Raw genomic sequence first — 50295 nt, 5'->3', positions numbered from 1 at the left:
GCCATGCAACCCGTCTACTCAAACAATGGCGGCACGCCCGTCAGCGTCCTCTCACGCCGAAAATCTCAAGACCCGAGTCAAATCAGCAACATCCCGACCGCTCCACAGCCCCAACCGGACAGCCGTGCCACAAGGGCGGGAATGACGGATCAATTTGAGAAGGCGGCGGATGGGGACGAAGCGTCGCCTCACCCCCGGCAATCGGCGCAGAGGCCGTGCGCTTCGATGGTCACCGCGGTCAGCGCATAGCCGGCCGAAGCCCCGGCGGCGATGATCTCGGCGCTGGCCTTGGGCTCGATCTCGCGGGTGGCGCCGCAGCAGTCGCAGATTAGGAAGGCGGCGGCGTGGCCGTCGGCCTCCTTGCGGCAGGCGACATAGGCGTTGAGGCTCTCGATGCGGTGGGCGAAGCCCTGCTTTTCGAGGAAGTCCAGCGCCCGGTAGATGGTCGGCGGCTTGGCCGGCGGGCCCTCGACCGCGAAGCTGGCGATCAGGTCATAGGCCTTGACCGGCTGGCCGGCCTTGAGCAGCAGCTCCAGCACTCGGCGGCGCGGCGGGGTCAGGCGCTGCTCGGCCGAGGCGCAGCGGGCCTCGGCCGCCGCCAGCTCGGCGGCCAGAAGGTCGCCGGCCACGCCGTGGTGGTCATGATCGTGGTCGCAGGCGGCGGAATGAGCCATGCTCAAGAGGTAGAGGGGCGGGCGGCCCGGCGCAAGCTTCGGGTCAGTAGGGCGTCCGGGCGACCAGGGCGGCCTCGGCGTCGCACTGGGCCCGCGGACCGGCGGCCTGGCCGGCGCGCGCGGCGGCGATCTCGGCGCGGACGGCGTCCAGGTCGTCGCGGAAGGTCTTGGAGCCGTGCAGGGCCGCCACCACCGCCGAGGCGTTAGTGCGGCCGGCCTCGACGGCGCTGGCGTTGTGGACGCCGCAGACCACCCGGCTTTCGCCATAGGCGCGGGCCCGGACCAGGATGGCGGTGGCGTCCTGGGGATCGACCTCGGCCAGGATCAGGCCCACGGTCCAGCCCCAGGTGGTGTGGCCGGACGGATAGTCGGGGCTCATCGCCAGGCTGACGCTCTTGTCGACGCAGATGGGGCCGTCGTCGACCAGATAGGGCCGCTTGCGCTGGTAGAGGTCCTTGGGGGCGTTGACCGCGTCGCGGACGTCATGGCGGACCTTCTGCAGCAGGGCGGTCAGCCGCGGCGTGGTCTCCGGCGTCGGCGTGAAGCCCAGGGCGCAGGCGAAGTCGGCCAGGATCTTCTTCTCGTCGACGTCGTTCTGGGCCAGGGCCCAGCGCGGCGTGTCCTTCAGCGCCCGGCTGGCCAGGAAGGTCTTGCGGTCGGCCTCGTCGCGCGGCTCGCCGGGACGCGGGGCCGGGGAGAGGATCTTGGCGGTGTCGAGCGCGCCGGGCGGCAGATAGCCCTTGGGCGCCTCGTCCCGGGCCAGGCTCGTTCCGCAGATCAGCAAGGCCGCGCAGGCGGCGAGGGCGAGCTTGGCGCGCATGAAAAAGGTCCCCGAAATCGCTTTCGGGGACCCTGCATTTTCATGGTGTTCGCCGCAAGCCTACTTGCCGAACAGCTTGTTCCAGCGCGGCTTCTCGCGGCCCTTCCAGTGTTCGCGGTGATAGGCGTCCGAGGCGATCAGCGGCACCACCGTGGTGGCTTCGGCGAACACCATCTGCTCGTAGGTGGTGTTGACCTTGCCCCAGCTGGCGGCTTCCTTCAGCGTCGAGGACGAGCAGGCGCCGTCGCGCACGTCCGCCACGGTGATCTGCACGGCGTACTTGTGCATGTCGGCTTCGACGCCGAGGATCTCGGCGCAGACGACGGTGTCCTGGGCGAAGTTCTTGGGCACGCCGCCGCCGACCATGAACAGGCCGGTGGTGCCGGCCGCGATCTTGATGTCGGTCAGTTCACGGAAGTCCGCCACCGCGTCGATCATCAGATAGGGCTGCTTGGCGGCGATCCGCTCCTTCTGGTGCTTGACCAGGCCAAAGCCCGCCGAGCTGTCGACGAAGGCCGGGCAGAAGATCGGCACGCCCTCCTCATAGGCGGTCTGGATCAGCGAGCCTTGCTTCTTGGCGTTGCCCTCGCTGAGCCATTTGCCCATCTCCCAGATGAACTCGCGCGAGGAATAGGCGCGCGGCTCGAGGGCGTTACAGATCTCCAGGATCGTGTGGTCGCAGTTCTGGAGCTCTTCCTCGTCGATATAGGTGTCGTAGATGCGGTCGATATAGTTGTCGCGCAGCACGTTGTCGTCGACCGGGCCGGCGGCCTGATAGTGCTTGAAGCCCAGGGCTTCGAAGAAATCCATGTCGACGATCGAGGCGCCGGTGGCGACCACGGCGTCGATCATGCCGTTCTTCACCATGTCGCGGTAGACGTGCATGCAGCCGCCGGCCGAGGTGGAGCCGGCCAGGATCAGCCACGGCGAGCAGGACTTGTCTTCCAGCGCCATGTTGAGGATGTCGGCGGCGCGGGCGGTGTCGCGGCTGGAGAAGCTCATCTTGCGCATGGCGTCGATGATCGGCCGCGCGTCGAAGCTCTTGATGTCGATGTGCTCGACGATGTTCTGCAGCAGTTCGGCTTTTTGGTTGTTCGGAACGGGAGCGTTCATCGCTTCGGTTTCCCTGACTTTGGACGCCCGTCGTTGAGAGGTGACCCTTCGCCGGGACGGAGCGACCGGCGGGGGAATGGGGAATCCGGCTCGCGCCCGACGTCTGTAACGTCGGGCGCGGCGCGCGGTTTAACTCAGAAACGATCTAGTGGCGAACGACGTCTGTTTAACGACGACGGCGCTTCTTCCCCGCCGCGCCCTTGGGACGCGAGAAGCGGACGATCTTGCGCTCCTCGGCTTCGGGCCGCGGGGTCGGGATCGAGCGCTTGGCCAGGCCGTACATCGAGGCCATCGGCGCGTCCTGCACCTCGATGGTGTCGGTCTCGCCAAAGCCGTTGAAGCGGGTCGACATCGCCACGCCATAGGCGCCCAGCATGCCGATCTCGATATAGTCGCCCTCGTCGACGCTTTCCGGCAGATAGAAGGGGCCGGGCATGTGGTCGACGCTGTCGCAGGTCGGGCCGTAGAAGCGGAAGGGCTTGAGGCCTTCTTCCACCGGCTTGTCGCCATCGGGGCCGTTCTTGCGCAGCAGCTTGACCGGGAACGGCCACTTCATGTGCGCCGCGTCGAACAGCGAGCCGTACGACCCGTCGTTCAGATAGAGCGCGTCGCCCTTCTTCAGCTCGACCTTGACCAGCAGGGACGAGGCCTCGGCCACCAGGGCCCGGCCGGGTTCGCACCACAGCTCGGTGGTCTCGTGGACCATCATGTCGGCGAAGCCGCGGTCGATGGCGGCCAGATATTCCGACAGCTCCGGCGGGGCCATGCCCGGATAGATCGACGGGAAGCCGCCGCCGACGTCGACGACGTCGGCCAGCACGCCGGCCCGCACCAGGGCCCGCGAGGCCTGGGCCATGGCGGCCTGGTAGGCCGTGGGCCGCATGCACTGGCTGCCGACATGGAAGCTGACGCCCATCAGGTCCTGGGTGGCGCGGCGGGCGGCCAGCAGCAGGGCCGGGGCGTTGTGCGACTCGACCCCGAACTTGCCCGACAGCGAATAGGCCGCGCCCTCGGCCTGCACGCCCATGCGGACGATCAGGTTGAGGTCCTTGGCCTGGCCGGTGGCGTCGAGAATCTTGGCCAGCTCTTCATGGGTGTCGAACGAGAAGGTCCGCACGCCGTGATCGAAATAGGCGGCCGAGATCGCCACGCGGCTCTTCACCGGGTGCATGAAGGCCATGCGCGAACCGGGGGCGTGCTCGCCGACCAGCTCGATTTCGTTGAGAGAGGCGACGTCGAACGACCGCACGCCGGCCTGGGCCAACTCGCGGATCACCCACGGCGAAGGATTGGCCTTCACCGCGTAAAAGACATCGCCCTTGAATTCAGCCTGGAACCAGCGCGCCGCTACGGAAACCGCGTCTGGCCGCACGAGTGCGACAGGACGTTCCGGTGACCGCTCACGGACCAGGTCCAGGGGTTCATGGTACGTGTGCAATTCACGTAACCCCCTGCAAGACGTTAAACCCAGGCCGGCGTTAGCAGCGCTTATGAGGACTTCGGGTCCGCCGGAGCGAGCGAAATAGGGGCAATGGACGGGGATGTAAAGAGCCTAATCCGGTGCGCGACAAACCGCCGACGCCTCAAGCGCTGTCACAATTGCTTTGCGTCCCCGCGCCAAACCGACGAACGCGTTTACACGGCGGCAAAGCACGTTAAGGATTCGTCCCGGCCATGAAGTCGGACCCCGTTCTCTCGATCCGCGCCGCCTCCAAGACCTTCGGGTCGCGCAGGGCGCTGGACGCCGTTTCGCTCGACGTGGGTCGCGGCGAGATGATCGCGCTCATCGGTCCTTCGGGCTCGGGCAAATCCACTCTGTTGCGGTCGATCGACGGCCTGCAGACCATCGATGAGACCGGCAAGGCCGACGAGGGGGTGATCACCGCCTTTGGCGGACCGGTGCAGGCCCGCGGGCGGGTCAGCGACCAGGTGCGCCAGGCGCGCATCCGCATCGGCTTCATCGCCCAGCAGTTCAACCTGGTCGGCCGGCTGAGCCTGTTCACCAATGTCGCCCTGGGCTCGCTGGGCCGGATCAGCCAGTGGCGCGGCCTGCTGGGCGCCTGGCCGGCCGAGACCCGGGCCGCGACCATGGCCGCCCTGCACCGGGTCGGGGTCGCCGACTATGCGGCCCAGCGCGCCAACACCCTGTCGGGCGGCCAGCAGCAGCGCGGGGCCATCGCCCGGGCCCTGGTCCAGAAGGCCAAGATCGTCCTCGCCGACGAGCCGGTCGCCTCGCTCGATCCGGTCTCGGCCCGCAAGGTCATGGAGATTCTCCGTGACCTGAACACCTCCGACGGCCTGACCGTCGTCGTCACCCTGCACCAGGTGGACTACGCGCTGCGCTATTGCGACCGGGTGGTGGCGCTGAAGGCCGGGCGCAAGGTCTATGACGGCCCGACCAGCGGCCTGGACCGCGACCAACTCATCGACATCTACGGCCCGGAATTCGAAGACGTGTTCTGGGAAGGAGCCCCGCAATGATCCGCCGCACCCTCATCGCCGGCCTGGGCCTGGCGGCCCTGGTCCTCGCCGCCTGCGGCGAGAAGCCGGCTGCCCCGGGCGCGGCCAGGGACACGGTGACCTTCTCGATCCTCTCGACCGAGTCGGCCCAGAACATGGAGGGCTACTGGAAGCCGATCCTGGCCGACATGGAGAAGTCCACCGGCCTGAAGGTGAAGCCGTTCTTCTCGTCGAACTATTCGGCCCTGATCGTGGCCATGGGCGCCAAGCAGACCGACCTGGGCTGGTTCTCCAACCAGTCGGGCCTGGAGGCGGTGCGCCGCTCGGGCGGCGAGGTCTTCGCCCGCACCTTCGATCCGACCGGCCACGACGGCTACAAGTCGGTGATCATCGTCCCGGCCGACAGCAAGTTGACGCTGCAGGATCTGCTCAAGTGCGACAGGACGCTGAACTTCGGGATCGGCGACAAGAAGTCGACCTCGGGCACCCTGGCGCCGATGACCTATGTGTTCATCCCGGCCGGCAAGAAGCCCGAGACCTGCTTCAAGACCGTGCTGAGCGGCAACCACCAGGCCAACCTGTTCGCGGTGGCCAACGGCAAGCTGGACGCGGCCACCAACAACACCACCTCCCTGCGCCTGAACGCCATCAACGGCCATGGCGAGGCCAAGAGGATCAAGGTGATCTGGGAATCGCCGACCCTGCCTGAGGATCCGATCATCTGGCGCAAGGACCTCGACCCGGTGACCAAGGAAAAGCTGCGCCAGTTCTTCCTGACCTACGCCCAGGGCGACTCGCCCGAGGCGGTGCGCCAGCGGGCCGACCTGGCCAGGCTCAGCATCGGCGGCTTCAAGCCCGCCGACGACAGCCATCTGCTGGTGGTGCGCGAGATGGAGGCTCTGGAGACCCTCGGCCTGGCGCGCGAGACCGGCGATCAGGCCAAGATCGCGGCCGCCCAGACGGCGCTGGACGGCATCCGGGCCCAACGGGTGGCCGCCGAGGCCAAGGCCGGCCTCGTTCCGTCCGCCAACTGAGCGCGGCGATGACCGGCGAGATCATCCCCCCGCCGCCCAGGCGCTCGACCTCGGCCCTGGCCTTCGACGTGCTGCTGTGGGGCGGCGTGGTCGTGCTGCTGGTGATCAGCTTCTATCCGGCCGAGATCGACAAGTTCCCGCAGCTGTTTCGCGACACCTCGCGCACGACCGCCTTCGCCAAGCTGTTCTTCGCCCCGTTCGGCGACCTGAAGCTGTTCCTGTCGATGGACTGGCCGACGTTCATCGGCAAGATGTGGCAGACCATCCAGATGGCGCTGTGGGGCACGGCCCTGGCCATCGTGCTGGCGGTGCCGTTGGGCCTGCTGGGGGCGCGCAACATCAGCCCTTGGTGGATCCAGCAGCCGGTCCGCCGGCTGCTCGACGTCATTCGCTCGATCCCCGACCTGGTGGTGGCGTTGATCTTCATCACCGCCGTCGGCCTGGGACCGTTCGCCGGGGTGATGTCGATCATGTTCAACACCGGCGGCGTGCTGGCCAAGCTGTTCGCCGAGGCGGTGGAGTCGATCGACAAGGGTCCGGTCGAGGGCGTGCGGGCCACCGGCGCGGTCAAGCTGCAGGAGGTGGTCTGGGGGGTGATCCCGCAGGTCGCGCCGCTGTGGACCAGCTACGCCCTCTACCGCTTCGAATCCAGCGCCCGGGCCGCGACCGTGCTGGGCATCATCGGGGCCGGCGGCATCGGCCAGGTCCTCTATGACTCGATCAACGCCTTCCAGTTCGACCAGACCGGCTGCATCGTCCTGGTCATCATCGTAGCCGTGTCGATGATCGATCTACTATCTCAGATCATCCGCACACGTCTGCTCTAGGACGTGTTCTGTGGCCTTGGGGCCACATTTAAGATCTTGAAAAGACTTGTCATCGGTCTGTCATCAAAGGGTGGCGGAACCGTCACGCGACCCCCGTAAAGCGCTCCTACCTGATCCGGACGAACGGGCAGGGGGCAAAGCCTAAGGGGAATTCTCACATGCGGAACAAGACCTCGCTGGTCGGCGGCGCGGCGCTGGGCGTCATGCTCGCCTGCGGCCTCGGCGTCGCGGCTCACGCGCAAGACACCACGGTCGCCTGGAAGGGCGCGCCGCAATGGACCAATGACGACGTCTATTTCAAGGTCCGCGGCCGGATCCTGCTCGATGCGGTGTTCCAGGACGTCGATCGCGACGCCCCCAACACCGACTACAAGACCAGCAACATCCGCGGTCGCCAGGCCTTCATCGGCATCGAAGGCAAGCTGAACAACTACATCGCCTACAAGGCCGAAGGCGGCGCCGTGAACGGCGGGGCCTGGGGCTGGGACGACGTGGTCATGGAGATCAAGCCGACCGAGACCACCTCGATCCTGTTCGGCAACGTCAAGGCCACCGGCCTTGAGAACCTGACCTCGACCCGCTTCACCACCTTCATGGACCGCGGTCCGTACGGCGACATGGGCGTCGACAGCTATCTGCTCAGCGTCGTCGGCAAGGTCAACGGTCCGAACTGGAGCGTCACCGGCGCCGTCCAGGGCGACAGCATCAACAGCACCGACGTCAACAACACCTCGAGCTCGGCGACCACGAACCAGAACTCCAAGGAGCGTCTGGGCTTCACGGGCCGCTTCCACTACGCCCCGCTGCTGACCGACACCGACAAGGTCCACCTCGCCGTCTCGGCCCGCTATCGCAACCACGGCAACGACGGCGCCTTCAACTACCAGGGCCGCCCGGACACCAACTACGGGACCAACGGCCTGTACTACAAGACCGGCGCCATCTCCGACTCCGACAAGACCTTCGCCGCTGAAGGCGCCTGGTTCCACAACAGCTTCTCGGTCCAGGGCGAATATTCCGACATCAAGGTCACCCGCCTGGCCACGACCGCGCCGGGCTCCGATCCGGACATCAAGGTCGGCTACGCCTTCGTCAGCTTCTGGCCGACCGGCGAAACCCGCAACTACGATCCGGTGGCGGGTGAGGTGAAGCGTCCCAAGATCCTCAACCCGATCACCGCCGGCGGCTTCGGCGGCGTCGAACTGGCGCTGCGCTACGACTACGCCGACCTGACTGACGCCTACAAGACGGCCTCGACCGCGGCGGCCAAGACCCTGTCGCAGGACGCCGGCAAGTACACCGCCTGGACCCTGGGCGTGAACTATTATCCGACCTCCTATGTGCGCTTCATGGCCAACTACACCGACGGCTCGGTCGATCCGGTCGTCGTCGGCCGCGGCATGGACATCAAGCAATTCCAGCTGCGCGCGCAACTGGACTTCTAAGACCCACGGGCCGGCCCCCGCGTCGCTGTAAGGGCCCGGCCGGCCCGTTTCCTCTTCAAAGCTCTCGAGACTCCAGGAGTCCTCAATGAAAAAGCTGCTTTCCTGCGCGGCCGCCGCCGTCGCCCTGTCGGGCCTGGCCGCTGCGCCCGCCTTCGCCGCCCGCGACTATGTCTGGGCCGCCGGTTCGTCGACCGTATTCCCGTTCGCCACCCGCACCGCCGAGAACTTCGCCAAGAAGACCGGCAAGAAGGCCCCGAAGGTTGAAAGCCTCGGCACCGGCGGCGGCATCAAGCTGTTCTGCTCGGGCACCGGCGAAGGCTTCCCCGACATCGCCGACGCCTCGCGTCCGATGAAGAAGTCGGAATTCGACGCCTGCGCCGCCAAGGGCATCAAGGACATCGTCGCCATCAAGATCGGCTTCGACGGCATCGTCGTGGCCACCGACAAGGACGGCGCCGACTACAACTTCAAGACCGAGCACCTGTACATGGGCCTGGCCAAGCAGGTCCTGAAGGGCGGCCAGTTCGTCGCCAACCCCTACCACAACTGGGATGAAGTCGGTTCGGGCCTGCCGGGCAACCGCATCCAGGTCTACGGCCCGCCGCCCACCTCGGGCACCCGCGACGCCTTCGTCGAGCTGGCCATCGAGGCCGGGGCCCGCAAGTTCCCGACCGCCGACGCCCTGCGCTCGGACAACGAGAAGAAGTTCAAGGCCCTGGTCGACCCGCTGCGCAACGACGGCTGGATCGACGCCGGCGAGAACGACAACGCCATCGTCGGCACCCTGACCAAGACCCCCGGCTCGCTGGGCGTCTTCGGCTGGTCCTACCTCGAAGAGAATATGGACAAGATCAAGGGCGCCTCGGTCAACGGCGTGCGTCCCTCGCCGCAGACCATCGCCGACGGCTCCTACCCGCTGTCGCGTTCGCTCTACATCTACGTCAAGAAGGCCAATATCGGCGTGACGCCGGGCCTGGCCGAGTTCATCCAGGAGTTCACCTCGGATGCGGCCACCGGTCGTGGCGGCTATCTGCAAGGCCGCGGCCTGATCCCGCTGCCCCCCGGCCAGCACGACGCCCAGAAGCAGGTCGCCGCCAACAAGACGGTGATGCCGCGTCCGGCCCAGTAAGCCTCATCCGTCGCGAAGACGGATGACCGGTGCGGCTCGGAGCGTCTCTTCGGAGGCGTTTCGGCCGTAAGCAAGACAGCGCCGCGGTCCCCAGTGGGCCGCGGCGTTTTCTTTTGTATAGTGGCCGCTCGGACGGCCCGTGGGGCCTGCTCCGTTTGACCGCGGCCGCTCCGGCGCCGCGCGGACCCTCGAAGGACCATGATCCTCCTCGCCCTCGCCGTCGTCCTGCTCCTCGTTCTTTTGAACGGGGTGTTTTCCATGTCGGAACTGGCGGTGGTCTCGGCCCGCCGCGCCCGGCTGCAGACCTTCGCCGATCGCGGCGACAAGGGGGCCAAACTGGCCCTGGCCATGGCCGAGCACCCGACCCGCTTCCTGTCGGCCGTGCAGGTCGGCATCACCCTGATCGGCATCCTGGCCGGCGCCTACGGCCAGGCGACGATCGCCGGGGCGCTGGACGCCTGGTTGAAGGACAAGCCGGTGGTCGGTCCCCATTCCGAGGCGATCGCCACCACCATCGTCGTCATCGGCCTGACCTACGTCTCGGTGATCCTCGGCGAGCTGGTGCCCAAGCGCCTGGCCCTGTTGTTCCCCGACGTCATCGCCCGCCGGATGTCGCCGTTCCTGGCCCTGGTGGCCACGGTGCTGCGCCCGTTCGTCACCCTGCTGACCGCCTCGACCGCCGGCATCCTCAAGCTGATGGGGGTGCGCGACGAGCGGACCAACGACATCACCGCCGAGGAGGTCGAGACCGTGCTGGCCGAGGGGGCCGACGCCGGCCTGATCGAGCCTGAGGAGCGCTCGATGATCCAGGAGGTGCTGCGCCTGGGCGACCGCCCGGTGCGCGTGGCCATGACCCCGCGCCGCGACCTGTTCTGGATCTCGCTGGCCGACAGCCAGGAGGCGATCCTGGCCGAGATCCGCGCCTGCCCCTATTCGCGCATCGTCGTGGCCAGCGAGGACGATCTCGACGGCGAGATCGGGGTGATCCTCAAGAAGGACCTGCTCGACGCCTGCCTGGGCGGCGATGTCATCGACATCCGCAGCCACGTGCAGCAGCCGATCGCCATTCCCGAGACCATGTCGCTGCTGCGGGCCATGGCGGTGTTCAAGCAGACGCCGCTGCACATGGCCCTGGTGGTCGACGAGTTCGGCTCGATCCAGGGGGCGATCACCCCGCTGGACCTGCTGGAGATGATCGCCGGCGACTTCCCCGAAGGCCATGACGAGAGCGACAGCCGCATCCTGCGCCGGGAGGACGGCTCCTGGCTGGTCGACGCCCGCCTCGACATCCAGGAGCTCAACGACGCCCTGGGCGAGAGCTTCGAGGCCGAGGGCGGCTATCACACCGTGGCGGGGTTGATCCTCGACCGCCTGGGGCGGATCCCGCGCGAAGGCGAGGTCGTGGCGCTGGGCGCCTTCGATGCGGAGGTCGTCGACATGGACGGCTCGCGGATCGACAAGTTGATCCTGCGCTGCGCGCCGAGGGGCGAGTAGCGACCGCTCAGCCCTACTTCTTGACCTTGGCCGGCGTGGTCTGGGACACCTTGACCGGCGCGCCCTCGCCGCGGGCCTCGGCGACCAGGCTGGCGCAGTCGGCGTCCTTGGCCTCGCCGCCGGTGACGAAGGGCAGGATGGCGGCCAGGGGCGACAGCAGCGTGCTCAGCGCCGCGGCCACCCCGCCCTGGGCCACGGCCGCGCCGGCGTCGAGCCCGACCTTGGGGGCCATCAGCGGCCCGCGGATGGTGATCGGGATGAACAGCCGCACCAGGCGCGGCTTCTTGCTGTCGCCCTCGATGCGCAGGTCCAGCCGCTCGTTCCGCAGGTCGACCGTCCCCTTGCCGCGGGCCAGCACCACCCCGGTGTCGGCGACGATGCGGTCGCTGCGCATCACCCCGTCGCGAACGTCGAAATCGGCCACCGCGCAGCGCACGCTGGTCTGGCGGTTGTTCTTGCTCAGCAGCAGGATCAGGCCCTTGGAGGCGTTGACGCCCAGCAGTTCGGCGAAGGCCTGGCGCATCTGGCCGCGCGGCGCGACCACGGTCACCTGGCCGTTGGCGCTGGACGCGGCCCGATGCACCGAGTCGCCGTAGCCGGTCAGCCTGGCCCGGGCCATCACCCCGCCCTCGATGGCCGGCTGGCCGCCGCTGCGGATCGGAATGAAGTCCTCCAGCTTGGCGTTGCTCAGCCGCATGTCGAGGTCGGTGCGCGGGACCTTGGGATTGGCGTCCAGCCGCACCTTTCCGGCTAGGTCGCCGCGCGAGAAGGTGAAGGCCAGGGGATCCAGGGACAGGACCCCGCTGTCCAGGGTCGCGGTCACCCGCACCTTGCGCAGCGGCAGGTTCGGCGCGTTGACGGCCAGGGCCTGGTACCTGACCTTGGCGTCCATGGCCTTGACGCGGTCGACCTGCAGGGTGGCGTCGGGCAGCAGGCGCTTGGTCACGTCGCGCTGCACGGCCTCGACCTTCTGGCCGGCCGAGGCGGTCTCGCCACGGCCGGTGGCGGGCGCCGCCCCGACTAGGCTGCCCAGGTCGTCGAAGTCCAGCCGCCGCGACTTCAGGTCGGCCTCCAGATAGGGCCGCTTGCGTCCCATCAGCACGAACAGGTCGCCCGAGACGTCGCTGTCGCCGACCCGGCCGGTCAGCTTGTTGAAGTCGAAGCGCTCGCCGTTGCGGGTCAGGCGGCCGTTGACCCGGTAGGGCGGGGTGTTGGGCAGGGTCAGGCCGGTCAGGGCGTAGAGCCGGTTGAGGTCGGTTCCCGACACCGCCAGCTGGGTCTCGAAGCGGCCGAGGTTGAAGGGCTTGGTCACCTCGCCCTTGGCCAGGATGCGGGTCGAGCCGGCCTCGACCCTGGCGTCGAACGGATAGGGTCGGCGCGGCGAGATGTTGAGCAGCGGCCCGCCGGTGACCAGGGCGGTGAACGGCGCGCCGTTCAGCCGGCCCTCGCCCTCCAGCGCGAACCGGCCGCGCCCCTGGCCGGTGGCGTGCTCGTTGGAGCTGACCTGGCCCAGGAAGAAGATATCGCGCTGCTTGTCCTCATAGCGCAGCTTGCCGTCATTGATCACGAAGTGCTGGATGGCCGGCAGCTTCAGCGGCTTTTGCGGCGCGTTGGGATCGCCGAACGTCCAATTGGCGCGACCGGAGGCGTCGCGCAGCAGCTTCAGGTCGGGCCGGTCGACCGCCAGCAGCGGCAGGACCACGTCGCCCCGGAGCAGGGCCGGCAGGCGGATCTGCACGGCGATGCGGTCGATGCGGGCCATGGTCCCGGCCTGGGGTCCGGTCTTCGGGGCCCAGGCGGGCTGGGCGATGCGCACGTCCAGCGCCTCGGCCTTGGGCGACAGCGACCAGGGGTGGACCCGCAGGTCGCCGGCGATCACCACCTGGCGGTTCAGCCGCGCCGAGGCCAGGCGGCTCACCGGACCGCGCAGCCAGTTCCAGTCGAAGACCAGCAGGAAGAGGATGATCGCCGCGAACAGGACCGTGGCGACGATCATCCCCCAGCGGGCGCCCGGCGGCAGGCCGCCCAGGCGCGCGCCCAGGCGCGCGCCCAGGCGCCGGGGCCAGGGCGGTCCGGCGGCGGGCGGGTCGGCGGTCTGGGACGGGAAAGACAGGACGGAAACCTCCAGGCGTCCGTCTACAACGCGCGGGCGGGGGTCCTATGTTCCGAATACGGCTCGTGGCGCCGGGCTTTGGGAGCTAGGGCCGCTTGCCCGGCCAGATCAGGAAGCCGTCGGCGTCGCGGCCGGCGACGCGGTAGGTCGGATAGGGCTCATAGCCCCAATCGTCGCCCCAATCGTCATCGTCCCGCGGGTCGTAGCGCCAGCTGTAGCGATCGCTGCGCGGCGGCGGCCCTTCCTCGACGTCGAGGCGCCGGCGGCCATAGCCCCAGCGATCGAAGTCGCTCCAGCCGCTCGGTTCGGCGCACTCCACCCGGTCCCAGCGATAGGCGCCGCCCGGGCCGGTGATCCGGCGGGTGACGCATTCGCCCGGCCGGGTGTCCGGCGGCAGGAGCTCGGGGTCCAGGAACAGCCCCGGACGATCCTGCGCCCGCGCGACGCCGCCCACGCCGAGGCCGGCCACCAAGCTGACTGCGAGAACGAGCGAAGAAAGGGGGCGGATCATGGCGGAAACTCCGGAAGATCAACAAACCAGAGCGCGCGCCGGCTTTCGCCCAGTTTCACCTCTGACGGGAGCGTCACCATGCGGATCGCCGGGAAGACGGCAGGAACACCCAGATCGTTCCGGCCCTCGAACTGCACGCTAAAGCGGCGCCGAGCGGAACTAATCGCTTGGGGCATGACCGTGCTCTGGCGCCTCGGCCGGCGGCGGCTTACTGATTTTTCGCCGTCCCTGCATGAGAGGATCGCCGCATGCGCTTGAGCTTTGTCGTCGCCGCCCTGGCCGCAAGCCTGATCTGGACCGCGGCGAGCAAGGCCCAGTCGATACCGGCGGCCGTGATCGCCGATCCGCCACGCGACGCGGCCTATCCGGCCCGCATGGAAGTCATCCACGTGCCGACTGGCGGCGTGATCATCAACGGCGTGGTCTACGTGGCGTCCGGGCCGGGACCGCATCCCACCGTCGTCTTTTTTCACGGACTTCCCGGCACGGAGAAGAACCTCGATCTGGCCCAGGCGGTTCGTCGCGCCGGGTGGAACGCCGTGACGGTCAACTACCGGGGCTCATGGGGCAGCGGCGGGTCCTTCGCTTTCGCCCATACGTTGGAGGACGCCAAGGCCGTACTCGCTTTCGTCCGCGATCCCGCCAACGCCAAGACGCTGGGCGTCGACACTGGCCGCATCGCCCTGGTCGGACACAGCATGGGCGGCTGGGTGGCCGCCCAGACCCTGGCTGATGACCCCGGGGTCCTGGGCGCGGCGATCATCTCGGCCGGCGACTTCGGCGCGGTGGGCCTGCAAGCGCGCGCCAACCGCGCCGCGGTGGTGACCCGCATGAACGAGGTCCGCGAAACCCTCGTCGGCGTGACCGGCGACACCATGGCCGACGAACTGGCCGCCCACGCCGACGCCTGGTCGTTCCTGACCCTAGCCCCGCGCCTGGCCGGCCGGCGGCTGCTGGTGCTCTACAGCGAGGACTTCGCGAAGAAATATTCGCTGCCCCTGATCTCGGCGATGGAGTCCGTGCCCGGCTCGAAGACGCGGTCGGCCTATACGCCCACCGACCACAGCTGGTCGGACGCCCGCATCTCGCTCCAAGCCCAGATCGTCGATTGGCTCGCCACGCTGCCGGCCGAGAGCTAGCCCCTTAGCGGATCTAGGATCTTGCGACGGCGGTCGGTTTGGGTTCTGAGGAGGACGAGAAGTCTCGTCGCAGGAGCCGCCATGTCCCGCCCCGCCAAGATCGGCGCCGCCGCCGCCCTGTCCCAGCTGCCCGGCTGGACCGCCGTCCCCGACAAGGACGCCATCGCCAGGACCTTCAAGTTCGCCGACTTCAACGCCGCCTTCGGCTTCATGACCCGCGTAGCCCTGAAGGCCGACCAGCTCGACCACCATCCCGAATGGTTCAATGTCTACAACCGGGTCGAGGTGGTGCTGACCACCCACGACGCCGACGGCGTCAGCGAACTGGACCTGACCATGGCGCGGTTCATGGATTCGATCGCGGCCTGACGCCTCCTCCGTCCGCCCGCTTTCTCCTCACCCGCGTCGCGGGGGAGGTGGCGCGCTGCGAATACGCAGCGTGACGGAGGGGGCGTCCCGCGCCAGCCGTTTCCCCCTTTCGCTCCCCTTGCATCCAGTTCAAACTATCGTTTGAATGATAATCGGGAGGACGCCGAAATGGCGCAGAGCACGGGCCGGGTCGCCGGCAAGAAGGCCTTCGTCACCGGCGGGGCCCAGGGGCTGGGCGCGGCCGCCGGGCGGCGGCTGGCCGAGGAAGGCGCCAGGGTCTGCCTGGCCGACATCAACCTGGCCGGGGCACAGGCGGTGGCGGCCGAGATCAACGCCGCCCACGGGGCCGGAACCGCCTTCGCCTTCGCGCTGGACGTCACCCAGGAGGACCAGTGGATCGCGGTGCTGGAGCAGGCCTCGGCCGCGATGGGCGGGCTGTCGGTGCTGGTCAACAACGCCGGAATCGGCGGCGACGGGCCGCTGGAGACCCTCGACTTCGCCCTGTGGAAGAAGGTGATGTCGGTCAATGTCGACTCGGTGTTCCTGGGCGCCAAGCACGCTCTGGGCCACATGCGGGCCAACCAGCCGGGCTCGATCATCAATTTCAGCTCGATCGCCGGCCTGATCGCCAACGGCAATTCGCCGGCCTACAACGCCTCCAAGGCGGCGGTCTGGCTGCTGAGCAAGAACATCGCCCTCTACTGCGCCAAGCAGGGGCTGGACATCCGCTCCAACTCGATCCACCCGACCTTCATCGACACGCCGATCCTCGACCCGTTCAGCGAACGGTTCGGCAAGGAGGCCGCCCACGCCAAGCTGGGCCGCCAGATCCCGCTGGGCCATATCGGCGAGCCGGCCGACATCGCCAACGCCGTGCTCTACCTGGCCAGCGACGAGAGCAAGTTCATGACCGGCGCCGAGCTGAAGCTGGACGGCGGCATTTCGGCGATGTGACCAGGGCCAAGGGACACGCGCGGGCGCGTGTCCCTGCCGCTTCGTTAGCGCGGCGCCCGCTTGGCCAGGATCCGCTGCAGCGTACGGCGGTGCATGTTCAACCGGCGGGCCGTCTCGGAAACATTGTGGCCGCACATCTCGTAGACCCGCTGGATGTGCTCCCAGCGGACGCGGTCGGCGCTCATCGGGTTTTCCGGCGGCGTCGGGGCGGCGTCCTTGGCGGCCAGCAGGGCCCGGGCCACGTCGTCGGCGTCGGCCGGCTTGGAGAGGTAGTCGACCACCCCGGCCTTCACCGCTTGCACGGCGGTGGCGATATTGCCGTAGCCGGTCAGCATGATGATCTTGGCGTCGGCGCGGGCGTCGCGCACCGCCTCGACCACCTTCAGCCCGGTGCCGTCCTCCAGGCGCATGTCGAGCACCGCGTGGGCCGGGGCATGACTTCGCAGAGAACTCATCGCCTCGGCGACCGAGGCGCACAGCGTCACGGAAAATCCTCGCTGTTCCAATGCGCGTCCCAGGCGCGTCCTCAGGGGCGCGTCGTCGTCGAGCAGGAGCAGGCTCTTGTCGGGCAATGCCGAAACCAGTTCACCGATATCCGCCATGAACTCAGCGCCTCCCTGCGCCAATACTCAACCGGGTGTCGAGCCGCCATCTTGTCGCCCGATTCCGCAATGCCGCAAGTGTTTCATGTCACACCCCGACGAAACCCGGCGCTTCGAGCGCCGATCTTGACCAGCGGGCGGCCACCACCGCGCCGCCGCGCCGTCCGTTCTTGAAATCCACCGTCGCCCCGGTTCGTTCCAGCAGCGTCTTGGCGATGAAGAAGCCCAGGCCCATGCCGATGTGGCCGGTGCGCGATCCCTCCGCCCCCGGACGCGAGGTGACATAGGGCTCGCCCAGCTTGGCCAGCACCTCGGGCGAGAAGCCGGGCCCGTCGTCGCGGACCTCGATGACCACCGCCCGGGCGTCGAAGCGGGCGATGACGATCACCTCGGCGCGGGCGAAGTCGACGGCGTTCTCGACGATCGAGGTCAGGGCGTGGATGATCTCGGCCCGGCGCCAGATGTCGGGCGCGGCCTCGCCGGGCGGTCCGTTGACCACCGCCTCGACGCGGATGCCGTGGATCATGTGCGGCTCGATCACCTCGTGGACCAGCTGCACCAGGCTCATGCGCTCGTGGACGGCGTCCTTGGCCTCGGGCATTTCGGTCAGGCGCTGGAGGATCTCGCGGCAGCGGGCGGCCTGGCCGATCATCAGCTCGGCGTCCTCGCGGGTCTGCTCGTCGGGGGCGTTGCGGACCATTTCGCGGGCGACCACCGAGATCGTCGCCAGGGGCGTGCCCAGCTCGTGGGCGGCGGCGGCGGCCAGGGCCCCCAGGGCCGAAAGCCGCTGCTCGCGGGCCAGCACCGTCTCGGTGACGTTGAGGGCCAGTTCCATGCGCGCCGATTCCGTCGCCGCCTGCCAGGCATAGGCGCCGGTCAGGGCTATGCCCAGCACCCGCGACAGCACGATGGTCATCAGGATCAGCCCGCCGGGCGTGCCGCCGGCGCCCTCGGAGGGGCGGTACGGCAGCGGCAGGTGCACGAAGGCCAGGGCCACGCAGGCCGCTACCGCCAGGGCCCCGATCGCGGCGGCGAAGCGGGCCGGCAGGGTGGCCGCCGCCAGGGTCACCGGCGCGATCAGCAGCAGGGAGAACGGGTTGGTGATCCCTCCGGTCAGGTAGAGCATGCCCGACAGCTGCAGGATGTCGAAGGCGATCTGGGCGGTGGCCTCGCCCTCGCGGGCCATGCGCTGGCCGCCGAACGCCAGGCCGATCAGCACGTTCAGCCAGGCCGACAGGGCGATCAGGCTGAAGCACAGCGCATAGGGCACCTTCAGCCCCAGCAGCCCGCCGACGACGAGGATGGCGATGGCCTGGCCGCCGACCATCAGCCAGCGCTGGGCGATCAGGGTGCGGACCCGCAGACGGCCGCGTCGAAGCCCCGGTCCCGCCCAGGACCAGTCCTCGTCTTGCGCCGTCTCCCGGTCGGGCTTATCGAGCCCCGTCCGAGGCGAAGTCTGCGGCGCATTCTTGAAAGACGCGTCTGCCATGTCGCACCATAGGGCCAGATTTTCCCGTCTGGCGAGAGCGAAAGGTTCTTGAGCATGCCGCGTCATCGCCTGATCGCGATCTTGGCCGGGGTGGCCGCCGTGCTGCTGGCCGGCGTCCTGGTCTTCAGGGCGGGGGTTTTCGACGCCGCCCCGCCGCCCGCGGCGGTGGGCGGACCCTTCCAGCTGATCGACCAGAACGGCCGCCCGACCACCGAGCAGGCGCTGAAGGGCCAGTGGAACGCGGTGTTCTTCGGCTTCACCTACTGCCCGGACGTCTGCCCCGGCACTCTGCAGGCGCTGGCCGTGGCCAGCGACCAGCTGGGTCCCAAGGCCAAGGACCTGAAGATCGTGTTCATTTCGGTGGACCCGGCCCGCGACACCCCCGCCCAGCTGAAAAGCTACCTGTCGGCCGACTATCTGCCCAAGACCACTCTCGGCCTGACCGGCACGACCGAGCAGGTGGCGGCCGCGGCCAAGGCCTATCGAGTCTATTACAAGCAGGTGGGCGAGGGGCCCGGCTACAGCGTCGACCATTCGACGGCCATCTATCTGGTCGATCCCAAGGGCCGCTTCGACCGGGTGATCGCCTACAATCTGCCGCCCGAGGAGATCGCCCGCCAGATCAAGGACGCGATGGCGGGTCGCTAGGCGCACAAGGACGGCCACGCTCTACCGGAAGGCGGTACTCCCCCGCGCTGCGGCATGTTATGTTGCGCCGCAACATACTGGATGAGCCATGCTGTACGCTCTGCACGAGGCGAGTTTCTACGCGTCCACCCCCCTGCGCCTGGCGGCCCGCGCCGCCCGCGACTTCTGGGGCTCGCCGGTGAATCCGGCCTCGACCTCGGACCTCGGTCGCCGCCTGCACGCCGGCGCCGACCTGTTCTCGAACATGACCCGCCGCTACGGCAAGCCGGCCTGGAACATCGACACCGTCAAGGTCGGCCAGGTCGACGTGCGGGTGCGGCCGACCGTGGTCTGGGAGAGCCCGTGGGCGCGCCTGATCCAGTTCGACCGCGACATGTCCGACATGCGCCGGGCCGGCAAGTTCAGCCTCGACCCCGCCGTGCTGATCGTCGCGCCCCTCTCAGGTCACTACGCGACGCTGTTGCGTGGTACGGTCGAGGCCTTCCTGCCCGACCACGCGGTGTTCATCGTCGACTGGGCCAACGCCCGCGAGGTCTCGGTCCTGGAGGGCCGCTTCGACTTCCACGACTATATCGACCACATCCGGGCCATGCTGACGGTGCTGGGCCCGCGGCCCAACGTGGTGGCCGTCTGCCAGCCCGGCCCGCCGGTCCTGGCCGCCGCGGCCCTGATGGCCGAGGACAACGACCCCTCGCGTCCGGCGAGCATGACCTTCATGGGCTCGCCGATCGACGCGCGCCTGTCGCCGACCGTCACCAACCAGCTGGCCGAGGAAAAGCCGTTCACCTGGTTCCAGAGCAACATGATCTACACCGTGCCGCCGCCCTATCCGGGCATGGGCCGGCGCGTCTATCCCGGCTTCGTGCAGCTGGCCAGCTTCATGAGCATGAACGCCGAGAAGCACCAGGAAGCCCACCGCCGCTACTTCAACGACCTGGTCAAGGGCGACGGGGACAGCGCCGACAAGCACCTGGAATTCTACGATGAATACCTGTCGGTGCTCGACCTGACCGAGGAATTCTACCTGCAGACCATCGACATCGTCTTCCAGCAGCACCTGCTGCCCAAGGGCGAGCTTTCCCATCGCGGCCGGCCGGTGCGGCCCGACCGCATCACCGACGTCGCCCTGATGACGGTGGAGGGCGAGAACGACGACATCTCCGGCATCGGCCAGACCCAGGCGGCGCATACCCTGTGCTCGGCCCTGCCCGAGGCGATGAAGGAAGACTACGTCCAGCCCAGCGTCGGCCACTACGGCGTGTTCAACGGCCGTCGCTTCCGGGAAGAGATCTATCCGCGCGTCCGCGACTTCATTCGCAAGAACGATCCGAACTTTCAGAGCTGACCACGACTTGCGCCGGATCGGGCGCGGCGCGATGTAGGGACATGAATCTTTTCCGCCCGCAGCGCTACGCCGATGGTGACCGGGTGGAGGTGCGCGGCTGCGCGGTGCGGCTGAAGGTCGACGGGCGCGCCCGGCGGATCTCGCTGCGGGTCGACCGCGGCAAGTCCGAGGTGGTGGCCCTGGCCCCGACCCCGCGCCGGCTGGCCGAGGCCGTGGCCTTCGCCCATGAGAAGGCCGAGTGGATCGCCGGCCAGCTGGCCGCCCTGCCGGACCGCCAGGTCATCGCCCCCGGCGGGACCTTGCGGCTGCTGGGCCAGCCTTACCGGCTGGAGGTCGGGCCCGGCCGGCCGCGCAAGACGAACGAGGCCCTGATCGCCCCCGACGATGCGGCCTGGAGCCTGCGCATCCTGCGCCTGGCCAAGCGCGAGGCCCTGGCCCGCCTGACCGAGCGCACCGCCCACCACGCCGCCGCCCTGGGCCGGCCCATGCCCTCGGTGGCGATCGCCGACCCCAAGGCCCGCTGGGGCTCCTGCCGCCCGGCCCGCCCCGGCCATCCGGCCGCCATCCGCTACAGCTGGCGCCTGGTCATGGCCCCGTTCGCGGTGGCCGACTATGTCGTCGCCCACGAGTGCGCCCACCTGATCGAGGCCAATCACGGGCCAAGGTTCTGGGCCCTGTGCGAGCAGCTGGCCGGCGACCCCGCACCGCACCGCGCTTGGCTGCGAGCCCACGCGGCGGAGCTGCACGCGATCTCGGGGTGAGGGGGACCGCCGTTGGGCGGGCCCAATGCGGCGGTTGGAACGTCAACTGGGGGTGATATCGGACATCGAGATCCTGGGGACCAAGAACGCTCAGGTCGAGCACGAGCCGCGCATCGTCTCTATCACGTCAAGAATCCGCTGAATGCGTCCGGGCAAATCCGGAACGTTTGATGCAGCTAGATCCGTCCCCCAGATGTACTGTTCGTCCGGGGATACGATGGCGCAGCTTAGACGATCGTAACCTTGACCATAGTCGCGGCATTGGCTGAAGAAGCGTTCGTCGGTGTAGTGGTTTTGACCGCCCGGTCCCGCAAAGGCCAAAAAGCCAAGGGTGTTGCCAGGCCATAGGGCGATGGGCTTGAAGATTCCGGACCGGATATTCTCCTTCGCGACCCGGGGTGTTGGGCCGCGCCAGCCGAAATCCTCGCTTGGCGGCTGGGACCATCCGGTAATCCAGACCTGCAGCGGTCTGGTCTTCAGTCGTTTGTCGTCGCCAAGCGTCCAGGCGGGTTCAACTTCGATCTTGTCGCGCGGCGCGGCGATGATCAGCCGCAGGGGCCGATCGTCGCGCACCGCCGTCCAAGGGGGCGGAAGCCGAGAGACATCCAGGCAGCTTCCATCGCGCAGACGCAAGGCGGTCGGACTAATCCGGGCGCCGTTAGCCTTTTCCCAAGCTTCGATTTCGGGGGTGATATCCCGAATGGCCGAACCCTGATCAGATGGCTGGGGTTTCGAGCAACCGACGAGCCCGACGAAGATGAGCGCCAGCGCACGGGTCCACGACATGCCAGCCATCCGAACATTCCCCATCGACGGCGCAGATTGGGACGGTTCGGGACCGGCCACAACTTTCTAGTGGGGGCGAACTTCGCGTCGCAAGGCCGTCGAGCGCGCCTCGCCCGCCACTCGAAAACGGAGCGCGGCTCCAGGCACTGGACACCGCCGCCCCTCCAGCGCCATATCCGGCCATGCGCGACCACGACGCCGACGTCATCATCGCCGGAGCCGGCATGGCCGGAACCACCCTGGCGCTCGCCCTGGCCTCGGCCGGGGTCCGGCCGCTGCTGGTCGATCCGCAGCCGTTCGACGCCCAGCTGGCCGAAAGCTTCGATGGGCGATCCTCGGCCATCGCCTATTCGTCGTTCCGCCAGTGGCGGGCGATCGGGGCCGGCGAGGCCCTGGCCCCTCACGCCCAGCGGATCGAGCAGATCCTGGTCACCGACGGCAAGACGCCCGGACCGAGCACCGGCGGCCCCTCGCCGTTCTTCCTGCGCTTCGACAGCGGCGAGATCGCCGACCGGTCGGAGGGCGAGCCCCTCGGCTACCTGATCGAGAACCGCCGCATCCGCGCCGGCCTCGCCCAAACCGTGCTCGACAAGGCCATCCCGGTGCTGGCCCCGGCCGGCGCGCGGGGCCTGGAGGTCGCCGCCGCCGGCGCGGTCCTGACCCTGACCGACGGCCGCCGGCTCTCGGCCCCGCTGGTGGTCAGCGCCGAGGGCCGCAACGGCGTGCTGCGCAAGGCCGCTGGCATCGGCGACATCGGCTGGAGCTACGGCCAGAGCGGGGTCGTGGCCACGGTCCGCATGCAGCATCCGCACCAGGGCGTGGCCCACGAATATTTCCTGCCCGGCGGCCCGTTCGCCATCCTGCCGCTGACCGACAATCGCGCCAGCCTGGTCTGGACCGAGAGCACGGCCCGGGCCGAGGCTCTGCGCCAGGCCTCGCCCGAGGCCTTCCACGCCCACCTGATGCGGCGGTTCGGCGACTTTCTAGGGACGGTCGAGATGGCCGGCCCGGTGTTCGTCTATCCGCTGTCGCTGTCGCTGGCCGAGCGGCTGGTCGCCCCGCGCCTGGCCCTGATCGGCGACGCCGCCCACGGGGTGCATCCGATCGCCGGCCAGGGCCTGAACCTGGGCCTGAAGGACGCCGCGGCCCTGGCCGAGGTCGTCGCCGAGGCCCTGCGCAACGGCGAGGACATCGGGGCCGAGGCGACCCTGGAGCGCTACGCCCGCTGGCGGCGGTTCGACAATGTCACCAACGCCCTGGCCTTCGACGGCTTCGTGCGGCTGTTCTCCAATGACAATCCGCTGCTGCGCCTGGCCCGCGGGGTCGGCATGGCGGCGGTCAACCGCATCGCCCCGGCCCGGCGGTTCTTCATGCACGAGGCCGGCGGCGGTATCGGCGATCTGCCCAGGCTGCTGCGCGGCCAGGCGATCTGAGGGCTATTCCCCGCCTTCCAGGCTGCGGGCCTCCTCGGGCAGCATGATCGGCACGCCGTCGCGGATCGGATAGGCCAGCTTGGCCGCATGGCTGACCAGCTCGCCCCGGGCCCGGTCATAGAACAGCGGCGCGCGGGTGACGGGACAGACCAGCACCTCCAGCAGGCGCGGGTCGAGATCGGCGGGCGGAAGCGGCGGAGCGGCGGTCATGGGGCGGTTGTAGGCGGTTTTTCGACGGGGGCCAACGCGCTACTGCAGCATCGTCGGGTCCTCGTCGTCGCCGGCGGCGTCGATCTCCAGCAGGGCCACCAGGGTCTGGCGACGGTCGACCAGGGTCGGGGCCTCGAGCAGGGCCTGCTTCTCGACCGGCTCGAACGGCAAGGCCATGGCCAGGCTGTTGATCAGGGCGTCGGAGGGGGCGGCCTCGGCGCTGCTCCAGTCGATGGCCAGGCCGCGGTGGTCGAGATAGCGGCGCAGGGCGTCGAGCAGCGGGTCCGGATCGCCGCCGCTGGGCGCGGATCCGATCTCGTCGCGCAGGTCGGCCTCGAAGGCCTCGAAGTCGGCGCGCACCTGGCGGTAGGGCGAGCGGCCGGGCAGTTCCTCGCCGACCCGGAACCGGCAGACCCCGGTCAGGGTGACCAGGTAGCGGCCGTCGCTGGTCTCGGCGAAGCTGGTCACCCGGCCCGCGCAGCCGACCGGCGCCAGGTTGGGCCGCTGGACGTCGCCGCCGTTGCGGGTCTGGACCATGCCGATGATCCGCTCGCCCGACATGGCGTCGTCGAACATGTTGAGGTAGCGCGGCTCGAAGATGTTCAGCGGCAGCTGGCCGCCGGGCAGCAGCAGGGCCCCGTCCAGCGGGAACACCGGGATCACCAGCGGCAGATCGTCCGCCCTTCGATAAACGCCCGGCATGGCGGACTCCCTGACTGACTGGCCCCCGGGGCCCCTAGCTGAACAGGATCGACGACAATCGCTTGCGGCCCGCCTTGGCCACCTCGGAGGCGTAGCCCGCCGCCTCGAACACCGTCAGCAGCTGCTTGCGCGCCGCCTCGTCGTTCCAGGCGCGGTCGCGTTCGATGATGGTCAGCAGGTGGTCGCTGGCCTCCTGCAGGCGGCCGGCCCCGGCCAGGGCCTTGGCCAACTCGAAGCGGGCCTCGTGGTCGGCGGGATCGGCGGCCAGCCGCGCCTCGAACGGCGCGGTCTCGGACGGGGCGGCCTGGGCCAGGACCAGGGCGGCGCGGACGCTGTCCAGGTCGGGGTCCTTGGCGTCGGCCGGGGCGGTGGCGGCGACCTCGGCCGCGCCCTCGGCGTCGCCGGCCGCCAGGTAGCAGCGGGCCAGGCCGCCGATGGCCTTGAGGTTGGCCGGGTCCATCTGCAGGACCTGGGCGAAGGCCTGGGCCGCACCGCCGAGGTCGCCCAGGTCGAGCGACTCCTTGGCCATGGCCAGCAGGGCGTCAACGTCGCTCTCGGGCGGCGGGCCGGCCAGGCGGTCGATGAATTGCTTGATCTGGCTCTCGGGCACCGCGCCCTGGAAGCCGTCGACCGGCTGGCCGTTGACGAAGGCGTAGACGGTGGGGATCGACTGCACGCGCAGCTGGCCCGAATAGCCGGGGTTCTTGTCGACGTCGATCTTGACCAGCTTGACCGCCCCGCCGGCCGCCTTGACCGCCTTTTCCAGGGCCGGGGTCAGTTGGCGACAGGGGCCGCACCAGGTGGCCCAGAAGTCGACGATGACCGGCTGGACCTTGGAGGCCTCGATGACGTCGGCCAGGAAGCTGGCGTCGGTGCCGTCCTTGATGTGCTCGCTCTTGCCGGCCGCGCCGCCTGCGGGAATGGGAGCGGGTTTTTCGCCGATCAGGGTCATCTGGTCTCTCGTCACGTGGGGTCTTCAACGCATGGGGCGGCGATTGGATCGGATCGAGCGCCCGTCTTGTGCGTCCGTCTCAAGCGGCCAAGATGGTCCCTCGCGGCCGGCTTCGCAATCGGCGGACGCGGTTATTGGACCACGGCCATGGCCGCGAAATCGACGATCATCGGCGCGACCCCCAGCGCCGCCAGGAACCGACGGAAGCCGTCCTGCGACACCGCCGTGGTCGCGTCGTTGCCCAGCGGGTGGAAGTTGACCGGGTCGGCGGCGGCCAGGGCGGCGTCGAGCACGAAGCGCACGCGGTGTTCGACATCGTTGATCAGGCCGAAGGCGGTGACCGACCCGGGCGTCACGCCTAGGGTCTCTTCCATCAGCGCGGCGCTGCCGAACGACAGCCGCCCCGAGCCGATCACCGTGTGCAGGCGCTTGAGGTCGATCGCCGTCTCGCCCAGGGCCGAGATCAGCCACAGCTGGCCCCTGGCGTCCTTCAGGAACAGGTTCTTGGTATGGCCGCCGGGCAGGGCCGCCTTGATCTCCAGCCCCTCCTCGACCCGGAACACCGGCGGGTGCTCCAGGGTCGCATGGGCGACGCCGTGGGCGTCGAGGAAGGCGAAGAGGTCGGCGCGGGTCTTCATGCGGTCTTCCTAGCCGAGCTCGCGCCCGCTAGACCAGAGCCAGGGACCGCAGGAAAAGAGACCGGCATGGAACTGGAGTGCTACCCCACCGAGAACCGCCCGCCCGAGATCGTGCCGGGCCGGCCGCAGCGGGCGTGGATGGACCATTTCGCCGACCGCCACCCCTATCGCTGCCTGCCCCTGACCATGGCCAACACCACCGGCTGGGAGATCCTCTGCCCGGTCGGCTTTTCCGCCACCTGGGACGGCGGGGCGCACCAGAACTGCATCACCTTCAAGGCCGACCATCCGCATCCGGGCTTCGACGACTTCGTCAAGTCGCACTTCTCGCGCGGCACCATCACCTTCCACACCGGCTACCTGTTCCGCACCCCGCCGGGCTGGTCGATCTGGACCATGGGTCCGCCCAATCACATCAAGGACGGCGTCCAGCCGCTGGCCGGGCTGGTCGAGACCGACTGGCTGCCCTTCCCCTTCACGATGAACTGGATCTTCACCCGCCCGGGCACGGTCCGCTTCGAGAAGGGCGAGCCGTTCTGCTTCTTCATGATGATTCAGGACAAGCCGCTGGAGCAGGTGCAGCCGGTGATCCGCTCGATGAATTCAAACGCCGACCTGCGCAAGCAGTACGACACCTGGGCCGCCAAGCGCGGCGAGTTCAACGCCCGGATCTTCAAGCGCGAGCCCGAGGCGATGAAGGAGGCCTGGCAGCGCTTCTACTTCAAGGGCGAATATCCCGAAGAGGTCGAGGCCCCCGCCCCGGCCGCCCACGTCAACAAGCGCCGGCTGAAGGCGCCGAAGGTCGGGTAGCTGAAGCATGAGAGTTGCCCTGGCGCTGATGTTGATCGGTTCGGCGGCGCTCGCCGGCTGCGCGCCGAAGGTCGTGACCCGCTCCGAGATGCGGCGCCTGCGTCCCGGCATGACCTATGCCGAGGCCGTCGATGTGATCGGCGCGCCCGGCCGTCTGCGTCGGTCGGGCGAAACCGTGATCGGCGCGCTGATTCCGTCCACGGGCGAGGACGTCTATGTCTGGACCAATCAGGACGGCTCCCTGGTCAGCGCGGTCTTCGTCGAGGGGCGTCTCGGAGGTCTCAGCGAGCGCGGCCTCTAACCCTTTCATCCCATTTCAGCGCGTAGGCGATCCCCCAATCGCCGACCGGGGTCTCCACGACGGGTGGCCGCCGGCCATGGGATGGAATGGCGCGTCCACAGAACACTCTGCTTGACAGAGCACCGATCTCATATACTCTGCATAACAGAGCGCTCTGGGCGCGAACTTTCATGGAGGGTGCGATGGGCATTTCCCGAACCGAGGCGGCGTCGGCGCTGACCGATATCGAACAGACCACCGGCCGCAGCTACGAGCTGCGCGGCTACCGGATCGCCGGACCGATCTTCATCGCCTGGGGCGTGATCTGGGTGATCGGCTACCTGGCCACGGGTCTGTATCCACAAAGCGGCGGCCTGGTCTGGATTCCGCTCGACCTGGTCGGCTTCGTGCTGAGCGCGCTGCTGGCCCGGCGGGGCAAGGCGGCCCATCCGGCCGCGGCGGACCGCGGGACAGGTTGGCGCTCGATCGCCCTGGCCCTGGCGGTGACGGCCTTCCTGGGCGTGACCTTCACCCTGTTCAAGGCGTCCTCGCCCGCGGTCTACCTGGTCTATCCGGGCCTGATCTGCGGGCTGATCTATTCGGCGATCGGCATCTGGCGGATGACCCGCTACGTCTGGATCGGCGCGGGCATGTTCGCCGCCAGCCTGGTCGGGTTCTACTTCCTCCAGCCCTGGCTGGCCTTCTGGATGGCCGGCGTCGGCGGCGTCGGCCTGATCCTCGGCGGCCTGTGGATGCGGAGGGCTTGAGCATGGCGCAGCTGGACGAGCTGATTCACCAGCCGCTGCGGCTGAAGATCATGGCCGCGCTCTATGCCGAGCGCGACGGCGAGCCGCTGGAGTTCGCGCGCCTGAAGGCGATCGCCCAGGCCACCGACGGCAACCTGGGCAGCCACCTGACCACCCTGGAAAAGGCCGGCTATGTCGAGATCGCCAAGGACTTCGTCGGCAAGAAGCCCCGCACCCGCGTGGCCATGACCCCCGCCGGCCGTCGCGCCTTCCGCCGCCACGTCGACTACCTGCGCGAGGTGGTCGAGGGGGTCGGCGGGGAGTGAGGCTTTCCTTCTCCCGCAAGGGGAGAAGGGAAATCGCGCTCCATCCCCGCGGTTTGCGGGGATGGAGCGCGGTCGGACTGAGCAAAATCAACGCCCTGCGATTTTCTCACTTTTTTCCGTCCTCACCCTCCCAGGCCGGCTCGATAATGTCCTCACCCAAGAGCACGGGGAGGGCGCACGTACGGCGACCGCTGCGGCTTTTGGGGGTGGACGAGCGGGAAGCGCTCTTCGGTGGTCTTTGGTGACGCCTCGCGGCGGTCCTGGGCAGGTTCCCTGAAACATCGGGACGAAGCCCCGGCGGCGAGGGACCGGCAGCGCAGCAGGCGCGGGCTGAAATCGCCCGCGCGGTCCGGAAGGGGTTAGCCGCCCCTCCGCCCGTCGGGGGCCTCCATCGGAGCGGGTTAAAAATCCGCGACCCGAAGGCTTCCGGATAACGATTCCACGCGAAGCGCCTGCACTTCGTCGAAACGGTACACATACTGCTAATCATCCGGGCGAGGCCCGGGCGCTTCGCACCCTCCCCATCGACTCAGCGGTTCCCGCGTGAGGCGGGAAAGCCGTGTCTACGCCGGCGATCCGCCGCGGGCCACGAACCAGCCGTTGCGGAAGCCCTGGTCGGCCTTGCCATAGAGGAACGGCGCACCGTCGGGGGCGGTGAACCGGCCGCCGGCGGCGGTGAGGATGGCGTGGCCGGCGGCGGTGTCCCATTCCATGGTCGGGCCGTGGCGCGGATAGAGGTCGGCCGCGCCCTCGGCGATGCGGACCAGCTTGATCGAGCTGTCCATCGGGGCCCGCAGGTCGAAGCCGTATTCCGCCGCCAGCTCGGCCGCCCGCTCCTCCTTCATGGTGTGGCTGACCAGGGCAAGGGCCCGGCCCGGCGGCCAGGGCCGGACCCGCACCGCCATCTCCGCCCCGCCCGGGGTCTCGCGCTTGAGCACCCCCTGGGCCGTCGTGAACCATACCTCGCCGGTGGCCGGGGCGCAGACCGCGCCGGCGACCGGGACGCCGCGGTCGACCAGGCCGATATTGACCGTGAAATTGGGGTCGCCGCGCACGAAGGCCTTGGTGCCGTCGACCGGGTCGACCAGGAAGAAGCGCGGGCCGATGGCCTCGGGGGCGCCGAACTCGCTGGCGTGCTCCTCGGAGACGACGGGAATGTCGGCAAAGCGCTCGGCCAGCAGGGCCAGGATCAGCCGCTCGCCGGCCCGATCGGCCTCGGTCACCGGGCTTTCGTCGGCCTTGCGGACCACGTCCAGCTCGGTGCGCCAGAACGGCAGGATCACCGCCGCGGCCGCCTCGACGATCGCCGCCAGGTCGCGGCCGCAATCGGCGAGATCTTCGGCCAGGGTCTCGTCGGTCATCAGCTCTGGCCCCTGGGATCGTCGCCGACGAAGACCAGGGCGACGCGGGTGGCGTCGAGCGTCTGCTTGCCGGCGTCCTCGAAATTGACGGTCACGCGGTGGCCGATCACCGACTGCACCTGGCCCAGGCCCCAGTCGGGCTGGTCGGGATGGCGCACCAGGGCGCCCGGCTCGATGAACGGATCCATGACCCGTGATAGGCCGCCGCTCCCGGCTCGGCCAGTCCCGATCACCGGCCCCGTTTGCCAAAGTTCCAAATCACGCCAAAGATCGCCGCATGACCGACGCCCGACCTTCCGCCGCCGCCAGCGCCCCCGAACTGGACGTCAACGGCCCCGACTTCGCCGCCCTGCTGGCGGCGCGGCTCTGCCACGACTTCATCAGCCCAGCCAGCGCCATCGTCTCGGGCCTGGACCTGCTGGAGGACCCCAGCGCCCAGGACATGCGCGAGGACGCCATGAGCCTGATCGCGTCCAGCGCCCGCAAACTGGCCGATCTCCTGCAGTTCACGAGGGTCGCTTTCGGCGCCTCGGCCTCGGCCGAAAATTTCGACTCCCGCGAGCTGGAAAAGCTGGCCCAGGGCGTCTTCGCCCATGTCCGCCCGACCATGGTCTGGGACATTCCCCCCTCGGTGCTGAACAAGGCCAGCGCCCGCGCCATCCTCAACATCGCCCAGATCGCCGCCAGCGCCCTGCCGGCCGGCGGTACGGCGACCCTGAAGGCCGTGGTCGCCGACGGCCGCATGGCCATCACCGCCGATTCGGTCGGGGCCCGCGCCCGCCTCCGCCCCGAGGTCCTGGCCGGGCTGAAGGGCGAGGCCCTCAGCGAAGGCCTGGGCGGGCCCTGGGTGCAGGCGGCCTATCTGCACGCCCTGGTCCGGGCGGCCGGCGGCCAGGTGGCCGTCAGCCTCGGCGACGACCAGGTCAGCCTGGCGGCCTGGGTGCCGGCCTGAGGGCGCGCCGCGACGAAACGACCGTCGCCGTCGTCACCGGTCCTTAACTCCCGCCCGTCAAGCTGGGGGCCTGGAATTGGAGCGCGCCGTGAAGACCTGTCTCGTCGTCGACGACAGCCGGGTGATCCGCAAGGTCGCCCGGCGGGTCCTGGAGGACATAGGCTTCGACATCGCCGAGGCCGCCGACGGCCTGGAAGCCCTGGCCTGGTGCCGCGCGGCCATGCCCGACGCGGTGCTGCTGGACTGGAACATGCCGGTGATGAACGGCATCGAGTTCCTGCGCCAGCTGCGCGGCGAGCCGGGCGGGCAAGCGCCGGTCGTGGTGTTCTGCACCGTCGAGAACGACATCGAGCACATCCGCACGGCCCTCGACGCCGGGGCCGACGAATACATCATGAAGCCCTTCGACGGCGAGATCATCGCGGCGAAGTTCGCCGAGGCGGGCCTGCTGTGAGCCCCGAGGACATGGACCTGCTGGCCGCCCTGGCCCGCAACCGCGCCGGCCTGCGGATCGAGAGCGACAAGGCCTATCTGGTCGAGAGCCGCCTGAACCCGCTGGTCCGCCGCGAGGGCTACGACTCGATCGAGACGATGATCGCCAGCCTGCGCTCGCAGCGCGACGAGCGGCTGATCTGGGCGGTGGTCGAGGCCCTGGCCGTGACCGAGACCGCCTTCTTCCGCGACCGCGAGATGTTCGCCCATCTGCGCGACGAGGTGCTGCCAAGCCTGTCCCGCCAGGCTTCGAGCGGGGGTCGCGAGCGGCCGATCCGGGTCTGGAGCGCCGCCTGCTCGACCGGCCAGGAGGTCTATTCCCTGGCCATGACCGCCGCCGAGGCCCGCGACATCGAGCCTGGCGTCCGGTTCGAATTCTTCGGCTCCGACCTGTCCGAACGCTGCCTGGAAAAGGCCCAGAGCGGCCTCTATACGCAGTTCGAGGTCCAGCGCGGCCTGCCGATCCGCCTGCTGGTCAAGCATTTCGAGAACCAGGACGACATGTGGGCGATCACCCCGCGCATTCGCCAGGCGGTGCGCTGGCGGCGGATCAATCTGCTGGCCGACCTGTCGCCGATGGGCCGGTTCGACGCCATCCTGCTGCGCAACGTGCTGCCGGGCCTGGAGCCGGCGGTGCGCGGCCGCGTTGTCGAGGCCCTGGCCGCCCGCCTCGAAGACGACGGGGTGCTGCTGCTCGGGGCCGGCGAGGACCTGACCGAGATCACCGGCGCCGTGCGGCCGCTCGACGGCCGGCCCGGCCTGTTCGCCCGCGATCCCAACTTCCGCGTCGCCGCCTGATCGGGCCGAGACCTCAAGCCTCCACCCCGCCGGTCCGCAGCCGCAGGACCCCGAACACCGCCCGCCACGGCGACGGCCTTGGCGCGGGCTCGGCCAGCGCCAAGGCCAGCTTTTCATAGAGAATCCGGGCCGGGCCCGCCGCCAGCGCCGAGCTCAGGCCGAGCGCCTCGACCATGGCCATGGCTTCCCGGCGATAGGCGACGCGGGCACGATCCGGATGCGGCGCGGGGGTCCGGCAGCCGCTGAAATCGACCGCCACGCCGGTCAGGGCGGCGATCCTGCTGGCCATGACTTGGGCGTAGTTCGGGTCCGCGCCCAGACGGTCGACGTCGATGACCAGGTCGGCGTGCGGCAGGGCGGCCAGGTAGGACAGCAGGTAGACGGCCAGGAAGGCGGCGAAGGAGGTCCGGGCCGGGGCCCGCTTCAGCCGCCGGCGCACGGCCTGGACCCGCTCGGCCAGGTCGCCCTCGCCGCGCGGCAGGCCCAGGCCCAGGCGCCGCGCGGCGACTGCGCCCTGCGCCGCCTCCGCCAGGATCACGTACTGGCAGAGCTCGAAATAGGTCGGTCGCGGACGCTTGCGCAGCGAGTGGAACGAGCGCCACTGCTGCACCGGGTCGCGGATCAGCACGATGTGGGTCCCGCCGAACCGGCGGCGCAGCCAGCCGACCCGGCCCAGGGTGCGGCAGCAGGCCAGGACCGGGGTGCGACCCTTGGCCTGGGCAGCGGCGATCAGCCCGCCGACATAGGCCGCCTGGTCGGGATCCTCGGTCTCCGGATCCAGAAAGAAGGTGTCGAGGGCGAAGCGGCGGCGATAGCCGGCCACGCCGCCCTCGGGCCGCAGCAGGCCGGCGAACTCGCCCAGGTAGGCCTCGCCCTGGTCCGGATGGCGCAGGCCGCTGGTGGCCGGCCGCTCGCGCTCGATGCCGGCCGGCGTCAGCTGGGCCAACTGCTCGTGCCAGGGCTCGTAATAGGCCCGGACATCGGCGGCGGCGCGAAACCGGCTCCAGACATAGGTGCTGGAACAACGCCAGCCGCTGTGGACGAAGACGGGCGGAAGGTCGGGAGAAGGCAATGCATTACAACCTGTGGGCGGGACCACAGGCTGGTTCGGGAATGGGGTGGTCCGATAACCGCTCTGTAAGCACGCGAGCCGAAATTGTTGCATCGCCGCCATGCAGGCCGCGGAGCCGCCACGAAACGCGCCTTGCTGTTCAGCGGCGTTGCCAGCGTTTCAGGACGGCGATCTTGGCCCAGCCCGGGACATGAAAAAGCCCGCTGATCGAGGATCGGCGGGCTTGATCGAAACTTGGGGTGCAGCGAGCCTACTTCTTGCTGTCCTGGGCGGTGTCGCTGACCGCCTTGCCCGCCGACGAAACGTCCTTGCCGGCGCCTTCGACGGTATTGCAGGCGGCGACGGTGAGACTGGCGGCGAGGGCGGCCAGGATTATGAGCTTACGCATCGGTGTTCTCCGCTGATCGCCCGGTCGGGCGTCTGAAAGGTCGCCCCTTCAGAACGTGGGCCGCCTGGCTATGTTCCGGTCGCCGGGGTTTCGGCCGGGGGCACGAGCGGCGTCGGAAACACCAGCCGCACCAGCAGGCCGCCGGCCGGCGACGGGTCGAACAGCAGCTTGCCGCGCAACTGACGGGCGAAGGCGGTCATCAGGGTGCGCCCGACTCCCTCGGCCGGGCCCATCGGCGAGCCGGGGCCGTCGTCGCCGATCGCCAGCTCGGCCTCCTCGCCGCGGACGAAGAACTCGACCGTCAGCACGCCGCCCCGTTCGCCCAGGGCATGTTTCTGGGCGTTGGTGATGGCCTCGACGGCGAACAGGGCCAGGGGCGCCAGCCGATCGGGGTCGATGACCAGCGGGTCGGCATGGACCTCGGTGCGGATCGCCCCGCCGCCCGACATGTCGCCGGCCAGCAGCAGGGCGGTCAGCTCCTCCAGGAACGGCCGCAGGTCGACGCGCTTGAGGTCCGGGCCCTGGTAGAGGGCGCGGTAGATCTGGGCCAGGGCGGTGATCCGCTGGCGGGTGTCGTTCAGGGCCGTGCGGGCGGCGGGATCGGTCAGGGCCCGCTGCTGCATGTTGAGCAGCGAGCTGATGATCTGCAGATTGTTTTTGACCCGGTGGTGGATCTCGCGCATCAGCGCGTCCTTCTCCCCCAGGCTGTCGCGCAGCGAGGCGTCGCGGGTGACGATGGCGGCGGCCATGTCGTCGAGGGTCGCCGCCAGTTCGCGGATCTCCGGCGGCGCGCGCTCGGCCTGCAGCGGCCGCACCGTGAAGCGGCCGCGGGCGTAGATGGCTGCGACCCGGCGCAGATAGACGATCCAGCGGATCACCGCCTGCTCGGTGGCGTAGAGCACCGCCGCCAGGGCCAGGATGAAGGCCAGCAGCGGCGCCAGCAGGCGCAGGATCGGGTTGAGCCAGGCCCAGGAGGCCAGGCCCGGGGCCTGGGCCGACAGGATGACGAACACCTGGTCGCCGACCAGGGGGGCGGCCGAGAAGTCGCGGTGGCGGCGATCGGCGTCAGGACCGGACCACAGGGCCGAGCCCGCCTTGGCCGCCCGTTCGCGCCAGGCGGCCGGGGGCGAGCCGAACGCCCGCACGTCGGTCGCGGCGAACACGTGGCCCTCCGAATCGGCCAGGGCCACCTCGGCTCCGCCGGGCAGATAACGATTGGCGGTCTCCGGCTTGAGGCTCGACAGGGTCAGCACCGCTGCCATGGCGCCGTCGAACCGTCCGCTCCGGCTCTCGGACCGCACCGCGGTCAGAACCGAGGGTTCACTGGCGTAGGCCACGCCGGGCGCGCTGGCCACCACCATATGCGAGCCGCCGGCCAGGTCCAGGAACCACCGCCGGCTGGCGCGGGCGGCGTCCGGCGGCGTGGTCGCCGCGGCGCAGGACACCCGGCCGTAGGCGTCGAAGCGGATCAGGTTGGCGTAGCCCGGCAGCCGGCTTTTGACGGTGTCGAGGCGCTGGGTGCATTCCAGCCCCACCGAGCCCGGCCCCAGGGTCTGGAGCAGGACGCCGGCCGCCTCGATCCGGGCCCGGGCGATGGCGGCGCTGCGGCCGGCCGCCAGCTCTAGGCTCTGGCGGCGCGAATCCGCCTCCGCCTTGAAGGCGAAGACCGATTGCAGGACGCCCATGATCAGGACGGGCAGGAGCGCGATGAGCAACGCGCCGGCCAACCGGACCCGGATGGATCCAGCCCCGCCGGCCCCTCGCCCGAGGAGCGGCTTCACCGCAGGGTGCTCAGTCTCTCCGCGTCGGCCAGGATGGCGTACATGGCGTCGCCGGCCGCGGCGCCGTCGCGGTCATAGGCGCCGGCTTCGAGGATCGCCTGCAGGGCCCGCCGCGCCCGGCTGACCCGGCTCTTGACCGTGCCGACCGCGCAGCCGCAGATTTCGGCGGCCTCTTCATAGGCGAAGCCGCCGGCCCCCACCAGGATCAGGGCTTCGCGCTGCTCCGGCGGCAGCATGGCCAGGCTGAGCCGCAGCTCGTCCAGGGCCACCGGCGATTCAGGATCGTCCACGGCCACCAGGGTGCGCTCGGCCGCTTCCTGATCGAGTTGGCTCTGGCGCCAGGACCGGCGCTTTTCGGAATAGAACTGGTTGCGCAGGATCATGAAGGTCCAGGCCTTCATGTTGGTGCCCAACTGGAAGCTGGCCCGGGCGTCCCAGGCCTTCATCATGGCGTCCTGCGCCAGGTCGTCGGCGGCGGTGGGGTCGCCGGTCAGGGTGCGGGCGAAGGCGCGAAGATGCGGGATGAGCGTGACGAGCTCTTTCTTGAAAGCCTCGTCACGGACCGGATCGATGGGCGACCGGCCGACTTGCGCTTCCGTCATGCTCAGCGCTCTCCCGTAGGCTTCTCGGCCTTACGCAGGATGTCTAGAAACTCGTCCGGCACCGGTTCGTTCACAACCTCGTCGAACATCTGGCGAAGCTTGACGCCGATAGCCTGTTGCCGGAGCCGCGCCTCGTCGAGCGCGGCCGCCCCTTTACGGTGATCTTCCATGGGTACGTGTTCGATCATGTCCTCGACGCCGACAAACCGCGGCGCCCGCCCCCTTTGGCCGAATGAGTGTACGCCGGATGACAACGTCGGATTTCCCATGGGGTTCCACAAGCTTGGGCGTATGATGGCAAAATTCTTCGCACTTCGGAACAGGGAAGAAGCCGGCGCGTTTATCCATCCGGTGGTCACGGCGCAGCTTTCGCCGCACGGGCCGCCTTTTGTTCCGAAGACACTCAAACGGGAGCGGTCATGAGTCTTCTTGCCCGGCTGGCGCCGCACTTGCCTTATGTTCGTCGCTACGCCCGCGCGCTGACCGGCGATCAGACCACCGGCGACCACTATGTGCGCGTCGCGCTCGAAGCCCTGGCGGCCGGCGAGCGGTCGCTGGACGCCAGCCTGTCGCCGCGCGTGGCGCTGTATCGTGTCTTCCACGCCATCTGGCTGTCGTCCGGCGCCCAGCTGGAGACGCGCCGCGACGACACGTCCGGTCTGGCCGACGACGCCTCCCAGCGACTGATGCGGATCGCCCCGCGCTCGCGCCAGGCCTTCCTGCTGACGGCGCTCGAGGGGTTCACGCCGACCGAGGCCGCGCAGATTCTCGACTGTGACTTCAGCGAGGTGGAACGGCTGATCGCCGAGGCCCAGGCCGAGATCGACGCCGAACTGGCCACCGACGTCCTGATCATCGAGGACGAGCCGGTGATCGCCGCCGACATCGAGGCGCTGGTGCGCGAGCTCGGCCATGACGTCATCGACATCGCCGCCACCCGCGGCGAAGCGGTGGAGGCCGTGAGCCGCCGGACGCCCGGCCTGGTCCTGGCCGACATCCAGCTGGCCGACGGGTCCTCGGGCATCGACGCCGTCAAGGACATCCTTGCGCGCCTCGACGTGCCGGTGATCTTCATCACCGCCTTCCCCGAACGCCTGCTGACCGGCGAGCGGCCGGAGCCGACCTTCCTGATCACCAAGCCCTTCCAGCCCGAAACCGTGAAGGCGGCGATCGGCCAGGCGCTGTTCTTCCATCCCCGCCGGACCCGCCGCGCGGCCTAATCCGGCCCACGGGCCCAAACAAACAAAGGCCCCGGTTCGTGCCGGGGCCTTTTTTTACGCGGACTTGCGCGTGGCGCTTACTGTGAGGGGGCCTGCTTCACCGGAGCTTGCGGCGTGGAGCCTTGCTGCGCCTCCTGGGTGGTGGTCGCGCCGCGGGTGTTCTCCACCCGGGCCAGGTCGCCCGAGCGCATGCCCCAGGCGCCGAACAGCGCCGCGGCCGCCAGCACCGTCGAGATGATCAGCACCCAAAAGACATGGCGGCCCCACCGTCCCTGGCGGGCGCGGGTGGCGTTCAGGATGGGTCCGTGATGTTCAAGATCAGCAGGCATGAAGGCCTCCTTGTCAGGCGGCGAACCAGACCCCGAGCTCGGCGCCGCTGGACGGCTCGGAGCGGGACGAGGACCGAACGTCGCGTCCCTTCGCGCGGTCCCGACCCTTCGCGGAATCAACGTTCCGCTCCCGTTCGCCGTTCCGTTCGGGGGGCTGCGAAGGGGCCCGGAAAAATAATCGTCGAAACACGGGAAAAATAATCGCCCGGCGGGAACCACCCTCAGGCATCGACGTTTTCGATTTGCGGAGGCGGCGACGCCCCCCCGACTTGAGGCTGACGAAAGTCAGCCTGCTGCCTCCGCACCCCCCTCTAAAGCCTTTCGAGGCGGACCCTTTGGGCCCGCCTTTTTGTGATGCGCGACTGGCTGCGCGCCGGCCGGCTAGCGCAGCGGTCCGTCGAAATCGAAGCGGACGTCAGCCCGCCGCCGCAGGGGCCGCGCCTCGCCGGCGCCGTTGAGGGCCCCGGCGTCGCCGGCCGCCGCCACGTCGAACTCCACATGGCGGAAGCCGACCTTGGCCAGGGCCTTTGTCACCGCCGCGGCCCGCTGCTCGGACAGCGCCAGATTGACGTCCGGCGAGCCCACCGCATCGGCCAGGCCGACGACATGGACCGACGCCACCTTGCAGCCCTTGGCCAAGGCGCCTGCATTGGCGAGCACGGAACGCGCCTCCTGGGTGAGCACGGCGGAATCCCGGTCGAAATAGATCTGCACCGCGAAATCCTCGCAGGCCGGAGTCGCGACCTCGATCTGGGATCGTGACTTGGGCGCGGTCGCGCAGCCCGCCGCTAGGCCCGCCGCGACCACGACGCCGATGATCGTCAGCTCGACTCTTCTCATGACATGCCCTCTCCGACGCCGCGGCCACGAAAAAAGGCGGCCGACCCCTGCCGACCGCCTCCTTCTGGAGCCCCGGTTGCGCCCGCCTTAACGGGGGCTGCCGTCTTCCCAGTAGTAACGACCGCTACGCGAGTCATAGTAGTAGTACCGTCCGGCCCGCTCATCATAATATTGACGGCGATTGACATTGGTGGCGCCGCAGCCGCCGTCCTCGCGGCAGCCCTTGACGGCGCCGGCCGTACCGCCGATCGCGGCGCCGACCAGCGCCCCGGTGCTGGCGCTGCCCCCGCCCACATTGTTGCCGATCACAGCCCCCGCCAGGGCGCCCAGCGCCGCGCCGCCGGCGGCGTTGCGCTCGGTGTTGCCGGTCGTGGTGCAGGCGCTCGCCAGTGCGCCCACGCCCAGCAAGGCGATCAAGGTCCTTCTCATCGTGGCTCTCCGTTCGAGCTTGTCCCTGATCGCAAACGGCCACGTCATGCCAACGGTTCCGGGAACCCTCGTCGAGCTCCGCCGTTGGCTGCACGAACCCGGTCCCGCGCGTCGGCGCTCCTGGATGTCTCGCATGCGTGTGGAAGTGGTCGTCAACATCGCCTCGGGCTCGGTGGGCAGGGACGCGCCGGTCGAGGCCGAGGCGATCCTCGCCGCGCACGGGGCCGACGGGCGGGTCCATGCGCCGGGCGAGGGCGAGCTCGACGCCTGCCTGCGCGACGTGATCGACGCCCGCCCCGACCTCGTGCTGATCCTGGCCGGCGACGGCACGGCCCGCGCCGCCGCCGAACTGGCCGGTCCCGAGGGCCCGCCGATCGCCCCCTTGCCCGGCGGCACCATGAACATGCTGCCCCATGCCCTCTACGGCGTCGTCCCCTGGCCGGAGGCCATGGCCCGCTGCCTGGCGGGCGGCCAGGCCCGGATGATCTCCGGCGGCGAGATCAACGGCCGGCTGTTCTTCGTCGCCGCCATCCTCGGCAGCCCCGCCCTGTGGGCCGGCGCGCGGGAGGCGGCGCGGGCCGGGCGCTTCGACCTGACCCTGCTTCACGCCCGCCGAGCCCTGCGCCGGGCGTTCTCCGGACGGCTTCGCTACGTGCTGGACGGACGCCCCAAGGGCAAGGCCGAGGCGCTCAGCCTGCTGTGCCCGCTGGTCTCGGCCGCCCTAGACGCCGACGACCAGGCCCTGGAGGCGGCGGCGCTCGACCCGGCCAGCGCCCTGGACATCTTCCGCCTGGGGGTCAACACCGTGACCGGCAACTGGCGCGACGACCCCTCGGTCGTCGTCGGCCGCTGCCGAACCGGCAAGGCCTGGGCCGGCGGCCGGATCCCGGCCCTGCTGGACGGGGAGATGGTCCGCTTCGAGGACATGGTCAGCATACGCTTCCGCCCCAAGGCCTTTCGCGCCTGGGTCCCCCCTGAAGGGCCCGCCGCGTGAGCGCTCCGACGTTCAAGCTCGTCCAGGTCTCCGACGTCCATTTCGGCGGCGAGCACCGCGAGGCGGTCGAGGCGGCCGTCGAACGGATCCAGGCCGAGCAGCCCGACCTGGTGATCGGGGCCGGCGACCTCACCAAGGACGGGGCCCTGACCGAATTCGCCTCGGCCCAGGCCTGGTTCGCCCGCCTGCCGCAGCCGCAACTGATCACGCCCGGCAATCATGACCTGCCCTACAAAGGCCCCGCCGAGATTCTGGAGCGGGTGACGACGCCCTGGCGACGCTACCAGGCTCGGCTCGGCCCGGCCCGCAGCGTCAGCTGGCGGGATCCGCGCGCCACGGTCGTGACGCTGAACTCGGCCCGGGCCGTGCAGATCCGGCTCAACTGGTCGAAGGGCGCGGTGTCGCGGCGGCAGGTGCGCGAGGTCTGCGCCGTGCTCGGCCAGGCAGAACCGCAAGGCCTGAAGATCGTCGCCTGCCACCACCCGCTGATCGAGATGATCGGCGGACCGATGACCGCCAGGGTGCGGGGCGGGACGGCGGCGGCCCAGGCCTTCGCCCAGGCCGGCGTCGACCTGGTCCTGACCGGCCACATCCACGTGCCGTTCGTCCATCCCTATCCGTTCCTGGACGGCTGCACCCAGGCGGTCGGCTCGGGGACCCTGTCAGTGCGGACGCGCGGCGCGCCGCCCAGCTTCAACCTGATCGAGGCCGACGCGGTCGACATCCGCATCACGGCCCTGGCCTTCGAAAGAACCCAGTTCGTGGTCTGGCGGACCTGGTCGGTGCCACGGCGCTGCGTGCCCAAGGGCGCAAACGAAAACGGCGCGACCGAGGTCGCGCCGTTGAAAGTCTAACCCGTTATCCCCGGACCGGATCAGGCCGGTTCGGGATAGGCCCAGACCGCGCCCTGGCCCTTGGCCGCGGCGAACTGGCGATCGGCCAGCGACCAGTTGGGCAGGGCGTCGAACCAGGCTTCCAGGAAGCCTTTGCGGTTGTTCTGATAGTCCAGATAGTAGGCGTGCTCCCACAGATCGCAGACCAGCAGCGGGGTGACGCCCGGCTTGGTCAGGGTGTCGTCGGCGTCGTGGGTGGAGAGCACCTTCAGCGCCCCGCCCTCGACGGCCAGCCAGACCCAGCCCGAACCGAAATGACCGACGCCCTCGGCGACGAACTTGTCCTTCAGCCCGGCCAGGTCGCCGAAGGCCTCGGCGATGGCGGCGGACAGCTCGGCGCCGGGGGCCGGCTTGTCCGGGGTCATGGCGTCCCAGAAGAAGGCGTGGTTCCAGGCCTGGGCGGCGTTGTTGAACACCTTGCCGGGACCGGCCTCGCGGATCACGGCCTCCAGCGGCCGCTTGTCGCCCTCCGGCAGCAGGCCGTTCAGTGCGTTGACATAGGCCGCATGGTGCTTGTCGTGGTGGAAATGCAGGGTGTCGGCCGAGACGGTCGGCTCCAGGGCCTCATAGGCGTAGGGCAGGTCGGGGAGTTTGAACATGGGTCGCTCCAAAGCAAAACGCCCCCGGAAGATGGGACCGGAGGCCCGGAAAACCAGGGGAAGGGAAAACAGCGATTTTCAGAATGGCGGCCGCAGGTCGCTCAGCGCGACGGCGGCCTTTGCGAGTCCGCCAGGGCCTTGGCGACGATCGCCGCCAGGGCGGGGTTGCGGAAGGCGATGACCCCGGCCGCCAGGGCGGCGCCGATGGTCAGGATCGGCCGCTCCTTGACCATTTCGATCGCTCGCTCGGCCAGGGCGAAGCCGTCGGGCGCGGCCGGGCGGGCCTTCTCCTCGGCCTTGCGCGCCGCCAGCAGGCCGGCGACGCCGACGATCACGGCGGCGACCGCCGCGACGACCGCGGCCGAACCCGCCGGACCCAGGTGGGGCGACAGCAGGGCGAACAAGGCGAAGGCGGCGGCGACCACGCTCACAGCAGCGGCCGCGGCGATCGCCGCGGCCGCTGCCAGGGTCGTCAGGGTCTTTTCGAAGATCACTTGTGGCGGCCGCCGCGGTTTCCGGCCAGCAGCAGGCCCAGCAGGACGCCGACCCCGAGGCCGGCCAGGGTGGCGGTAATAGGCCGCTCGCGAACCCGCTCGGCGACATAGCGCTGGGCGTCGTCCACCTGCTGGCCGGCGGTGTCGGTGTAGGTGCGGGTCTGGGCGCGCAGCGTCTCCAGGCCCTGGGCGATCGACTGTTCGATGCGCTTGGCCGCTTCGGCCAGATTGACCTTTGCGGCGGCGGCCGCTTCTCCGAAGCTGCGTTCGGTGTGGTCCAGGGCGGCGCTGGCGTTCGACGACGCCTTGTTGGCTTCCTGGGCGGCGGGGTTCAGGGCGTTGTCGGGCATGGTGATCTCCGGTTCGCGGCTCGGGCTTCTGGGGGCGAGCAGCTGCGAAGCTGCGCCCGGTCAACGCGAACCCGAGGCGACAAGTTCCATTCTAGCGCCAAGGTTGGAGCTTCACCACAGGCGACGACGAACCTCAAGGATTTATCGATCTCGCGCGTCACGCGAACCCGGTCTATGATTCGGACATGGACGATGCGGGCGCAACGCTGGCGGACGAACACGAGGCGCGGCGCCTGCGCGCGCTCGACGCCCTTCGCGCCATGGACGGCGATCCGGCCGACCCGCGCTTCGACCGGATCGTCCGCCTGGCCTCGCGCCTGTTCGCCGCCCCGCGGGCGGCGATCCGCCTGATCGGCGACGGCCGCGTCTGGCTCAAGGCCAAGGTCGGAATCGCCGAGATCGAATATCCGCTCACCGCCTCGGTCGCCGACCTGATGGGCTGCTGCGGCGGGGCGGTGGTGCATGGCGACATCCGCGAAGCGGCCATTCCGATCGCGGCGCCGCTGGCCGGCGAGGCCCGGTTCTTCGCGTGCGCGCCGTTGAAAGACCCCGACGGCCAGGTGATGGGCCTGCTGACGGTCGAGGACGACGCGCCGCGCGAGACGGTGGACGCCGGCCTGACCGGGGCCCTGGCCGACCTGGCCGCCCTGGCCATGGAAGAGCTGCTGCACGACGCCGAGACGGCCCGCAACGCCGCCGAGCGCGCCCTCGACAGCGAGCGGATCACCCTGGCCCTGCGCGCCGCCAACCTGGGCGAGTTCGACTGGGACATCCCCGCCGACGTCGTGCGGGTCAGCCCGCGGATGGCGCGGATCACCGAGATCCCCGCTGGCGACGAACCGGCCGAGGGCGGCGAGGCGCTGTATTCCGTCGTCCATCCCGACGACCGCGAGGCCGTGCGCGCTTCGATCGACGAGCAGCTCAAAACCCAGGGTCGCTACGAGGTCGAATTCCGCCGCGTGACCTCCGAGCCCGACCGGGTGGTCTGGAACCGGGTCGCCGGCCTGCTGGTCCGCGACGCCGAGCAGAAGCCGCTGCGGCTGATCGGCGTGGTGCAGGACGTCACCGCCCGCCGCGACGCCGATGACCAGCGCGAGAACCTGCTCACCGAGCTGGACCACCGGGTCAAGAACATCCTGGCCGCCGTGCAATCGGTGGCGGGCCAGTCGGCGCGCAAGGCCTCGTCGCTGGACGGTTTCCTGAAGGCGTTCAACGGCCGGCTCAAGTCGATGAGCTCGGCCCACGACCTGCTCAGCGCCGCCCGCTGGCGGGGCGCCACCCTGGCCCGGATCGCCGCCGCCGAGCTGGGCGGCCTGGCCCCCAACCAGACCCGCTGGGACGGTCCGGAGCTGTTTCTGACCCCGCGGGCCGCCGCGGCCCTGTCGCTGACCTTGCACGAGCTGGCCGTCAATGCGGTGAAGTTCGGCGCCCTGTCGCTGGAAAGCGGCCGGGTGGAGGTGGTCTGGCGGCGAGCGCCCGACGGCGGCTTCAATCTCGAATGGCTGGAGACCGGCGGTCCCCTGACCTCGCCGCCAACCGCCCGCGGGTTCGGCGCCACCCTGATCGAGGACGTGGTCGGGCGTGAACTCGGCGGCCGGGCCCAGATCGAATACCGCCGCAGCGGCGTGGCGGCGATGATCCACGCCGCGGCCCACGCCCTGGTCGACCTGCCCGAGCCCGAGCCGGACGTCCAGCCCGACGAGCGCATCGTCGAGACCCTGGGCGGCGGCGACGACACCTTCAAGGCCGGCGACATCGCGGGCCTGAAGGTGCTGATCGTCGAGGATTCGCTGCTGCTGGCCATGGAGCTGGAGGCCGGGCTGGAGGATTCCGGCGTCGAGGTGGTCGGCTGCGCGGCCGAACTGGCCGAGGCCCTGCAGATGCTGGAGCTGACCTTCGACGCCGCGGTGCTGGACGCCGACCTCAACGGCCAGTCCGTGGCCCCCGTCGCCGAGGTCCTGCGGCGCGAGGGCCGGCCGTTCGTCTTCGCCACCGGCTATGCCGACAAGGCCGCGCCGATGGGCTTCGACGCCCCGATCGTCCGCAAGCCCTACAACGTCCACCAGATCGCCCGGGCCCTGGCCTCGGTCACGGGACGCGGCTGACGGTCAGGCGCTTCTGGTCCTTTCGGCCTTGATGAAATCGACGAAGGCCCGCAGCGGCGCGGGCATGTGGCGGCGACTGGGATAGTAGAGATAGGGGCCGGTGAACGGCGGCAGCCAGTCGTCGAGCACGGTCTCTAGCCGGCCGGCGGCGATGGCGGCCGCGGCGAAGCCTTCGAAACTGGCGAACAGGCCCAGGCCCGCTTCCGCGGCCGCCAGTTCCAGCTCCACACTGGTGGTGATCAACGGTCCTTCGGGCTGGATGCGGATCACCTCGCCGTCCTTCTCGAACTCCCAGGCGTAGCTGCTGCCGCTGGCGAAGCGATGGCGGATGCAGGGATGGCCCAGCAGCTCGCGCGGATGGACCGGCCGGCCATGGGCCGCGAAATAGGCCGGCGCGCCGACCACCACGAAGCGCTGCGGTCCCGACAGGGGCACGGCGATCATGTCCTTCTCCAGCCGCTCGTCATAGCGGACCCCGGCGTCGAAGCCGGCGGCCAGCACGTCGACGAAGCTGTCCTCGGCGGTGATCTCCAGCCGCACGCCGGGATAGGCCTTCAGGAACCGGGGGATCAGGTCCGGAAAGATGATGCGGGCCACCGCGCCGGGCACGTTCAGCTTCAGCACCCCGGTCGGGCTGTCGCGAAAGGCGTTGACCTCGTCCAGGGCCAGGGTGACGTCGGCCAGGGCCGGGGTCAGGCGCGCCAGCAGCCGCTCGCCCGCCTCGGTCGGCGTGACGCTGCGGGTGGTGCGGTTGAGCAGCCGCACCCCGAGGTCGGCCTCCAGCCGGCGCAGAGCCTCAGACAGGGACGAGGCCGACACCCCGCGCAGGGCCGCCGCGCCGCGGAAGCTGCGGGCCCGAGCCACGGCGGTGAAGGCGTCGAGATCGGCAAGGTCGGGCTGGGCCATTGTGCGGATTTCCAAACGGCTCGTGCAGGATTGGATGGATTATCGCACGTCGCGCGGGACGGCATAGTCCGCGCCATCGAACACCGACGCCAAGCGCGTCCACCCCGGAGAGATCCCAATGCAACAGCGTCAACTCGGAACCGCCGGCCCCACCGTCTCCGCCCTGGGCCTGGGCGCCATGGGCATGTCGGGCCTGTACGGCCCCTCGGATCGGGCCGAAAGCCTGGCCACGATCGACGCCGCCCTGGAGGCGGGAGTCACTCTGATCGACACCGGCGACTTCTACGGCATGGGCCACAACGAGATGCTGATCGGCGAGGCCCTGAAGGGCCGCAAGCGCGAGCAGGCGATCCTCAGCGTCAAGTTCGGCGCCCAACGCGACCCGGCCGGCGGCTGGATCGGCTTCGACGGTCGCCCGGCCGCGGTCAAGACCTCGCTGGCCTATACGCTGCAGCGGCTGGGCGTCGACCATATCGACATCTACCGTCCCGCGCGCCTCGACCCGGACGTGCCGATCGAGGAGACGGTCGGGGCCATCGCCGACCTCGTCAAGGCCGGCTTCGTGCGCCACATCGGCCTGTCGGAGGTCGGCGCCGAAACGATCCGCCGGGCCGCCGCCATCCACCCGATCGCCGACCTGCAGATCGAATATTCGCTGATCTCGCGCGGCGTCGAGGACAAGATCCTGCCGGTGCTGCGCGAGCTGGGCATCGGCATGACCGCCTATGGCGTGCTGTCGCGCGGGCTGATCGGCGGCCACTTCGCCAAAGGCGACGCCAAGGCCGAGGCCGGCGATTTCCGCGCCTTCTCGCCGCGGTTCCAGGGTGAAAACCTCGACCGCAACCTGGCCCTCGTCGAGGCCCTGCGGACGATCGCGCAGGCCAAGGGCGTCACCGTCGCCCAGGTCGCCATCGCCTGGGTCGCCGCCCAGGGCGACGACATCGTGCCGCTGGTCGGGGCCCGCACCCGGACCCGCCTGGCCGAGTCGCTGGGCGCGCTGGACGTGGCGCTGTCGACCGAGGACCTGGCCGGCATCGAACGGGCCGTGCCCAAGGGCGCGGCGGCCGGCGACCGCTACGCCGCGGCCCAGATGGCCCATCTCGACAGCGAGCGGTGAACGGAAGCCGGGCGTCGAAAGACAAGGGGCACGGACGGAAAATTTCCGTCTGTTCCTCCCGGCGAGGCTCGCGCTAGGGTCGCGTCATGATCGAAGCTCTGCTGAACAAGATGGTCAAGGTCGGGAACCTGACCCTCCACCTCCCGGGCGGCGCGGTGAAGACCGCCGGCGACGGCTCGGGGCCGCCGGTGACGATGCGCCTGACCGCCAAGGGCCTGCGCCGTCTGGTCGCCAATCCCAGCCTTGGCCTGGGCGAGGCCTATATGGACGGCGACCTGGTCCTCGAGCAGGGAGCCCTGTGGGACCTGCTGGAGATGGTCGGCAAGAGCGGCGGCCGCGCCCCCAAGCGCGGCACGCGGCTGACCCGGGCCCGCAAGGCCCTGAAGCGGACCCTGCAGTCGCTCAACGACCGCATCGCCTCGCGCCGCAACGTCGCTCACCATTACGACGTCTCGAACGCCTTCTACCGGCGGTTCCTCGACGCCGACATGCAGTACAGCTGCGCCTATTTCGCCCGTCCGGACATGACGCTGGAGGAGGCGCAGGCGGCCAAGAAGGCCCATATCGCCGCCAAGCTGAACCTGTCGCCGGGCATGAAGGTGCTCGACATCGGCTCGGGCTGGGGCGGCATGGCCCTGACCCTGGCGGCCGACCACGGGGCCGAGGTCACCGGCGTCACCCTGTCGACCGAGCAGCTGGCCCTGGCCCAAGAGCGGGCCCAGGCGGCGGGCCTCGCCGACCGGGCCAGATTCCAGCTAACCGACTATCGCGACCTCGACCAGACCTTCGACCGCATCGTCTCGGTCGGCATGCTCGAGCATGTCGGGGCGCCGAACTTCCGCACCTATTTCGAAACGGTCAGCCGGCTGCTGGCCGACGACGGCAGCGCGGTGATCCATTCGATCGGCCGGATGTCGGGCCCGGGCGCCACCAACGCCTTCACCCAGAAATACATCTTCCCCGGCGGCTACATCCCGGGCCTGTCGGAGATCGTCAGGGCGGTCGAAGCGGCCGGCCTGTGGATCACCGATATCGAGATCCTGCGCCTGCACTATGCCGAGACCTGCAGGCACTGGCGGATGCGGTTCCTGGCCGATCCGGAAATCCCGGCGATGTTCGACGCCCGCTTCCGGCGGATGTGGGAGTTCTATCTGTGCGGCGCCGAGCTCGGCTTCCGCTACGGCGGCCACATGGTCTTCCAGATCCAGGTCGCCAAAAGGGTCGGCGCCCTGCCGATGACCCGGGACTATATGTTCGAGGGGGAGCGAGCGCGCTAAAGCCGCCCGCTACTCCACCGTCACCGACTTCGCCAGGTTCCGCGGCTGGTCGACGTCCGCGCCCTTCAGAACGGCGACGTGGTAGGCCAGGAGCTGGATCGGAGCTGACATCACCAGGGCCGAGACCAGGGGGTCGCAGGCCGGGGCGGTGACCACCACCTTGGCGCCGGCCGGGGCGTGCCGGGCGCCCTGCGGGTCGGTGATGAACACCACCTGGCCGCCGCGGGCCATGACCTCGCTCATGTTCGAGGCCGACTTCTCGAACCAGGAGTCGTAGGGCGCGAGAATGATGATCGGGGTCTGGTCGTCGACCAGGGCGATCGGGCCGTGCTTCAACTCGCCGGCGGCGTAGCCCTCGGCGTGGATGTAGCTGATCTCCTTGAGCTTCAGCGCCCCTTCCAGCGCCAGGGCCGACATCGGGCCGCGGCCCAGATAGAGCACGTCGCGGGCCTTGGCGATCTCGGCGGCGATGTCCTTGAGGCTGTCCTCCAGGCCGATGGCCTCGGCGATGAGCCGCGGGGCCTCCAGCATCACCCGGACCAGGCGGCGCTCCTCGGCCTCGTCGATGCGGCCGCGGGCCTTGGCGGCGGCCACGGCCAGGGCGATCATCACGCTGACCTGGGCGGTGAAGGCCTTGGTCGAGGCCACGCCGATCTCGGGCCCGCAATGGATCGGCCAGACCACGTCGACCTCGCGGGCCATGGTCGATTCGGCGGCGTTGACGACCACGGCGCTCTTCATGCCCTTGGCCTTGCAGTAGCGCAGCGCCGCCAGGGTGTCGGCGGTCTCGCCCGACTGCGACATGGCGATGACCAGCGAGCCCGGGCGCAGGGCCGGCTGGCGGTAGCGGAACTCCGAGGCGATCTCGACGTCGACCGGCAGGTCGGCCAGCTGCTCGATCAGGTACTTGCCGATGACGCCGGCGATGTAGGAGGTGCCGCAGGCCACGACCTGGATGCGCTCCAGCCCGGCCAGGTCGAGGCCGCCGGGCATGGCCGCCTTGGCGGTCAGGGCGTCGACATAGGCGGCGATGGTCCGCTGGCAGCCCTCCGGCTGGTCATGGATCTCCTTTTCCATGAAGTGCCGGTAGTTGCCCTTCTCCATCATCACCGCCGAGGCGGGGACCACCTTGACCGGCCGCGTCACCGGCCGCCCGGCGACGTCGAAGATCCGGGCGCTGTCGTGGTCGAGGGCCACATAGTCGCCCTCCTCCAGATAGATCACCCGGTTGGTGAACGGGCCGACGGCCAGGGCGTCCGAGCCCAGGAACATCTCGCCCTCGCCCTCGCCGACCACCAGCGGGCTGCCGCGGCGGGCGCCCAGCACCAGGTTGTCGGCCCCCTCGACCAGCACCGCCAGGGCGTAGGCCCCAGTCAGCCGGTCGAGCGTGGCCTTGAAGGCCTCCAGCGGGGCCAGGCGCGTGGCCAGTTCGGCGTCGATCAGCTGGGCGATGACCTCGGTGTCGGTGTCGCTCTCGAACAGGCGGCCGGCGGCGATCAGCTCGGCTTTCAGCTCGGCGAAGTTCTCGATGATGCCGTTGTGCACCAGGGTGACGCGGCCGGCGGTGTGGGGATGGGCGTTGGCGACATTGGGCGCGCCGTGGGTGGCCCAGCGCACATGGCCGATGCCGTTCTGGGCGACCAGCGGCTGCTCGGCCAGCACCGCCTCGAGGTTCTTGATCTTGCCCTGGGCCCGCCGCCGCTCGACCTTGCCGCCGACCACGGCTGCGACCCCGGCCGAGTCGTAGCCGCGATATTCCAGCCGCTTGAGGCTGTCGATCAGGCGTTCGGCGACGGGCTTAGTTCCGACGATGCCGATGATGCCGCACATGGGCCATGATCCTTTGTAGAACCCGTCGGCCAGGACTAAAGCTACCGACGCGGGAATATCGAGGCTGGGCTTTAGCATTCGCTCAAGCCTCGCCGCTATAAATCTGCATTTCGGATCGTTTCGCGGTCCGGCGACGATCAAGATCGAGATCCGACCCCCATGAGCAAGCGCGCCTATTTCGGCACCGACGGCATCCGCGGCCAGGCCAACCAGCATCCGATGACCGCCGAGGTCGCCCTGCGCGTCGGCCTGGCGGCCGGCAAGCTGTTCCGCTCGCAGGACGATCGCCGCCACCTGGTGGTGATCGGCAAGGACACCCGGCTGTCGGGCTACATGATCGAGCCGGCCCTGGTCGCCGGCTTCGCCAGCGTCGGCATGGACGTGCGGCTGTTCGGCCCGCTGCCGACCCCGGCCGTGGCGATGATGACCCGCTCGATGCGCGCCGACCTCGGGGTGATGATCAGCGCCAGCCACAACGACTTCGCCGACAACGGCATCAAGCTGTTCGGCCCCGACGGCTACAAGCTGTCGGACGAGCAGGAGCTGAAGATCGAGGCCTTGATGGACGAGGGCCTGCAGGAGGGCCTGGCCCCGCCGCGCGGCCTGGGCCGGGTCAAGCGCATCGACGACGCCCAGGCCCGCTATGTCGAAATCGTCAAGGCCACCTTCCCGCGCCAGATGAGCCTGTCGGGCCTGCGGGTGGTGATCGATTGCGCCCACGGCGCGGCCTACAAGGTCGCCCCCACCGCCCTCTACGAGCTGGGGGCCGAGGTCATCGAGGTCGGGGTCACGCCGGACGGCACCAATATCAACGAGGAATGCGGCTCGACCCATCCGGAAGCCATGGCCAAGCTGGTGCGCGAATACCGCGCCGACATCGGCATCGCCCTGGACGGCGACGCCGACCGCCTGGTGATCTGCGACGAGAAGGGCGTGGTGGTCGACGGCGACCAGATCATGGCCATCATCGCCGTCGCCCTGGCCGAGGCCGGCAAGCTGAAGGCCGGCGGGGTGGTAGCCACGGTGATGTCCAATCTCGGCCTCGAACGCTTCCTGGGCGGCCGCGGCCTGACGCTGGAGCGCACGGCGGTCGGCGACCGCTATGTGATGGCCCGGATGCGCGAGGGCGGCTTCAACATCGGCGGCGAGCAGTCGGGCCATGTGATCCTGTCGGACTTCTCGACCACCGGCGACGGCCTGATCGCCGCGCTGCAGGTGCTGGCGGTGATGGTTCGCACCGGCCGACCGATGAGCGCTCTCGGCCGTCAGTTCGAACCCCTGCCGCAGCTCTTGGAAAACGTCCGCTTCGCCGGCGGCAAGCCGCTGGAGCACAAGACCGTCAAGGAGGCCATCGCCGACGGCGAGGCCCAGCTGAACGGCGCCGGCCGCATCGTCGTCCGCCCCTCGGGCACCGAGCCGCTGATCCGCATCATGGCCGAGGGCGACGACCCGGTCCTGGTCCGCAAGGTGGTCAAGTCGATCGTCTCGGCGGTGAAGGCGGTCTGAACATCCGGATCTTCGAGGCGCGCGTCGGCGCCGACCGCCGGCGAAGGCCGGCGGGGCTGGGGAGGCGGCGGAGCGCCCGGGCCATGCCCGGAATTGTATTTGGAGAGTACCGTTTCGACACGTCACGGGCGCTCCGCGCGGCCGGTGGAC

Annotated in this window: 56 protein-coding genes and 1 pseudogene; 27 read left to right on the top strand and 30 right to left on the bottom strand. The window is 69.6% G+C overall.

Annotated elements, in window-relative coordinates; all coding sequences use genetic code 11:
- Nucleotides 1-188: 188 nt before the first annotated feature.
- The 4 genes from ACIPQB_RS24455 to ACIPQB_RS24440 form a co-directional block, all read right to left on the bottom strand.
- Nucleotides 189-674 (bottom strand): transcriptional repressor, encoded by a 486-nt coding sequence (locus ACIPQB_RS24455; protein WP_446487853.1) that lies wholly within the window; start codon nt 672-674, stop codon nt 189-191.
- A 43-nt stretch (nt 675-717) separates the two neighbouring features.
- A complete protein-coding gene (locus tag ACIPQB_RS24450; protein ID WP_446487852.1) occupies nt 718-1494 on the bottom strand; it encodes an acid phosphatase in 777 nt (258 codons plus the stop codon).
- A 60-nt stretch (nt 1495-1554) separates the two neighbouring features.
- On the bottom strand, nt 1555-2607 hold the full coding sequence (locus ACIPQB_RS24445) for a 1,9-bis(guanidino)-5-aza-nonane synthase (protein WP_446487851.1): 1053 nt from the start codon (nt 2605-2607) through the stop codon (nt 1555-1557).
- Nucleotides 2608-2773: 166 nt separating this feature from the next.
- Nucleotides 2774-4045 carry a type III PLP-dependent enzyme gene (locus ACIPQB_RS24440; protein WP_446487850.1) on the bottom strand — a complete coding sequence of 424 codons (1272 nt, stop codon included), beginning with the start codon at nt 4043-4045 and terminating at the stop codon, nt 2774-2776.
- Between the two features lie 236 nt (nt 4046-4281).
- Between ACIPQB_RS24440 and phnC the strand changes: the two genes are divergently transcribed.
- The 6 genes from phnC (at nt 4282) to ACIPQB_RS24410 (ending at nt 10996) form a co-directional block, all read left to right on the top strand.
- A complete protein-coding gene (gene phnC, locus ACIPQB_RS24435; RefSeq protein WP_446487849.1) occupies nt 4282-5088 on the top strand; it encodes a phosphonate ABC transporter ATP-binding protein in 807 nt (268 codons plus the stop codon).
- Nucleotides 5085-6101: a phosphate/phosphite/phosphonate ABC transporter substrate-binding protein gene (phnD, locus tag ACIPQB_RS24430; protein WP_446487848.1), complete on the top strand. Its 1017-nt coding sequence runs from the start codon at nt 5085-5087 to the stop codon at nt 6099-6101. The genes phnC and phnD overlap by 4 nt, the downstream gene beginning before the upstream one ends.
- An 8-nt stretch (nt 6102-6109) precedes the next feature.
- Nucleotides 6110-6928 (top strand): phosphonate ABC transporter, permease protein PhnE, encoded by an 819-nt coding sequence (phnE, locus tag ACIPQB_RS24425; protein WP_446487847.1) that lies wholly within the window; start codon nt 6110-6112, stop codon nt 6926-6928.
- Nucleotides 6929-7086: 158 nt separating this feature from the next.
- On the top strand, nt 7087-8373 hold the full coding sequence (locus ACIPQB_RS24420) for an OprO/OprP family phosphate-selective porin (protein ID WP_446487846.1): 1287 nt from the start codon (nt 7087-7089) through the stop codon (nt 8371-8373).
- A gap of 85 nt (nt 8374-8458) precedes the next feature.
- Complete coding sequence (locus ACIPQB_RS24415) at nt 8459-9502, top strand: substrate-binding domain-containing protein (RefSeq protein ID WP_446487845.1); 1044 nt, start codon at nt 8459-8461, stop codon at nt 9500-9502.
- A 198-nt stretch (nt 9503-9700) separates the two neighbouring features.
- A complete protein-coding gene (locus ACIPQB_RS24410; protein WP_446487844.1) occupies nt 9701-10996 on the top strand; it encodes a hemolysin family protein in 1296 nt (431 codons plus the stop codon).
- 13 nt (nt 10997-11009) lie between these two features.
- Here ACIPQB_RS24410 and ACIPQB_RS24405 read toward each other — a convergent pair whose 3' ends face one another.
- From ACIPQB_RS24405 to ACIPQB_RS24395, 3 genes are all read right to left on the bottom strand, one after another.
- Nucleotides 11010-12992 (bottom strand): AsmA family protein, encoded by a 1983-nt coding sequence (locus tag ACIPQB_RS24405; RefSeq protein WP_446487843.1) that lies wholly within the window; start codon nt 12990-12992, stop codon nt 11010-11012.
- A 202-nt stretch (nt 12993-13194) separates the two neighbouring features.
- Nucleotides 13195-13620, bottom strand: coding sequence for a hypothetical protein (locus tag ACIPQB_RS24400; RefSeq protein WP_446487842.1), 426 nt, complete (start codon nt 13618-13620; stop codon nt 13195-13197).
- Entirely contained in the window at nt 13617-13796 is a 180-nt protein-coding gene (locus ACIPQB_RS24395) for a hypothetical protein (protein WP_446487841.1), read from the bottom strand. Before ACIPQB_RS24395 ends, ACIPQB_RS24400 begins: the two co-directional genes overlap by 4 nt.
- A 72-nt stretch (nt 13797-13868) precedes the next feature.
- Between ACIPQB_RS24395 and ACIPQB_RS24390 the strand changes: the two genes are divergently transcribed.
- Both ACIPQB_RS24390 and ACIPQB_RS24385 read left to right on the top strand, forming a co-directional pair.
- Nucleotides 13869-14759, top strand: a complete 891-nt coding sequence (locus ACIPQB_RS24390; protein WP_446487840.1) for an alpha/beta hydrolase family protein — start codon at nt 13869-13871, stop codon at nt 14757-14759.
- Between the two features lie 81 nt (nt 14760-14840).
- Nucleotides 14841-15128 carry a 4a-hydroxytetrahydrobiopterin dehydratase gene (locus ACIPQB_RS24385; protein WP_446487839.1) on the top strand — a complete coding sequence of 96 codons (288 nt, stop codon included), beginning with the start codon at nt 14841-14843 and terminating at the stop codon, nt 15126-15128.
- An 8-nt stretch (nt 15129-15136) separates the two neighbouring features.
- Here ACIPQB_RS24385 and ACIPQB_RS24380 read toward each other — a convergent pair.
- Nucleotides 15137-15217 (bottom strand): annotated as a pseudogene (locus ACIPQB_RS24380) (hypothetical protein); the annotation flags it as partial.
- A gap of 79 nt (nt 15218-15296) precedes the next feature.
- Between ACIPQB_RS24380 and ACIPQB_RS24375 the strand changes: the two are divergent.
- On the top strand, nt 15297-16082 hold the full coding sequence (locus ACIPQB_RS24375; RefSeq protein WP_446487838.1) for an SDR family oxidoreductase: 786 nt from the start codon (nt 15297-15299) through the stop codon (nt 16080-16082).
- A 44-nt stretch (nt 16083-16126) separates the two neighbouring features.
- On the opposite strand, the gene ACIPQB_RS24370 is transcribed toward ACIPQB_RS24375, so the two are convergent.
- Together ACIPQB_RS24370 and ACIPQB_RS24365 are read right to left on the bottom strand one after the other, a co-directional pair.
- On the bottom strand, nt 16127-16684 hold the full coding sequence (locus tag ACIPQB_RS24370) for an ActR/PrrA/RegA family redox response regulator transcription factor (protein WP_446487837.1): 558 nt from the start codon (nt 16682-16684) through the stop codon (nt 16127-16129).
- Between the two features lie 88 nt (nt 16685-16772).
- Entirely contained in the window at nt 16773-18173 is a 1401-nt protein-coding gene (locus ACIPQB_RS24365; protein WP_446487836.1) for an ActS/PrrB/RegB family redox-sensitive histidine kinase, read from the bottom strand.
- Between the two features lie 54 nt (nt 18174-18227).
- Between ACIPQB_RS24365 and ACIPQB_RS24360 the strand changes: the two genes are divergently transcribed.
- The 3 genes from ACIPQB_RS24360 to ACIPQB_RS24350 all read left to right on the top strand — a co-directional run bounded on the left by ACIPQB_RS24360 (nt 18228) and on the right by ACIPQB_RS24350 (nt 20927).
- Nucleotides 18228-18821: an SCO family protein gene (locus tag ACIPQB_RS24360; RefSeq protein ID WP_446487835.1), complete on the top strand. Its 594-nt coding sequence runs from the start codon at nt 18228-18230 to the stop codon at nt 18819-18821.
- 88 nt (nt 18822-18909) lie between these two features.
- Nucleotides 18910-20166 carry a polyhydroxyalkanoate depolymerase gene (locus ACIPQB_RS24355; protein WP_446487834.1) on the top strand — a complete coding sequence of 419 codons (1257 nt, stop codon included), beginning with the start codon at nt 18910-18912 and terminating at the stop codon, nt 20164-20166.
- A gap of 41 nt (nt 20167-20207) precedes the next feature.
- Nucleotides 20208-20927: a YgjP family zinc-dependent metalloprotease gene (locus tag ACIPQB_RS24350; RefSeq protein ID WP_446487833.1), complete on the top strand. Its 720-nt coding sequence runs from the start codon at nt 20208-20210 to the stop codon at nt 20925-20927.
- 90 nt (nt 20928-21017) lie between these two features.
- Here the strand turns inward: ACIPQB_RS24350 and ACIPQB_RS24345 are convergent, their stop codons facing one another.
- Nucleotides 21018-21713 (bottom strand): hypothetical protein, encoded by a 696-nt coding sequence (locus ACIPQB_RS24345; RefSeq protein ID WP_446487832.1) that lies wholly within the window; start codon nt 21711-21713, stop codon nt 21018-21020.
- Nucleotides 21714-21895: 182 nt separating this feature from the next.
- Here ACIPQB_RS24345 and ACIPQB_RS24340 point away from each other — a divergent pair, with 182 nt between their 5' ends.
- A complete protein-coding gene (locus ACIPQB_RS24340) occupies nt 21896-23146 on the top strand; it encodes a UbiH/UbiF/VisC/COQ6 family ubiquinone biosynthesis hydroxylase (protein WP_446487831.1) in 1251 nt (416 codons plus the stop codon).
- 3 nt (nt 23147-23149) lie between these two features.
- On the opposite strand, the gene ACIPQB_RS24335 is transcribed toward ACIPQB_RS24340, so the two are convergent.
- From ACIPQB_RS24335 to ACIPQB_RS24320, 4 genes are all read right to left on the bottom strand, one after another.
- Nucleotides 23150-23356 carry a Trm112 family protein gene (locus tag ACIPQB_RS24335; protein WP_446487830.1) on the bottom strand — a complete coding sequence of 69 codons (207 nt, stop codon included), beginning with the start codon at nt 23354-23356 and terminating at the stop codon, nt 23150-23152.
- A gap of 39 nt (nt 23357-23395) precedes the next feature.
- Nucleotides 23396-24058 (bottom strand): LON peptidase substrate-binding domain-containing protein, encoded by a 663-nt coding sequence (locus ACIPQB_RS24330; protein WP_446487829.1) that lies wholly within the window; start codon nt 24056-24058, stop codon nt 23396-23398.
- A 34-nt stretch (nt 24059-24092) separates the two neighbouring features.
- A complete protein-coding gene (locus ACIPQB_RS24325; RefSeq protein WP_446487828.1) occupies nt 24093-25010 on the bottom strand; it encodes a tetratricopeptide repeat protein in 918 nt (305 codons plus the stop codon).
- A 131-nt stretch (nt 25011-25141) separates the two neighbouring features.
- The gene (locus tag ACIPQB_RS24320) at nt 25142-25648 is read right to left on the bottom strand and encodes a prolyl-tRNA synthetase associated domain-containing protein (protein ID WP_446487827.1); all 507 of its coding nucleotides are present in this window, start codon (nt 25646-25648) and stop codon (nt 25142-25144) included.
- A 66-nt stretch (nt 25649-25714) separates the two neighbouring features.
- On the opposite strand from ACIPQB_RS24320, the gene ACIPQB_RS24315 reads away from it, so the two are divergent.
- From ACIPQB_RS24315 to ACIPQB_RS24300, 4 genes are all read left to right on the top strand, one after another.
- Complete coding sequence (locus tag ACIPQB_RS24315; protein WP_446487826.1) at nt 25715-26458, top strand: DUF6065 family protein; 744 nt, start codon at nt 25715-25717, stop codon at nt 26456-26458.
- 28 nt (nt 26459-26486) lie between these two features.
- Nucleotides 26487-26759, top strand: coding sequence for a hypothetical protein (locus tag ACIPQB_RS24310; protein ID WP_446487825.1), 273 nt, complete (start codon nt 26487-26489; stop codon nt 26757-26759).
- Between the two features lie 182 nt (nt 26760-26941).
- A complete protein-coding gene (locus ACIPQB_RS24305; RefSeq protein ID WP_446487824.1) occupies nt 26942-27505 on the top strand; it encodes a hypothetical protein in 564 nt (187 codons plus the stop codon).
- A 2-nt stretch (nt 27506-27507) separates the two neighbouring features.
- Complete coding sequence (locus tag ACIPQB_RS24300) at nt 27508-27810, top strand: winged helix-turn-helix domain-containing protein (RefSeq protein WP_446487823.1); 303 nt, start codon at nt 27508-27510, stop codon at nt 27808-27810.
- A gap of 563 nt (nt 27811-28373) precedes the next feature.
- Here ACIPQB_RS24300 and cysQ read toward each other — a convergent pair.
- Together cysQ and ACIPQB_RS24290 are read right to left on the bottom strand one after the other, a co-directional pair.
- Nucleotides 28374-29171 (bottom strand): 3'(2'),5'-bisphosphate nucleotidase CysQ, encoded by a 798-nt coding sequence (cysQ, locus tag ACIPQB_RS24295; protein WP_446487822.1) that lies wholly within the window; start codon nt 29169-29171, stop codon nt 28374-28376.
- A complete protein-coding gene (locus ACIPQB_RS24290) occupies nt 29171-29359 on the bottom strand; it encodes a DUF3553 domain-containing protein (protein ID WP_446487821.1) in 189 nt (62 codons plus the stop codon). Before ACIPQB_RS24290 ends, cysQ begins: the two co-directional genes overlap by 1 nt.
- Nucleotides 29360-29448: 89 nt before the next feature.
- Here ACIPQB_RS24290 and chpT point away from each other — a divergent pair, with 89 nt between their 5' ends.
- The 3 genes from chpT to ACIPQB_RS24275 all read left to right on the top strand — a co-directional run bounded on the left by chpT (nt 29449) and on the right by ACIPQB_RS24275 (nt 31413).
- Nucleotides 29449-30123 carry a histidine phosphotransferase ChpT gene (gene chpT, locus ACIPQB_RS24285; RefSeq protein ID WP_446487820.1) on the top strand — a complete coding sequence of 225 codons (675 nt, stop codon included), beginning with the start codon at nt 29449-29451 and terminating at the stop codon, nt 30121-30123.
- 76 nt (nt 30124-30199) lie between these two features.
- A complete protein-coding gene (locus tag ACIPQB_RS24280; protein ID WP_446487819.1) occupies nt 30200-30577 on the top strand; it encodes a response regulator in 378 nt (125 codons plus the stop codon).
- Nucleotides 30574-31413: a CheR family methyltransferase gene (locus ACIPQB_RS24275; RefSeq protein WP_446487818.1), complete on the top strand. Its 840-nt coding sequence runs from the start codon at nt 30574-30576 to the stop codon at nt 31411-31413. Before ACIPQB_RS24280 ends, ACIPQB_RS24275 begins: the two co-directional genes overlap by 4 nt.
- A gap of 13 nt (nt 31414-31426) precedes the next feature.
- Here the strand turns inward: ACIPQB_RS24275 and ACIPQB_RS24270 are convergent, their stop codons facing one another.
- From ACIPQB_RS24270 to nepR, 5 genes are all read right to left on the bottom strand, one after another.
- The gene (locus tag ACIPQB_RS24270) at nt 31427-32485 is read right to left on the bottom strand and encodes a hypothetical protein (protein WP_446487817.1); all 1059 of its coding nucleotides are present in this window, start codon (nt 32483-32485) and stop codon (nt 31427-31429) included.
- Nucleotides 32486-32735: 250 nt separating this feature from the next.
- Nucleotides 32736-32873, bottom strand: a complete 138-nt coding sequence (locus tag ACIPQB_RS24265; RefSeq protein WP_446487816.1) for an entericidin A/B family lipoprotein — start codon at nt 32871-32873, stop codon at nt 32736-32738.
- Between the two features lie 68 nt (nt 32874-32941).
- The gene (phyK, locus tag ACIPQB_RS24260; protein ID WP_446487815.1) at nt 32942-34654 is read right to left on the bottom strand and encodes a sensor histidine kinase PhyK; all 1713 of its coding nucleotides are present in this window, start codon (nt 34652-34654) and stop codon (nt 32942-32944) included.
- Nucleotides 34651-35256 (bottom strand): sigma-70 family RNA polymerase sigma factor, encoded by a 606-nt coding sequence (locus ACIPQB_RS24255; protein ID WP_446487814.1) that lies wholly within the window; start codon nt 35254-35256, stop codon nt 34651-34653. The genes phyK and ACIPQB_RS24255 overlap by 4 nt, the downstream gene beginning before the upstream one ends.
- A 2-nt stretch (nt 35257-35258) precedes the next feature.
- The gene (nepR, locus tag ACIPQB_RS24250) at nt 35259-35444 is read right to left on the bottom strand and encodes an anti-sigma T factor NepR (RefSeq protein WP_446487813.1); all 186 of its coding nucleotides are present in this window, start codon (nt 35442-35444) and stop codon (nt 35259-35261) included.
- 231 nt (nt 35445-35675) lie between these two features.
- Between nepR and phyR the strand changes: the two genes are divergently transcribed.
- Nucleotides 35676-36476 (top strand): anti-anti sigma factor/receiver protein PhyR, encoded by an 801-nt coding sequence (gene phyR, locus ACIPQB_RS24245; protein ID WP_446487812.1) that lies wholly within the window; start codon nt 35676-35678, stop codon nt 36474-36476.
- A 77-nt stretch (nt 36477-36553) separates the two neighbouring features.
- On the opposite strand, the gene ACIPQB_RS24240 is transcribed toward phyR, so the two are convergent.
- The 3 genes from ACIPQB_RS24240 to ACIPQB_RS24230 all read right to left on the bottom strand — a co-directional run bounded on the left by ACIPQB_RS24240 (nt 36554) and on the right by ACIPQB_RS24230 (nt 38074).
- The gene (locus ACIPQB_RS24240; protein WP_446487811.1) at nt 36554-36805 is read right to left on the bottom strand and encodes a hypothetical protein; all 252 of its coding nucleotides are present in this window, start codon (nt 36803-36805) and stop codon (nt 36554-36556) included.
- A 381-nt stretch (nt 36806-37186) separates the two neighbouring features.
- Nucleotides 37187-37645, bottom strand: coding sequence for an OmpA family protein (locus tag ACIPQB_RS24235; RefSeq protein ID WP_446487810.1), 459 nt, complete (start codon nt 37643-37645; stop codon nt 37187-37189).
- Nucleotides 37646-37732: 87 nt separating this feature from the next.
- Complete coding sequence (locus tag ACIPQB_RS24230) at nt 37733-38074, bottom strand: glycine zipper domain-containing protein (RefSeq protein WP_446487809.1); 342 nt, start codon at nt 38072-38074, stop codon at nt 37733-37735.
- Between the two features lie 133 nt (nt 38075-38207).
- On the opposite strand from ACIPQB_RS24230, the gene ACIPQB_RS24225 reads away from it, so the two are divergent.
- Nucleotides 38208-39068: a diacylglycerol/lipid kinase family protein gene (locus ACIPQB_RS24225; protein WP_446487808.1), complete on the top strand. Its 861-nt coding sequence runs from the start codon at nt 38208-38210 to the stop codon at nt 39066-39068.
- Nucleotides 39065-39922 carry a metallophosphoesterase family protein gene (locus tag ACIPQB_RS24220; RefSeq protein ID WP_446487807.1) on the top strand — a complete coding sequence of 286 codons (858 nt, stop codon included), beginning with the start codon at nt 39065-39067 and terminating at the stop codon, nt 39920-39922. Before ACIPQB_RS24225 ends, ACIPQB_RS24220 begins: the two co-directional genes overlap by 4 nt.
- 20 nt (nt 39923-39942) lie before the next feature.
- On the opposite strand, the gene ACIPQB_RS24215 is transcribed toward ACIPQB_RS24220, so the two are convergent.
- The 3 genes from ACIPQB_RS24215 to ACIPQB_RS24205 form a co-directional block, all read right to left on the bottom strand.
- On the bottom strand, nt 39943-40560 hold the full coding sequence (locus ACIPQB_RS24215) for a superoxide dismutase (RefSeq protein WP_446487806.1): 618 nt from the start codon (nt 40558-40560) through the stop codon (nt 39943-39945).
- A gap of 101 nt (nt 40561-40661) precedes the next feature.
- A complete protein-coding gene (locus ACIPQB_RS24210) occupies nt 40662-41054 on the bottom strand; it encodes a hypothetical protein (RefSeq protein WP_446487805.1) in 393 nt (130 codons plus the stop codon).
- Complete coding sequence (locus ACIPQB_RS24205; protein WP_446487804.1) at nt 41051-41404, bottom strand: hypothetical protein; 354 nt, start codon at nt 41402-41404, stop codon at nt 41051-41053. Before ACIPQB_RS24205 ends, ACIPQB_RS24210 begins: the two co-directional genes overlap by 4 nt.
- Before the next feature lie 185 nt (nt 41405-41589).
- On the opposite strand from ACIPQB_RS24205, the gene ACIPQB_RS24200 reads away from it, so the two are divergent.
- Nucleotides 41590-43509 carry an HWE histidine kinase domain-containing protein gene (locus tag ACIPQB_RS24200; RefSeq protein WP_446487803.1) on the top strand — a complete coding sequence of 640 codons (1920 nt, stop codon included), beginning with the start codon at nt 41590-41592 and terminating at the stop codon, nt 43507-43509.
- 3 nt (nt 43510-43512) lie between these two features.
- On the opposite strand, the gene ACIPQB_RS24195 is transcribed toward ACIPQB_RS24200, so the two are convergent.
- Entirely contained in the window at nt 43513-44415 is a 903-nt protein-coding gene (locus ACIPQB_RS24195; protein ID WP_446487802.1) for a LysR family transcriptional regulator, read from the bottom strand.
- A gap of 118 nt (nt 44416-44533) precedes the next feature.
- Between ACIPQB_RS24195 and ACIPQB_RS24190 the strand changes: the two genes are divergently transcribed.
- Both ACIPQB_RS24190 and ACIPQB_RS24185 read left to right on the top strand, forming a co-directional pair.
- Nucleotides 44534-45532, top strand: a complete 999-nt coding sequence (locus tag ACIPQB_RS24190; protein ID WP_446487801.1) for an aldo/keto reductase — start codon at nt 44534-44536, stop codon at nt 45530-45532.
- Between the two features lie 86 nt (nt 45533-45618).
- Nucleotides 45619-46809, top strand: a complete 1191-nt coding sequence (locus ACIPQB_RS24185) for a class I SAM-dependent methyltransferase (protein ID WP_446487800.1) — start codon at nt 45619-45621, stop codon at nt 46807-46809.
- A 9-nt stretch (nt 46810-46818) separates the two neighbouring features.
- On the opposite strand, the gene glmS is transcribed toward ACIPQB_RS24185, so the two are convergent.
- Nucleotides 46819-48639 (bottom strand): glutamine--fructose-6-phosphate transaminase (isomerizing), encoded by a 1821-nt coding sequence (glmS, locus tag ACIPQB_RS24180; protein ID WP_446487799.1) that lies wholly within the window; start codon nt 48637-48639, stop codon nt 46819-46821.
- A 159-nt stretch (nt 48640-48798) separates the two neighbouring features.
- Here glmS and glmM point away from each other — a divergent pair, with 159 nt between their 5' ends.
- The gene (glmM, locus tag ACIPQB_RS24175; protein ID WP_446487798.1) at nt 48799-50145 is read left to right on the top strand and encodes a phosphoglucosamine mutase; all 1347 of its coding nucleotides are present in this window, start codon (nt 48799-48801) and stop codon (nt 50143-50145) included.
- The last annotated feature ends 150 nt before the right edge of the window (nt 50146-50295 follow it).

The sequence above is a fragment of the Caulobacter sp. LARHSG274 genome (assembly GCF_052871235.1).
Note: the sequence above shows the minus strand (reverse complement) of the source record. Positions and strands in the feature narration are given on the sequence as shown.

Excerpts from the sequence above, each read along its gene's own strand:
- ACIPQB_RS24455 (WP_446487853.1), bottom strand. The coding sequence starts at position 674 with ATGGCTCATTCCGCCGCCTGCGACCACGATCATGACCACCACGGCGTG.
- ACIPQB_RS24450 (WP_446487852.1), bottom strand. The coding sequence starts at position 1,494 with ATGCGCGCCAAGCTCGCCCTCGCCGCCTGCGCGGCCTTGCTGATCTGC.
- ACIPQB_RS24445 (WP_446487851.1), bottom strand. The coding sequence starts at position 2,607 with ATGAACGCTCCCGTTCCGAACAACCAAAAAGCCGAACTGCTGCAGAAC.
- phnC (WP_446487849.1), top strand. The coding sequence starts at position 4,282 with ATGAAGTCGGACCCCGTTCTCTCGATCCGCGCCGCCTCCAAGACCTTC.
- phnD (WP_446487848.1), top strand. The coding sequence starts at position 5,085 with ATGATCCGCCGCACCCTCATCGCCGGCCTGGGCCTGGCGGCCCTGGTC.
- phnE (WP_446487847.1), top strand. The coding sequence starts at position 6,110 with ATGACCGGCGAGATCATCCCCCCGCCGCCCAGGCGCTCGACCTCGGCC.
- ACIPQB_RS24420 (WP_446487846.1), top strand. The coding sequence starts at position 7,087 with ATGCGGAACAAGACCTCGCTGGTCGGCGGCGCGGCGCTGGGCGTCATG.
- ACIPQB_RS24415 (WP_446487845.1), top strand. The coding sequence starts at position 8,459 with ATGAAAAAGCTGCTTTCCTGCGCGGCCGCCGCCGTCGCCCTGTCGGGC.
- ACIPQB_RS24410 (WP_446487844.1), top strand. The coding sequence starts at position 9,701 with ATGATCCTCCTCGCCCTCGCCGTCGTCCTGCTCCTCGTTCTTTTGAAC.
- ACIPQB_RS24405 (WP_446487843.1), bottom strand. The coding sequence starts at position 12,992 with ATGATCGTCGCCACGGTCCTGTTCGCGGCGATCATCCTCTTCCTGCTG.
- ACIPQB_RS24400 (WP_446487842.1), bottom strand. The coding sequence starts at position 13,620 with ATGATCCGCCCCCTTTCTTCGCTCGTTCTCGCAGTCAGCTTGGTGGCC.
- ACIPQB_RS24395 (WP_446487841.1), bottom strand. The coding sequence starts at position 13,796 with ATGCCCCAAGCGATTAGTTCCGCTCGGCGCCGCTTTAGCGTGCAGTTC.
- ACIPQB_RS24390 (WP_446487840.1), top strand. The coding sequence starts at position 13,869 with ATGCGCTTGAGCTTTGTCGTCGCCGCCCTGGCCGCAAGCCTGATCTGG.
- ACIPQB_RS24385 (WP_446487839.1), top strand. The coding sequence starts at position 14,841 with ATGTCCCGCCCCGCCAAGATCGGCGCCGCCGCCGCCCTGTCCCAGCTG.
- ACIPQB_RS24375 (WP_446487838.1), top strand. The coding sequence starts at position 15,297 with ATGGCGCAGAGCACGGGCCGGGTCGCCGGCAAGAAGGCCTTCGTCACC.
- ACIPQB_RS24370 (WP_446487837.1), bottom strand. The coding sequence starts at position 16,684 with ATGGCGGATATCGGTGAACTGGTTTCGGCATTGCCCGACAAGAGCCTG.
- ACIPQB_RS24365 (WP_446487836.1), bottom strand. The coding sequence starts at position 18,173 with ATGGCAGACGCGTCTTTCAAGAATGCGCCGCAGACTTCGCCTCGGACG.
- ACIPQB_RS24360 (WP_446487835.1), top strand. The coding sequence starts at position 18,228 with ATGCCGCGTCATCGCCTGATCGCGATCTTGGCCGGGGTGGCCGCCGTG.
- ACIPQB_RS24355 (WP_446487834.1), top strand. The coding sequence starts at position 18,910 with ATGCTGTACGCTCTGCACGAGGCGAGTTTCTACGCGTCCACCCCCCTG.
- ACIPQB_RS24350 (WP_446487833.1), top strand. The coding sequence starts at position 20,208 with ATGAATCTTTTCCGCCCGCAGCGCTACGCCGATGGTGACCGGGTGGAG.
- ACIPQB_RS24345 (WP_446487832.1), bottom strand. The coding sequence starts at position 21,713 with ATGTCGTGGACCCGTGCGCTGGCGCTCATCTTCGTCGGGCTCGTCGGT.
- ACIPQB_RS24340 (WP_446487831.1), top strand. The coding sequence starts at position 21,896 with ATGCGCGACCACGACGCCGACGTCATCATCGCCGGAGCCGGCATGGCC.
- ACIPQB_RS24335 (WP_446487830.1), bottom strand. The coding sequence starts at position 23,356 with ATGACCGCCGCTCCGCCGCTTCCGCCCGCCGATCTCGACCCGCGCCTG.
- ACIPQB_RS24330 (WP_446487829.1), bottom strand. The coding sequence starts at position 24,058 with ATGCCGGGCGTTTATCGAAGGGCGGACGATCTGCCGCTGGTGATCCCG.
- ACIPQB_RS24325 (WP_446487828.1), bottom strand. The coding sequence starts at position 25,010 with ATGACCCTGATCGGCGAAAAACCCGCTCCCATTCCCGCAGGCGGCGCG.
- ACIPQB_RS24320 (WP_446487827.1), bottom strand. The coding sequence starts at position 25,648 with ATGAAGACCCGCGCCGACCTCTTCGCCTTCCTCGACGCCCACGGCGTC.
- ACIPQB_RS24315 (WP_446487826.1), top strand. The coding sequence starts at position 25,715 with ATGGAACTGGAGTGCTACCCCACCGAGAACCGCCCGCCCGAGATCGTG.
- ACIPQB_RS24310 (WP_446487825.1), top strand. The coding sequence starts at position 26,487 with ATGTTGATCGGTTCGGCGGCGCTCGCCGGCTGCGCGCCGAAGGTCGTG.
- ACIPQB_RS24305 (WP_446487824.1), top strand. The coding sequence starts at position 26,942 with ATGGGCATTTCCCGAACCGAGGCGGCGTCGGCGCTGACCGATATCGAA.
- ACIPQB_RS24300 (WP_446487823.1), top strand. The coding sequence starts at position 27,508 with ATGGCGCAGCTGGACGAGCTGATTCACCAGCCGCTGCGGCTGAAGATC.
- cysQ (WP_446487822.1), bottom strand. The coding sequence starts at position 29,171 with ATGACCGACGAGACCCTGGCCGAAGATCTCGCCGATTGCGGCCGCGAC.
- ACIPQB_RS24290 (WP_446487821.1), bottom strand. The coding sequence starts at position 29,359 with ATGGATCCGTTCATCGAGCCGGGCGCCCTGGTGCGCCATCCCGACCAG.
- chpT (WP_446487820.1), top strand. The coding sequence starts at position 29,449 with ATGACCGACGCCCGACCTTCCGCCGCCGCCAGCGCCCCCGAACTGGAC.
- ACIPQB_RS24265 (WP_446487816.1), bottom strand. The coding sequence starts at position 32,873 with ATGCGTAAGCTCATAATCCTGGCCGCCCTCGCCGCCAGTCTCACCGTC.
- ACIPQB_RS24255 (WP_446487814.1), bottom strand. The coding sequence starts at position 35,256 with ATGACGGAAGCGCAAGTCGGCCGGTCGCCCATCGATCCGGTCCGTGAC.
- nepR (WP_446487813.1), bottom strand. The coding sequence starts at position 35,444 with ATGATCGAACACGTACCCATGGAAGATCACCGTAAAGGGGCGGCCGCG.
- phyR (WP_446487812.1), top strand. The coding sequence starts at position 35,676 with ATGAGTCTTCTTGCCCGGCTGGCGCCGCACTTGCCTTATGTTCGTCGC.
- ACIPQB_RS24240 (WP_446487811.1), bottom strand. The coding sequence starts at position 36,805 with ATGCCTGCTGATCTTGAACATCACGGACCCATCCTGAACGCCACCCGC.
- ACIPQB_RS24235 (WP_446487810.1), bottom strand. The coding sequence starts at position 37,645 with ATGAGAAGAGTCGAGCTGACGATCATCGGCGTCGTGGTCGCGGCGGGC.
- ACIPQB_RS24230 (WP_446487809.1), bottom strand. The coding sequence starts at position 38,074 with ATGAGAAGGACCTTGATCGCCTTGCTGGGCGTGGGCGCACTGGCGAGC.
- ACIPQB_RS24225 (WP_446487808.1), top strand. The coding sequence starts at position 38,208 with ATGCGTGTGGAAGTGGTCGTCAACATCGCCTCGGGCTCGGTGGGCAGG.
- ACIPQB_RS24215 (WP_446487806.1), bottom strand. The coding sequence starts at position 40,560 with ATGTTCAAACTCCCCGACCTGCCCTACGCCTATGAGGCCCTGGAGCCG.
- ACIPQB_RS24205 (WP_446487804.1), bottom strand. The coding sequence starts at position 41,404 with ATGCCCGACAACGCCCTGAACCCCGCCGCCCAGGAAGCCAACAAGGCG.
- ACIPQB_RS24200 (WP_446487803.1), top strand. The coding sequence starts at position 41,590 with ATGGACGATGCGGGCGCAACGCTGGCGGACGAACACGAGGCGCGGCGC.
- ACIPQB_RS24195 (WP_446487802.1), bottom strand. The coding sequence starts at position 44,415 with ATGGCCCAGCCCGACCTTGCCGATCTCGACGCCTTCACCGCCGTGGCT.
- ACIPQB_RS24190 (WP_446487801.1), top strand. The coding sequence starts at position 44,534 with ATGCAACAGCGTCAACTCGGAACCGCCGGCCCCACCGTCTCCGCCCTG.
- ACIPQB_RS24185 (WP_446487800.1), top strand. The coding sequence starts at position 45,619 with ATGATCGAAGCTCTGCTGAACAAGATGGTCAAGGTCGGGAACCTGACC.
- glmS (WP_446487799.1), bottom strand. The coding sequence starts at position 48,639 with ATGTGCGGCATCATCGGCATCGTCGGAACTAAGCCCGTCGCCGAACGC.
- glmM (WP_446487798.1), top strand. The coding sequence starts at position 48,799 with ATGAGCAAGCGCGCCTATTTCGGCACCGACGGCATCCGCGGCCAGGCC.